The sequence below is a fragment of the Acetobacter sacchari genome (assembly GCF_017377715.1).
Taxonomy (GTDB): Bacteria; Pseudomonadota; Alphaproteobacteria; order Acetobacterales; family Acetobacteraceae; genus Acetobacter; species Acetobacter sacchari.
Genome location: NZ_JAFVMF010000003.1, coordinates 228,988 through 278,728, shown reverse-complemented (window position 1 = coordinate 278,728; position 49,741 = coordinate 228,988). Strand labels below are relative to the sequence as shown.

The window sequence follows — 49,741 nt, the reverse complement described above, 5'->3', positions numbered from 1 at the left end:
TGGGCGCCAATCTCATGCGCAGAAATGCTCACCCGTGATTTTCCAAACAGGCTCTCAGTGCTGGTAGGGACGGCACCCCCATCCCAATTGGCTGCATTATCCCATATCCCAGTTGAGCCGCCAATCCAAGTTAGTGTCGCCATAATTACACCTTTAGATAAGTAAGTTAATGATACTCTAACATTCGCATCCAACAAACCTCACAACTTGTCAATTTTTGTTTATTTTATTGCAATATATATTTCTTTTACAATTGTATTTATTTAAATCTTTCTAAAAAATAAACAACACCGCTGCCGCGATAAAGACGCGTAATACAATTTTTTATACAAATCGTAAACGATTTATTAACGTTGCCACTCGTGTAATAATACAACCGGAATGAGTGTGCCTTACGCTGTCTACAAAAGACACTTTTTCATCTGATCTGCATTGTGCATATATTATTCAGATATTTTTTCACTTAGACTGCGATTGATTGAGAGATGTCGCTTAAGCGTGAGATTGCGTTGTCCTGCACGGCAATCTCACGCAGGCAGCTTCAAATTCGGAGTAACGTTTTCGCAAACATACGGCGGAGACGGATGTCTGACGTCCCCACCGGGCGGGGTTGCACGTAGCTCTGTTGCGCAGTTTAACTATTGGGCGTGATGAGGCTTAATCGGGTCGATACTGACAGTCACAGAAATATATTTTTTATTTTCTTTCTTATATATAAAATTTTTATACGACATCACGTTTCGCGATGCGGAATTCGCCACTTCCCTACAGACCAGTCAAGGTTTGAACCCCGGCCTTCCCAAGGACGCCCTCAAAGAGGCTGCCTCGTATCTGTCAGGCCCGTCGCTGTCTTCGACCGGACAGAAAACACAGCATTCAATGCGACACCTCTCATATAGGCACACTCCATTGCGCGACGGACGCCTTTCGAAAGTGAGTGGTACGGGAAAGTCGGAGTCACGAAAACGAATCTCTCAATCCTCTATCGCCTGGCGCCAGGAATGATTTCCATTGCCGGGTATAATGGCCAAGGAACAGCGTCAGGCACTATATTAGGTCGCCTGCTCGCAAACATGACCCCGACCGAGCCCCAGACTCCGATCTGCCTCTGCCTGTAAGCTGCTCCTGAAGTTTACCGTTTCAGGGACCTTCGAGGCCTCTTTGTCGCAGGCGGCGCATGTGCGCTGCATGCAACCCAAGGCCTTCGCTGAAGAAGCCTCGTCTCTACAGAAAAGGTCGGCTCGACATATCCTGTCCCGACATCCTACTTCTCGAGCGGCCCTTGCACCCGGAGTCATCGCCCCCCCCTTGTCCCGACGACCTTTCGAACATGGCGGTAGACGCCTTGCGTGGTTCAGAAATGGAGTCCGATTCCCGTTCTGGTCAGAGTACCTGCATGTCCAACCAAGCGCAGCTAACCGGCATGCTCTCCCGGGGCAGTCGATTTTCCGTCACCCCGCCTGACCCACGCCACGTTCACCTGCGCCGCAAGCTGCTGTCCCCCCGAACAACCTGTGCTCGTCCAATCGCCACAGGCGCAAATCTTCCCGCAAGAGCCCGCTTCGAGTAACGTCAATCGCAAGAAGAAAAGATTTTTTGTCAACAGAACCACACATCGTTACCTTCGTTACCTTCGTTACCCTTCAGAGTGGAGACGGTAGATCGTCAACATCATGTCGCGCCCGTCTCCTCTCTCGGCAACGCCGTTCCTGCTCCTCGCCGGGTGCTCCACAGACACCGCCCCTTCCTTTTCGCTAGCAGGCGCATATTTCCCTGACTGGATGCTGTGCGCCATGTTCGGCGTCGCGTCAGCCGTTGGGCTGCGCGTTATCTTCGTAGTGACGAAGATTGACTCGATTTTGCGGTTCCGCCTGTTCACCTACAGCGCTCTGGGCGTCATCGTGGCCTTGTCCATCTGGCTGATCTGGTTCGGTCCCTGATTATGAAACGCGTCCATCTTTCAAGCGGCAAACCCATCGGAATCGGCATCGCCGTTCTCTGTATTGCAGCCGCAACGTTGCTGGGAATGCATGTTGCGCACGAAGACAACGCCCACCCGTCCTCGGACAGCGGCGTTATCGACGCCGAAGTCGTCCACATCGCCACCACGGTCGGGGGCCGGCTGGTGGAACTGCCGGTGCACGTAAACCAGCATGTCCATAAGGGCGATCTGCTGTACCGCCTCGACCCCGAACCCTACGAACTGACGGTTCGGCAGGCTGAAGCCAATCTGGCGCTGGCTCGGGCCGAAGTGGAGAATCAAAAACGTCTGGTCGCCGTAAAGACCGCCAACTCCGTCGTCGCCCAGGACCAGACCACGCGCGCGCAGACCAATCGCGACCTCGCCGCGCGTACGGTGGAACGTCTCTCCCCTCTGGCGAGCCACGCCTATATTCCATGGCAGCAATACGATCAGGCGCGCGTGGCTCTTCATGATGCGGAGGTATCTCTGAGGCAGGCGAATCAGCAATCCGCCGCCGCGCAGATCGCTATCGGAGACCTGAAAAGCTCGCTTGCGGCAGAAGCGGCTAATCAGGCGGCCCTTGATCACGCACGCTATGAACTGCGGCAAACTGTCGTCGTCGCGCCCACGGATGGCTACGTCGCGAGCCTGCAAGTCCTTTCTGGAGAAATTCTCGCCCCCTCACAGGTCCTTTTCACTCTCATCGCGGACGATGCGTGGTTTGCCATCGCGAATATCCGCGAAGTGAATCTGAGCGTCATACGTCCCGGCGACTGCGCGACGGTTTATTCCATGATCGACCGAAACGCGTCGATCCGTGGTCACGTCGAAAGCATCGGCTGGGGCGTTCTATCGGCCGACACCGCGGGCATCGCGCGCGCCCTTCCGATCGTTCCCCGGGAAATGGACTGGGTGCATGTCGCACAACGTTTTCCAGTCAGGGTGAAACTCGATCACGCCGACCCGGCCCTTCTGCGTCTGGGGGCGACCGCAACCGTCGAGATCCGACATGGCGCCGCCTGTCGATAGGGCGCCCGACATGGGTCCCTATGCCGACGTCACACCGCACGGCCGGTTCGTCCTGCCAACAGGACCGTCCACGCGACGTCTGTGGCGCCTTATATGCAATCCTGCGCCGGGCCGCATGGGCTATGCCCTGCGCATGGCGGCGGGCTGCACGACGACCGTTCTGATCGGTGAAATCTGGCAAATCCCGGAACTCGCCGTCCCGGCCCTCGTCACCATGGCTCTCTGGCAAGAAGACCGCACCACCAATGCCATCGCCGGGGTCGGCGTCAATCTGTTGGTTCTGATACTTTTGGCTCTGGTTTACGGAATTATCCGCATTACGCTGGATCATCCGCTGGGCATCGTCATTGCCGTCGCGCTGCTTTCGTGTGGATTTTTCTTTCTGGGCTCGGCGAGCAAACTCAAACCGGTCGCATACATGCTTGGCCTGATCGTCGTCTATGCGATGATCGCAGTCGATCAGGTTCCTGTCGGCGAACTGGCGACGCGCGCCCTGCTTTACGCCGACCTGTTCACGCTCGCTCCCGGCATTGTAATGGTCGCACTGGGGCTGCTGATCTGTCCGTCTCCAAAAGCGCTCCTGACCCGACGTATCGCTGCGCGCCTGCGCATGAGCGCTGCGCTGCTTGCAACCCCTGATCCCCTTCTGTTGGAACGCGCCGACGACATGATGCGGGAAGGCATGTCAGGCATGGCGAAGAATCTGAAAATGGCGCGGCTCGAGAAAATCTGGCGCGCAAACGATCTGGCGGCGCTGGAGCAGGCCGCGCGCAGCAGCGTTGCTCTGCTGATTCTCGCCCGCGCCCACGCAAGCCGTAGCGGCGACGTTGTTTCTCTGGAGGATCTGACGCCATTCATGCAGGAAATGGCGATCATTTTTGAGGAAGGCGATTATCCTACCGACATTCTTTCTCCAACACGGATCGGCCAGACGAGCCATGACGCCATGGTCGACATTCTTTCCTCTTTCACAAATCCCGCTCCATCTCACTCTCCGGCTCCTCAACCCGAAGGGAGCGGCTTCTTCTTTGCGGACGCATTCACCAACCCCGAGCACGTGCGCTTCGCCGTCAAAGGAACGGCCGCCGTCATGTTCAGCTATTTCGTGTTCAAGATTTTAAACTGGCAGGGCATTCATACCAGCATCATCACCTGCTTCATCGTCGCGCAACCGACAATGGGCGAAATGATTTCAAAGCTCTCGTTACGCATTTCAGGCGCGCTTGTCGGAGCCACACTGGGCATTCTGTCTATCGTGTTCGTCATGCCCCATCTTCACGACGTCGCCGCTTTTCTACTCCTCATCTTCATCGGGTCGCTGATCGGCGCATGGGTAAAAACAGGAGACGAGCGCATTGCGTACGCCGGTTTTCAGATCGGCCTTGCGTTCTTCCTATCTGACCTCAAAGATTATGGCCCAACGACCGACATGACCACCGCACGCGATCGTATCGTCGGCATCATGCTCGGCAATCTGATCACCTACGCAATGTTCACGAGTTTCTGGCCCAGCAGCGCCTACCAGAAAATTCCGAAACGTCTGGACGCCATGTTCGCAGCGTTGCGGCGCCAGATTGCGGCGCGAACGGAACCGGACCGGATGCTCTGCGCGGCAGACGCACAGACGGCCCTGTCCGCCGCCGAACGCGTATTTGAGAACGCTACTGTCGAGCCAGCGCATATGCGCGCGCAGATGGACCAACTTACGCAATATCACGACATCCTGAGCAAAGCCGCCGAACTGACGGTCGACACGCTACTGTCTCCCGCGTCGCCCGACCTCGCCACGCGCCTTGTCGCGCTGGAAGCCCATACCCCATGAACGCCCTGTATTTTCGCTCCGTGGCCAGCGTCACGCTCTGCTGCCTCGGCGCATGCGCCACGGACGCTCTCCAGACTGCCCCGGCGCATCCCGACGCTCCGTGGAAACCCAACGTCTCCCAAAGCGGAGAAATCCTGCCGGGACGAGAACACGCACAGGGTCTGGCGCTGCCGCCCGGCTTCGCGCTTCCCGCCAACACGGCCATTCACCCGCGGGACGCCTCTCCGGACATCACCGCAAACCGCGCCTACTCGCTGGTCGATCTCATCGATATCGCGCAATCGGCCAATCCATTCACCCGCAGGGCATGGAACACTGCGCGCGACAGCGCTCTGGCTGTCGGAATTGCACGCAGCAGCTATCTGCCTCGCCTCAGCGCCACGGTGGTAGGGGGCTACAACCACACGCGCAACAATGGGGCCAACCCCTCCATCAGTAATGGCGGCGTTATCGGCGACGCATTTAACGCTGGTGCGAGCGATCTGCGTAACCTGACCAACGGCGTACGCAACAACACCTCCGGCAGCGGCGAAGTCCAGACATTAAGCATTGAGTGGCTGCTGTTCGATTTCGGCAAGCGCGAGGCGACTATCGACGCGGCGCAGCAGGCGCAGATCGCCAGCAACATCCTGTTCACGGCGGCCCATCAAAAGGTCATCTACGGCGTCTCTCTGGCGTTCTACACACATGCCGCAGCGGCGGCCCGCGTCATCTTGATCCGCGAGGCGCTGGACAATGCGCGGCAGGTCCAGAAAGCGGCCGAAGCCCGCCTGAAGCAAGGCCAGGGCACGATCGTCGACGTCACCCAAACGCAGCAGGCGACCGCACAGGCGGAACTTCGCCTTGTACAGGCCGAAGGCGAAGCGGAGAATCGTTATCTCGACCTCATGACCGCCATGGGCGTGTCGCCCGAAACCCGCCTGCAGACACAGGATATTTCCAACCGCCCTCTGGCCCTTTCCGACATGCGCATGACCGACGCCATGGTTCGCCAAGCCGTATCCCGCAGACCCGACGTTCTGGCCGCCTACGCGACCGCCCGATCGGCGCAAAGTCGCGTCGTCGCCGCGAAAGCAGAGTTTCTGCCAAAAATTTTCCTCACCGGAAACGTCGCTTACAGCACGGGCGGCCTTTCGCTGTCCTCGGTTCCGGGCGTTGGATCCGACTCCTCTCCGACGCTGAACCTGTCCACCAATAATTTCAGCAGCCTGATCCTCGGCGGCATTACCGTGCCGATTTTCGATGGCGGCACACGCGCCGCGCTCGTCCGACAAGCGCAGAACCAATCAGACACCGCCAGCGTCACCCTGCGTCAGACCGTCGACGACTCCGTTCGACAAATCGTGGCCGCACAGAACAGCCTGCGGACCAGCCTCAGCGCCTATGCCGCGTCGGACCGGCTGCAAACCGCCGCGCGCACGACATTCGACGCCGCTTTCACCGCATATCGCAGCGGCGTCGGCTCCGTCACCCAAGCGTCTCTGGCCCAGAATGGCCTGTTCGACGCCCGTCTGACACGATCGGACGCCTATTACGCGGCGCTGATCTCCGCTGCCAGTCTCGCGTTTTCTGCAGGCGCACTCGGAACTGCGGAGGATGTCCCCATGGCGTCGTCCATGGGAGCGCCGTAGCGGCGCGAACACAGCGATACCCGCTCCGACGTCGCGACGACACATGAACCGGGCCAGCGAGCCATATGGTGCGCATTCGAACCAAACTGCTCATAAGCTGGAAGCGCTTCCAGATTGGTTTCACCTCAGCGCATGCGCCTCGGCCGTTAATCCATGAACGGCCCGTGGACAAAAAAGCGATCAACGTTGCGAAATTCCTTCTTTCGCCATGAAAACGCGGCATCTTTCATGCCTCATGCGCGTTGACGCCGCATGAAACACGCTCTGTCCACACTCTTTCTCCTGTGCGCCAGCCCGATCCTCGTTCCGATCGCGAACGCAGCCCCCCAGCACGTTACGCTGACGCCTTCGAACACGCAGGCGACGCTGCACGCGAAAAGCGCCGTCGCCGACATCGATGGATCGTTCGAGAAACTTGGCGGGAGTCTGACTTACAACCTGACTGACCAGACCTGCCACGTTGATCTTACGATGGACGTCAATTCCATCAAAGTCGGCAGCGCCGTTCTGCGCACCGTGATGCTGTCAGGGCTGATGCTTGATGGCGACGACCATCCCGCCATGCATTATGTTGGCGACTGCCACCCAACGATCCACAATGGTAAAGTGCGTACGCAACTGGTCGGTTCGCTTACCATGAGGGGACAAACCCACCCGCTGACCTTCGATGTTAACATGGTTTTCCAGAAAAACACGTTGACGAAGATCGCAAGCGCCACAACTTTCGATCAACGCCAGTGGGGTTTGAGCACAATGCTGAATACGGTCGATCCTCATGTTCGCACCGAAACAGTCATTACGCTGAATTGACACCCGGTCGCACACGGCGCCCTGCGGGCGAACAATTTACAGAAAGAGATCGGGCGTCAAAAAAAGTTGGCGGATGCGATCATTCGCCCACGCAGTTAGTTTCGTCCACGTAGCCTTCTATCACCGTACAATCGGAAAAAATATCGGACGCGCGTAAGATTTCGCTTCTATTTAGACACGCAGAAGCTTCGGCCATCAGAATTTTGATGTGAGTAGAGAGCACTGCGGCCGTAAAAATTTTGGTTTAGCGGCGCAACAGTGCCACGCGACGACTTTTCTAATTTACAAACTCAATCTCAGCGCCGCGAGTCCCCACAGACGCCCCGAAGACGAAAACGGCCCGATGCTAAATAAGCGTTTTTTATTCTATGCTTTAAGTGCAAGCTGTTTGGACACGCTAGGGCGCTCTTTCATTCTCTCGTACCATGCCAGTAAAGCGGTGCATTCTCCAGGAACTGGCAGGTCGACAATCGCCGCAAAGATCAGGCCGCCGACAAGGGTGATATCGGCCATCGAGAATTTGTCGCCAGCGACAAATGAACGCTCTCGCAGGACGGAATCAAAATAACGCATACCCCTCAGAGCTTTGTCCCGTTGCCTCAAACCCCATTCGTTATTCTGGTAGAGTTCCACATCCGGCCCAAGGCCTGGCGTCGCATGGTGGAAGTAGACGCTGACCGCATCCATCACCTCCAGTTCGGCGCGCTTGCTCATCATGTGGATGTCTCCCTTCTCGCGGGAAGTATTCCCGGTCAAAATCGGATTGCCATCAAGATTATCAAAATATTCGGTGATGGCCGTACATTCGGCGATGAACGCGCCGTCGTCGAGTTCCAGCACCGGTAAGGTGCCGGAGTAGTTCTTCTTCAGGAAGCCCGCCATCTTGTGCTCTCCCTTCCAAAGATCAACCGTTTCGAACGCGATTTCGGACTCCATGCCCTTCTCAGTCAGGGCGATCCGCACACGAGCAGGATAAGGTCCTGTGGGCCAATCATAAATCTTCATCTTCATCTTCCCTTGCAGACCCGCCGGGACACGCAACCTGAGAGCCCGGGCGTACGCAACCGCCAGTGAATTCACGCCGATAACCCGGACGAAATCGTGTCCCGGGACTCGCGCGTGATTAGAAAAATTTTCGTTAACGCTTCTGACTCAAAAGCGATTTTCTCCATGATAAGACTGTTGAGGCAGGTTCCCGGGCCTTTCTGACGCCCCCCCGCCGACACGAACTGAGGCACGCGCGTCCAGCGCCAAAGTTATCTACCTTCCAGATGGTAGGCAACCGTGGCGCTTTGCAATTGCATCGTCAAGCCTTATCTGTCAGATGGTAGGCGAAAGGCGGCAACCCGGTGAACCTCAAGGCCAATCCCAATGCTCGAGAAGCCATTCTCGCCGTCGCAAAGCGCACAGCTCAGATCCACGGATATGGCGGGCTAAATTTTCGCGATATAGCGAACGATGTCGGCATAAAAGCTGCCAGCATATACTATCATTTTCCCAGCAAAGCCGACCTGGGCGCGGCCGTGGCGCGACGTTACTGGGAGGATACGCTTGCGGATTTAAAAAAACTGCAAGAAGCCAATCCTTCGCCCCAACAATGCCTGCTTCGCTACCCCGAGATATTCAGGCGTTCACTTCAAAATGGAAACAGACTCTGTCTGTGCAGCTTTATGAGCGCGGAGTACGACGATCTGCCCGACGTGGTGAAGCAGGAGGTTCAGACGTTCGTCGATGTCAATATCAGGTGGCTCAGCGCGGTGGTGCAGACCTCAGCGAACCTCTCCCCCGAAGACCGCACTCTGCGGGCGCAGGCGGTTTTTTCCGCTGTGTCCGGCGCGCAGCTTCTTGCAAAGAGTCGATCCGACATCTCCGTCTTTGACGAAATAATAGGAAATTATCACAAATTAGGGTTACTTTCCTAACCCCCTTGCCCAACCTCAGATCGCGCTAAACGTCGCCTCTTAAAAACAGTCGTGAGAGACCCTCTCCCGCTCTTTTCCGCCGACGACCATAGTCGCCTTGCGCTATGATCGAGTCTGCCACCATTATGCGATATCTGCTGGAAAAGAAAATTAGCGATGCTGCACGCTGTCTATAACAGCAGTGACAAGCCGCCTGATATCCTCGGTTCCAACACACTGTAACGTCAGTTGGCGGCGAACATAACCAAACGCAAGTTCGTGCCGAGGATCTGCGAACGCCTGCTGGCCACCAGCGCCACTATGCCCAAATGTGCCCGCGCCAAGCGCAGGGTAGTACTCTGAGGTCGCATGAAATCCGACCGCGAACGCCAAGTGTCCTCTCGTCACCATGTCGTACCCGATCGACTGCACCTGAGCGAAGTCCCGCGCAGTTTCCGGCGAAAGCAATGGTTCGTGGTCGTCAACCCTGCTGATTGCCGCTGCATACATCTTCGCCATCGCGCGGGCCGTGGCGACGCCGCCGAAAGACGCGGGACCGATGCGCCGGACAGCTTCGATGTTAGGCAGCTCCCATACCTCGGGATTACCTGGAGCATGACGGTTGAAAGCAATGCCCGTGATGCTGTTCGGGCCGGTAGCGGTGGCGGCAAGCTGAATAAGCTGCTCGGGCGTGGGTCTCGGAGCTTCAGAGGGGCGAAAACGTCCGTCCAGCGCCTCGGGCAGGCCAAGGTGAAAGTCTATGCCTCGCGGAACGGCGATTCGTTCCGCAAATATCTGCTGAATACTGCGGCCAGTTACCCGCCGCGCCACTTCACCAGACAGCGCGGCGATCAGCAACGCATGATAGCCGAACGCCGCGCCGGGTCGCCAGAACGGACGTTGCGCTGCGAGTTGCGCCGCCACATGCCGTTCGTCAGAAAGTTCCCGAGTGGTGAACCCTCGATAAGAACCCACCAGACCGGAACGATGCGCCAGCAACTCTCTCAACGTGAGCGCCGCTTTTCCTTCGGCGGCGAATTCTGGCCAGTAGTGACTTACCCTTTCGTCAAGGTCGAGTATCCCATCCTGAACCAGCAACGCGACGACCAGATGAGCGGCACCCTTGCTCACAGAATAGACGCCGAGCAACGTGTCGGCATCTATCGACGGCCCCGTCCACAAATCGACGACACGCTCACCACGATGATAAATCGCAAGCTGCGCTTCAAGCCCGTCCTCCGCCATCGCAATCGTATTGAACGCCTCCCGCACTTGTTCGAACCCGACTTCGACCGTTCCATTCACCATGGCTTGCATTGTCATATTCTCCTTGCTCCCTCACTGGCCGTGACGATACAAGTTCAAGTGAACTTGAGTTCAAGCCCATTTATGGGGCCGCTGAGTCTGGCAGTGTCACACGGGGGGGGTGGCTACAGCCGCCGACCAGAAACATGTTCAAGGCGCCATTACCGATCAATGACGTAGCCAGGCTTTTCGGAATTCGCGCATCAGCGCTGCGCTACTACGAAGAGATTGCGCTGTTGAAACCCGCGTGGCGCCAGGGCGGTCGGCGTTTCTACGATATACCGGAGCTGAAACGCCTGGCGCTGATCCAGCTATTGCAGGACGCCTGCCATCTTAGCCTTGGAGAAATTACCGACGTTCTCGCCACCGGGCCGAACGACAAGGGACGCACGATCCTGAAGAATCAGGTGGCGGCGCTGGAGCAGACGATCGCCGCAGCGCGCTCTGCAAAGCGCTATGTGGAACACAGGATGACCTGCCCCCGGGAAGACCCCGTGCAAGACTGTCCGGTCCTTGATCATGAAGTAACCGCATGGCTCGCGCAGCGCTTTCGCGGTACGGCGGGCGAAGATTCCGCAACGTCAATAGCGAAAGCCGACATGAAGAAGAACCGTCGCCAATAAACCTGTCTTATAGCGCGTACAAAAACGCCGCACGAAAATATCGAGCGGCGGAGAACCATTCCGAAAACCCCGGAACTATGCGGTATTCACAAACTTATATCACCTCAGCGCCAGACGCGGGATCATTCCCACTCGATGGTCAACGGGGTTGTGAGTGCATTGTAGTTATTGGTCTTTCCGCTCACGCTCCGAAGTCCATACCAACCGCGATACCACCAGAGTAAGGGCGCTGGATTCGTGGATTCTCTACAGCGACCATCCCACGATAAGCGCACTCTACATCATTAACGAGCCTCGGGAGAAAGCACGGCAAAAAGAGGTCTGAGCTTCGGTGGAAACAGCGCGGCCGTTGCCTTTGTAGTGGTCCTTTCGCTCAGAGATTGGCCTCCGAAAGGAATTGAGCGACGTGCTCGATGCGCGTCGCAAAGAGGAAACGGTCGGCTGTGTCCCATCCCCAGACAATGCCCGTGAGGCGCGCGACACCAGGCGTCCAAGGTTCGTTCCGCTGCGCGAACTCGACGATCCTCGTATTCCATACAAGGGAACCACTCATTCCATGCGGATCGAGCGGGATTGAGTCCTTCTTTCCATCGGTCGAAGTCGTTGCCTCCGGATGCCATTGCAGGGCGAAGTGATAGTTCGGATCAAAAGCTGGGTGACGGATCGGACGACGTGTCTCCTCCGGCTCCAGGGCCTCATCATATTCTTAGGTGAGATAGGGCGTGCCAGGTGTGAAGAGCATTTGGCCGATGGCTGAGAAGTAAGATTTCTCGTCCGTGAAACCCATGACGAAAAGATATTCCGCTTGCAGCGGCGCATGTTTGGCCTCGAAGCGATAGTCGGGGAACGCCATGCCGCTATGGCAAACGCTGTTCCAATGATCATCGACGGGACTAATCGCTAGATCATGCGGTGCCCCTATGGCAACGAATGGATTGTTGATCCGAAGGTAGTCCTCGGTATCGAAGCACTTGCGGGCGAGCGAGTGCTTCTGGACCGTTGCTGCGACATGCTCATTGGTCAGAAGGAACCTCTTGTCGCGCCAGTGAATATAGCCGCCTGAGCCGACGTGCTCGCCAGAATCGGCGTCAAGTATCCCAGAGATCTGGGTCACAAATGGTGCCATTTGATAGGTCATCAAGTTCGACGCGACTGCGAGACGGTCTTCCAGGGTCGGTTCCTCGGTCATGCTGGACTCTATCTCTTCTTATGGAATGGAGGACGGCTAAAGCCACCTCCCCTCGCCTTCTCGCGACACCATCCTCGGCGGCGATGACAACTAACATCTTCGGCCGCTCGCCTAGAGAACTAGGCTGACCATTCTTGCAAGAAGGGAGGGTCTTTCGAGTCCGGCTCGGGGTTAGGTCGGCTGACCGACAGTCTCGTTGGAACAGGTAGGGCCGCACCAAAAATAATCGCCTCGCCGCGGCCCAGACCAGCGAGCTGGCGAGATACGTTCACCCCCGCCGTTTCCGCCGCCGACGCGACCGCCCGCTGATCCGCTTCGTTGTTGAGGCGGAACACGGCCCATGTGCCGCATTGGGAGAGCACGGTCGGGGAAACTTCGGACGGGCGCTGGGTGCTGATGAGCAGGGATAGGCCGAACTTGCGTCCCTCTTTTGCAAGGCGCTCATAGGCGAGCGCCTGCTGTCCGCCGTCCGACTCGCCGGGTAGCTGACGCAGGTAATGGTGGGCCTCTTCCAGGGCCAACATGGTCGGATGGGTGTTGCCGGGACCGCTCTTGAATATCTCGGCGGCGAACATCTCAAGCAGCGAGCCGAGAACGAACGGCATAAGATCCTGAGTCAAGCGGCTAAGATCGACGATGTGAACCGACCAATCGTTCTGGCCAAAGACCGGAGGTCCAAACACTTCCCGAACGAGCGCGGCGCATTCGTCCTGCATACTCAAGGGATTGGCCAGCCCCGCGCCACCTGTGATTTCGACAATGGATGTGAATTGCGGGTCTTCGATCAAACCGCGTATGCGGTTAATCATTGACTGGATATGGCCGTATTGGAACGTGTCGCGCATCCAGCCTTGGTTATTCGGTTTTAAGACGTACCATTCCGTGGCAAGGCATGACAGCGCGCGCATGTGCGGCCAGACATTCGCCGGGGGCGTGTTTCCCGCCCTTAGCCCAGCCATCGCTTGATTAGCGTGGGCGGAATTGCCGGTGTGGCAGTCGTCAAAAAGAACATTGGCCTGTCCGCCGGCCAGCTTCGCGCCGTGCGCGTCCGCTTCCACGAAGCGAAGATGCTCGATTGCAAAGCGCAATGCCGGCATCTGCGCTTTCTCGCTCGGTATCAGCAGCCGGGACAGGCCATGCCGACCAAGGGCGTAGTATGGAATCCGAAGCCCGCCATTGGGGCCGCCTAGCTGCGTGATCTTCACGCGCTGTCCGAGGTGGGCAAAGGCGGGTGTATATTCGCCGTTGACGTCGAACACGACGATCCGCGACTTTGGCAGGCGCACAAGTTGTTGCAGCACCGCTGCGACGAAGTGTGTTTTACCCTGGCCCGTCGAACCAAGGATCGCCATGTGACGACCCAGCACCTGGTCGATGTTCGCGCAGACCTCCACAGCCCGATTGCGCGAATCTGCGCCCAGCCTGATCTGTTCGGCCTCGATGCCGGCCGCGCCGATGGTCGCCACGGTTTCGATGTCGGAAAGCGGATAAACGCTCGCGCCAAGAACGGGCAGCCGCCATTCCTGCGGCGAAAACGCCAGCCTGCCATCGCGCTTGGCCAGAAAGCCAACAACACGGCCGCGAAGCTGGCGCAACGGCTCTTGCGGGACATTCAAGGATCGCCCGCGTCCTGCGGCGTGGACTTCGCGCGGCTCCGCGAACGCAACCGTCATGATCCGAAGGATGATTGTCTCGGCCCCGGCGTCGATACCGACCAAATCGCCCGGCTGCTCTACGGTCGATAAGCCGTCGCGGTGTCCGGCAACGTGGCCACGGGAATCCTCAAGCAGATTCACCAGAAGCTGCGGCCCGTCGATCTCAACCACATATCCGATGGGGCGACGGGAACTCATCAAAGCAAGTCCTCAAAGCCGTTGCCGGGTGCAGGTGCAGCTTCGGCAGCGGCCACCGCTTCTTCTGCGTCCGCACTCCCGGCGGATTTCTTCGACACTTGAATGTTCGTGGCCTGCTTGAGCAGCACTTCAAGCTGGCGCGCACGTTCCGACACCTCATCCAGCATGGCCGGTTCGGGCAGGTCATTCGCCAGTGCGTCGAAGAAGCCTCCGGCCCCGAAGCCGCGCACCGTCACCTGTGGAAGCTGCGTTAGCAGCAGGCGCTTAAGCTGCTCGTTGGGTCTGATCGCCTCGCCGGTCGCGGCGAGCGTGTCGTAAATGCCCAAGCGGTCGATCTCGGGAAGGTAGATTATAAGTTGCAGGGTCGGGTTCTGTAGCGCCGAAACGATAAGCCGATTGATGTGGTCGTCGGTAAATCCGTAGCCATTGACGATAAGGCAGGCGTTCGGACGGGAGAGAAATTCGGTGAAGCGGCGAATGACCTCGCCATATACGAACGCAGTGGTCTGAACGAATTTCGACGCGCCGGGGAAGATCATGAAACCCGGCCAGTTGTCTGGCTGATCGGATGCGATGAACTGATCCACCAGCGGCTTCACGCTGGTGCTGGGCAATTCGCACACGCTGCCTGACTTGCTCGCGGTCCATGAAATCGAGCCGTGCAGCTTACCAAGGTAGAGGTTGTATGTGCCGAAGCGCGCCTCGCCGCGCGCCTGCACGTTGCGAAGACCAAGATCGAAACTGCTCGGCCGGAAAGCGCGGTCGTGCGTTCCCGAAAAGCCGTTGACGCAATGGAGGCCCAGCGCCTCGGCCGACCACTCCAGCGCAAGGTCGTAGTTGGTCGTGAACGCCCACGGCGCGGCCTGACCGGGTTGGCGGTTTCCGGCAAGGCGGGACACAAGCCTGATGTGGTCCGAAAGTTTGGGGTTCAGGATCGCCTGATCCGGTTCGGACCATAGCTTTTCGTCCAGAATGGCGGCCCGCAGCACAACCTTGCGCAGGGCGTGCCGCGCCGCTTTCAGCTTAGTCAGGTCAGCGCCGGTTCGTTCGCCGTCCAGGCAAGCGATTTCCAGCCGGTCGAGCAAGAGTTCGACATTGCCCGCCTCGCCGTCCGCAAGAAACTTGTTGTCCCGAAGGAACTGGATTTGGTCAGCGTATTCGTTCTCAAGCAGCGCCCACACGTCCGACATGACCATGCCGCCGACGCCTTTGGAGGCTCCGGCACCAAGCAAGACGCCGACATTTTCCAGCCGGATCGCAAGCGCAAGATGCGCCAGGAACTCGTCGGAGGTTAGCTGTCGGCTTCCCCTGATGGCGAAGAATGTCATGACAATTCCCCCCTGAACGCCTTGTCGAGAATGGCGGGGAGCATGGCGCTCATCCCCGTTGCAGTCTCTTGCTGTAATCCCTGCACGGCATTGATGGATGTGAATGTTGCGATGGCGCGTTCCTGGTCCCTGAGTGAAGGCATGGAGAACTCAAGCCGCAAGAACTGTTCAGGTCTGGTGCGCTCTCTCCTTGCGCCAACGCCGCGTGTGGCATCCTTGAGCCGCCCCCAAAAAAACTTCGTAGGAACGAGTGCCGCCAGATACTCGGGCAAACAACGATCCGCCCTACAGCGAAAGGTCCGGTATTCGGGGGATACGAAATAGCCGTGCAATTCCTTGGGGGTCATAGCTACCGCGCCCTCCCAGCCCTTCACTTGGCTCATGACCAGAGCCCCCTGATAGAGACGGTTGAAGGTGCGATAGGTTGTTTCTCCACCCTTCACGGGGGCCTTAGCAAATAGGCCGCCACCAAAACCACGCACACCCGCTTGTGGATAGGGAACGCCTATCTCGATGGGTGTCGCGTCCTCGTCGAGTTCAATAAACTTGGAGAGCGGTTCTGGCTTTGACGTAGCTAAAGCAGCATGTGTTGCAGACACGAACGCGACGGTGGCTTGATCGGATAGAGCCCGCAGATTTTGCGCCTCTGCCACCTTTGCCGCCAATTCTTCAATGCGCGCGACGATGCGGCGCTGCTCGTCGAGCGGCGGCAAGGGAACATGGATAGCCGCAAGCTTCTCCACGCCAAGAGTCCGGTTGCGACCCGCGCCTCCTGGTGACGCCCGAAGAAGCTGGTCGCGCCCCTCTGCCTGCGTGAACCAGTAATTGAGGAACCGAGCATCGGCTTTTGACTTGTCGGTGACACAGGTTAGAAACCTATGCGAGCCAACCATTCCACGCTCGGCTTCGGTGGCGACCGCGACGGCCCCCTCCCACGCAAAGACGATATTGAAGAGCAGGTCGCCCGGTTTCACCGTGAATACGCGCTTATCGGCGATGTCCAGTCCAGTGACCGGCGCTTTGTGGAAGACACCTTTCCCGAATGAGCGGATGCCGATTTCCCGATACAGTTCCTCGGCCCTGGTGAGAACGGGGCGTCTGACCAGTGGAGCGATTTCACCCATGGATGCTTTGGGCCACGCTTTCGTCATGCAGGCGACCCCAACGCCGTCTTGATCTCCCGCATCAACTCGGCGATCCGCAGTTCTTTCTTCAAAATGTCGTCGGCAAGCTGCTCCGGCGGCAGATGCTCGAAGTCCACCCCGGCGCGTGGGTTCTTGCGGTCGAGGTTGCAGCCCGCGTCCAGCAACTCCCTGACCGGCACCTTCCACGCCTGATCGTTCTCCTCGCGTTTTGTCCACCACGCCATGCTGCCCCTGAACTCATCAAACTGCATGGGCTGGGTCTTGGTATAATTCTTCCGCCCTTCGGGCAGCGGCTGTTCGTAGTACCAGACCTCCTTGGTCGGCCCGGAGCGGTCGAAGAACAGGATGTTGGTGGGGATGCCAGTGTAGGGCGCAAACACGCCATTGGGCAGGCGCACGACGGTATGAAGATTGAACTCCTTGAGAAGCTCCTCCTTTATGCGGGCGCATACGCCATCGCCGAACAGTATGCCATTGGGCACGACGACAGCCGCGCGCGCCGGTCGCCCAGCGGAAGTCGGCTGGCGCCTCAACTTCCGCATGATGAGTTGCAGGAAGAGAAGTGCAGTTTCAGCGGTTTGGCGGTCCCCTGGGAAGTTGCCCTGGATGCCTTTTTCCTCCTCGCCGCCGAAGGGCGGGTTAGTAAGGATCACATCGACGCGCTCTTTCTCGCCGATTTCCGAGAGCTTGAAGCGCAGGGCATTGCCGGGGTCGATCTGCGGCGCGTCCAGCCCGTGCAGCAGCAGGTTCATCTGACATAGCAGATAAGGCAGGGACTTGGGCTCGCACCCGGTGATGGTGTCGTTTTGCAGACGCTTGCGGTCGGCGACGGTCTTCACCTGCTTCTCAAGGTGGTTGTAGGCTTCCACTAGAAACCCGCCGGTGCCGCTGGCCGGATCAAGGACGGTCTCGCCAAGGCGAGGATCGGTGACTTCCACCATGAAGCGGACGACGGCACGCGGCGTGTAGAACTCGCCGGAATCGCCCGCCGCATCGCGCATTTCGCGGAGCATGGATTCGTAGAGCGCGCCGAGAGTGTGAAGCTCGTCCGACGATGTGAAATGAATCCCGCCCACCTTGTTGATGATGTCGCGGAGCAGATAACCGCTCTTCATGCGGTTATCGACGCCCTTGAATACGGTGGCGATCACGTCGCGGCGGTTGTCGCCGTTAGAGCTTGAGAGCGAGCGCAGGTAAGTGAACAGGCCGGGGCCTTTCGTCCCATCCGCTCGTACGGCTTCGTCGGAATTGATGAAGGAAAGCAATTCGTCGCCTGTGACGCCCTGCGGATCAGCGGCCCAATCGCGCCAGCGATACGGAACCTCGACGGCGGCCTTGAACTTCTTGCCGGACAACGCGGTCTCCTCCTCGCGCTGCTGCTCAAGGTCGTCGAGGAACTTGAGGAACATGATCCATGTCAGCAACGGCAGGCGGTCGAGGTCGCCGTTCAGCCCCTTGTCCTTGCGCATGATGTCACGCGCAGACTTGAGGAGGCTGCCGAGCATCTGGGAGGTGGTCATCGGTGCGGCGTCTGCACCGTTCTTCTTTTTAATTCGCGCCATAGAGCAGTCCTTGCAGGTCGTTCACAGCCCGGCGAAGTTGGTCGGGTCCGCCAAACAGCTTGATGATTTCGGCGGGCTGGCCGTGAGTTGAGATGGGCGGAACCTTGAGCACGTCCGGCAGGACAAACTGCGCGTCGCCGTGTTCCGCATATTTTTCCAAAAGCTCGTCGAGCAGCTGACGCGCCTCGGGGGAGAATTTCTCGAAATAGTCCTTGCGCTCGGCCTTGAGGCGCTGCGCCCGCTCGCGCCTCGTGCGAAGCGGCGCGTTAAAGGCCAGATGGCAAAGCAGGTCGAAGGGGTCAGCGTCGGTCTGACCCGTCTGTTCGGCCAGCACGTCGAAATCAACGCCACGCCCGGCCAGCGCGGCGATAATCTCACTGCGCTGGTCTGCGTCCGCCCACCGCCTGCGAAGCTCGGCGGAGGTCGGCGCCAGCGAACGGACGCTTTCGGCGACGTATTCGGTGTATTTGACGACGCGAAGCTGCTTGCCGTTCGGATCAAGCTCGTGGACCAGGTGAGCCACGACTTCGACCTGGCCGCCGTCGAAATAGAATTTGCGCGGCTCGCCGGTCGGCGGTTCGATCACACCGGGCTCGTCCTCCTCCGGCGGGGCAGGCTCCGGCTCCTGACCTTCGGGGACGATCTCTGTCGTTGCGGCAGTCTCGCCGGCATCGTTGACTTCTTCTTCCGTGATCCGCACCGGATCGCCGTCGAAGTCCGGGTCAGCGAACATGCGGGTCGCCGAGCCGGTGTAGTCGAGGATGTTGAACCAGAGCTTGCCGTAGTCATCGCGAAGGCGCGTCCCGCGCCCGATGATCTGCTTGAACTCGCTCATGGACCCAACGACACGCGCCAGAACGACATTCTTGCAGGTTGGCGCATCAACGCCGGTCGTCAGCAGTTGCGACGACGTGAGGATCACCGGCGTTTTGGTTTCGAGGTCTTGGAATTTCGAGAGGAGGCCGCGCCCGATGGCGCCCTCGTCAGCGGTAACGCGCACCACATAGTCGGGATACTGCGCCACAAGGTCGGCATTGAGGTTAACCAGCGCCTGCCGCATTTCCGAGGCGTGTTCCTGATCGACGCAGAACACGATAGTCTTGGCGAAGCGGTCGGTCTTTTTGAGAAAGTCGGTCAGGTGGCGGGCGATGGCCTCCGTCCTGGCGCGCAAGGCGATGGACCGCTCGAAGTCCTTGGTCTGGTATTCGTCATCGGGGATCGCCCGGCCAAAGCGGTCAACCTCGTCTTTGCTCGGCCGCCAGCCGGCCGCGTCCCATTGGGTGACGACGCGATGCACCCGGTAGGGTGCGAGAAAGCCGTCATCGATGCCCTGGCGCAGGCTGTATTCGTAGATCGGGTTGCCGAAATAGAGGTAGGTGTCGCGGTTGTCCTCGCGCAGCGGCGTGGCCGTCATGCCAAGCTGGTATGCGGGCCCGAAGTGCTCAAGGATGACGCGCCATGAACTGTCGTCCCGCGCACTGCCTCGGTGACATTCATCGACGATGATGAGGTCGAAGAAATCCGGCGGATAGTCCCGAAAAAGCCCCGCGCGTCGCTCGTCCTCGGCCAGCGCCTGATAGATGGCGAAATACATTTCCCGGCTTTTGACGATTTCGCCGGATTCAATCTTGTGGCGCGCATCGCCGAAGGGGGTGAAGGTCTTGTCCTTCGGGTCGTCGATGAGGATGTTGCGGTCCGCGAGGAACAGGATGCGCGGCTTGCGATGCTCCCCACTTCTGTTCCAGCGGCTCGACCAAAGCTTCCAGCAAATCTGGAAGGCCACGATGGTCTTGCCCGTTCCTGTCGCCATGGTGAGAAGGAGGCGCTTCTTTCCCGCAAGGATGGCTTCGACCGTGCGGTTGATGGCGATCTGCTGATAGTAGCGGGGTGGCTTGCCGCCGACCGTGTTGTAGGGTGCGATCAGGTGTTCGACGCGCTCGGGCGTATCGATTCCGCTACCCGTCTGATAGCGCCGCCAAAGGTCATCGGGGGTCGGGAAGTCGGCGACGCGCGTTTCCGTCCCCTTGAAATAGTCGATCTCGATGATTTCGGCGCCGTTGGTGGCGTAGGCGTATTTGAGGCCAAGGATTTCCGCATAGTCGCGGGCTTGCTGCACGGCATCGGCCGCTGATTTGTAGCTGGCCTTCGCCTCGACCACGGCGAGCGGAAAATCCCGCGTAAAGCGCAGCAGATAGTCCACCCGCTTGGGCGGCTTGCGGACAAACCCCTTGCCCACGGGAATGACGCGGCCATCCGTGATGCTGCGCTGCTCGGCGATGGAATGAGGATCGTTATCCCAACCGGCGGATTGCAGCTTGGGCACGACAAATTTTCGGCACGTGTCGGCTTCGTTCGTCATGCGCCCCCGCTGCCCCCCTGCTGTTCTTCAACCTTACGCTTTATCCAGTTTGCGATTTCCTGCCGCTGGAACCGCCACGATCCGCCGACCTTGAAGCCAGGAATCTTGCCTGCCGATACAAGCTTGTACGCGGTCTTCTCATTGATCTTGAGAAGTTCCGCTACCTCTCGGATCGTCAGGATTTCGTCGCCCATGCGCCCGCCGTGACTCGTGATCGGGGAAGTTTATAGAATATTGGAGAAAATTAGGGAAGACGACGGCAGCTCCCATCGGGCGTGCAGCCGCGGTTGGGCCGGGCCGCCGAGGAGAAGCGCCTACTTCCACCGCGCTCAGTGACCACAGCCTCACCCAGCGGGTGGCGGACATCGGCTTCAACAGCGAGTTCAGCGACGCCTAGCCGATCGTCGGCGGCGCTTGGCGCAAAGGCCGGTATTCGTGGTTGGGCGAGGCGTAGTCGATATACTGATCGGCCGCGTTCGTGATCCGCAGCAGGAGGCGCTGGAACAACCCCCGGAGCAGCTTCATGTCCCGGATCGCCGCCACCTCCTGACCCTGCGGGATTGGCGTGCCGTGGGCGGCTTTGTTCCGTCGGCGCCACGCGGCGTCCTCGTCATCGCCCAGCTCCAGGTTCAAGGCGGCCATCACGTCTTTCAGCCGCTGACGCTGATCGATGCCGTTGAAGTTGGGCAGCTTATCCTTCAAGGCCGTCTTCGCCTCAGCGGAGACGTTGCCGCTGTCGATGACGTCGCTGAGTGCATTCTTGAGGATCTTCCATTCGTCTCGGGTGGCCCAGCCCTCTCGCACCTTCCCGGGGTTGGCCTTGGTGTATGCGCTTTGCAGGCCCTCGATCGCCGCCCCGAAGTGCGCGGGTGCGATGTGTGGGGTGGCGGCGCACGCATGCCAGAAAGCCCAGTGCAGGTTCGCGAGATCCAGGACGTCGAACGCCGTCACGAACGCCTGGATCGCCCTCGTCAGCTGCGGGCCGCCGAGCTCGTTCAGGAAGCGGTCGCCGAGCGGCGCGAGCTGCAGGATTTCGATGTCGAAGGCATGGCGGCGTAGGCTGTATGCGCTCCGCGCGAGCGTGGACACGACGTTCCATTCGGCGTCGTAGTGGGTTGTCCCGAGATCGACCAAGTACACGCCCATCGCGAAGGAAAGGCCTGTGCGGACCTTCTTTCGGAACTCGTCGTCGGGGACGCCATCGTAGACGATGCACCCCGGCTTGATGGCGCCGGGGCGGTCTTCTCTGTCGAGCGCGCAAACGTAGAAGGTCGCGCCATCCACCGTCACCTTGGCGGAGTTCCACGAGGTGCTGGAACGGTCGGTATCGCCTGCGATGGTGATGCCGTCGTTGAGCGAAATTCTCCGAGTGGTGATGGTCCTGGTGACGACGTCGGAGGCCGCCGGCCAAGTGTATGGGCTTCTGGGCAGGTTTTCGAGCCAGTCGATGACGTATGCAGCGGGCGCCGCGGAAGGGTTGTTGGTCTTGGCGATATGGACCTGGGCCAGTTCCTTGAGGGGCTGTTCAGTCACGCCGACGGTCTGGCGGTGCTGGCTATAGGGCAATAGCCCGAAGAATTCCCCTTCGAGGCCGCCCACGCTGCGGAGGAGCGCCCGCTCAGTCGTCATGCGAACCGTGCCTCGCGGCTGGTCGATCGCCGCCGACTTCGCATTGGAGGCGGCTTCAGTCTCCAAGATGAGGTGCAGCTTTTCGTCCCGGCGGATCGAAAAGCTGCGAATCGGCTGATGAAGCGGGCCGGGATCTATGATCTCGAACAAACCCTTGTTCAGAATGCGAAGGCATTCCTCGGTCAGGTCGTGCATCACCGGAAGAGCCGCCGGATGTCAGACATCGGCCGAAATAGTTTCATGGGCTGATCGGGCAATGCGAGGAAACTCTCCCGCTCATAGAAGCGACGAGCGCCCTCATCTTTCGCGTCGACGATCACGGCGAACGAGGCAACTTCACTCCCTGCGGCGCGGTAAAGCGCATCCGCTAACAAGAACCGGCCATAGCCCTTGCCCTGTTGGCGTCGATCGACGGCAAGCCTTCCGAGCAGTGTCGCCGGCACGAGAGGGTAGCGCGGCAGCTTCCGCGCGGTTTCCGCTGGAAGCTCGCCAAGATGCAGACCGGTTGATGACAGCGTGTAGTAGCCGGCGACAGTCCCGTCCGGCAGGAGCAGGACAAACGGCGCAGCCAAGTTTTTTCGGGCGTCTTGTCCGGCTTGGGTCCGAAGGTATCGATCAAGGGCATCGACGCCACTCTCGAACCTGGCCCGATCGTGGTCGGAGGTCAGCGCCTCGACGCGCAGCTTCTCGTCGCTTCCTGACGACACGCCTTAGACGCCGGTACGCTCGCGATAGCGGCGTACAGTATCCCGCAGACGGTCATTGACCGGCCGGGGATTGATTAAAGCATCCACGAAGGCCTCGCTGTCGCGGACAGAAAGCGCGAGCTGGCTATGTTCCTCAATGGCCCGCCGCGCCGCGTCCTGGACGCTGCTCAGAACGAAATCGGTCACGCTCCGCCCTTGCAAAGCAGCGGCCCGTTCAATCAGGTTTTTTTGCTCGGCGGTGACGCGCGTCTCCAGACGCTCCGCTCGCGTGCGCGAGCCAGTCGTCTTAGATGCTGCATTCGGCATGGTAACCTCCACCGCCAATGTACGGCCATTGGCCGGTTTTTTCAAGGGCGGGTTCGCGCTGAAGAACGAATAAGGAACGTCACCGTTGGTCGTGCCCCGAGCAGGACACATTACGCTGTGCGGGCCAAGTCCGGCCGGCGCTGTTTCCAGCAACAGATCACCGGAGCATCGCGTCGCCGTCAGCTCGTGATTTTCAAGGTCGGAATGAAGCCGCCGACGGTCCGATTCTGGTCATAGATCTGCATGGGCAAATCGGCCTTCGGCATCCGCACGCGCCCGACTTCGACCGCCGCTGAATTCGGCAACGCGGGAAACACGTTGATGACGGCATCCTCGCCGTGAAAGGCCTTGATGCGATCGAGCAGACGTCGAAGCTGGCGCTTGAATTCCACCAGGTCGTCCGGGCGGCGCATGATGTCGTTGTGCGGATTTTCGGCCGTCAGCGACCAGATGGCAACATCGTCGCCGAGCACCGCGCGAATCCGTTCGTCTGTAACGGTTGCGCTAAGCGCGAGCTTCAGCGCGACCGCCGCCTTCGGTGACCCGGAATAGTCGCCAGCCTGAAAGGTGATCGCGGGCTGGTCAGCTTGCCAGCGCCATGTTGGCGGCTCGCGATATCGCTGATGAACCGTGACCGGGACGATATCCCCCAGCAGATGCCCAAGCTCGATTAACAGCGGCTGCGGCGCCAGTGCGAACACGCTGAGCTGCTTTATCTCCTTTTGCTCGATGCGCTCTTTCACCTTGCGCGCGAATACGCGGCGCAGATTCTCCTGCTGGACGGACCAGTAATTCGCTTCATGATCGGCATAGTCACATCCGACCAACTCGATATCGATCGTTCGGCCCTCGGCAGGGTGCCTGTCGGGCGGCATCGCCATGAAGATCGATCGCGTCGATACTAGGGCATCGCGCTGTCCGATATCCGCCGCGAACCGAAGGACGTGTGCGGCGCGCTCCTGCGCCATTCCCGTCACGATGGCGATCCGGTCCTCGTGCTCCGCCTTCATCTCAAGCAGGAAGGCCTCGGGATGATCCGCGAGATAATCGACGTCTACGCCCTTATGATGCTTCGCACAGAGCAGCATGAGATTGCTCAGGTCTTTGGCGAGCGCGGGCGAGCGAACTGCATCGCCGCGCGGGCCGTCGGCACTGTCGGCAACAATGTGCGCGATGAAGCCGAACTTCCCATCCTCGCGGCCGGCGATCAGGTCGCCGACAAGTTCCTCGTTGCACCCGCGGTATTCGCAGCGCCCGGCTGCCTTGGTCCAGAGGGCGACCTGAATTTTCTGTGGGATTTGCGTTTTTGCCATGATGGTGTTTCGCCCCGATTCGCTATAGTGTTCACGTTTTATCCCCAAAGCTCAACCGCGCAGTTCGATCATCCACACGCGGACCGTGGGCTTCACCTTGGAGGTCTATGGTGGAAAAGCAGACGCGCACCCGCGAGAGCGAGGAATTCCTCGAGGATCTTGCCGAAGAACTGAGCGTGCCGCCAAGCCGGTATGAGCAGGCCGACCGGAGTTACAAGTCACTAGGCGACTGGCTGCACCGCGACGCCTCAACCGTCCGACAGTACGGACCCAAGGTCTACGTCCAGGGGTCTTTTCGCCTCGGCACGACGATCCGGCCTTTGAACGAGGCCGAGGAATATGACGTCGATTCCGTTTGCGAACTGCAGAATCTGGGCAAGACCTCGCTGACGCAACGGCAACTTAAGGCGCTGCTGGGCGCCGAGATCGAGGCCTACCGACGCGCCCAGAACATGAATAAGCCGCTTCGCGAGGGTCGCCGTTGCTGGGTGCTCGACTACGCCGATGGCGCCCAATTCCATATGGATATCGTACCCGCGCTTCCGAACGGGCAAGCCGCCCGCCTCCTCCTGGAATCTCGCGGCTATGACGCGCGATGGACGCTCACCGCCATCGCCATCACCGACAAGGAGGCGCCGACCTACACCATCGTTACCGATGATTGGCCGCGCTCAAACCCCAAAGGCTACTGCGAGTGGTTCAAGAGCCGGATGGCAACCGCGCTCGAACGGCGCAAGCGCGTGCTCGCCGAGAGCATGAGGGCGAGCGTCGAGGATATCCCGGACTATAAGGTCCGAACGCCGCTTCAGGCCGCGATCATGATCCTGAAGCGTCACCGCGACCATACCTTCGAGCACCGTGGCGACGAGCGGCCGATCTCGGTCATCATCACCACCCTCGCGGCTCACGCCTATAACGGCGAAGAGACGATCGGCGAAGCGCTCGCCGTTATTCTCGCGGGCATGGACCAGCATATCCTGTGGCACAACAACCGCTACTGGATCCCGAATCCGACCGACCCGCTCGAAAACTTCGCCGACAAATGGGCCGAGCATCCCAAGCGGGCGACCGCTTTCTACGAGTGGCTCCAAAAGGCCAGGACGGAATTCGCCGAGGCAGCCCGGTCGAGCGACAGGAGAGTGATCACCGAGACCGTCGGACGCGGCGTCGGCGGATCGCTCGCCGACCGCGCGGCCCACCGCCGTTCGCCGCCGGCGCGATCCCCGCTGCTCAAAACCGCCTCGGTGGCGCCGGTGGCCGGAGGTCTTTCCTTTCCGGACAGGAGCCGGGTCCCGACCAAGCCACAGGGGTTCGGCGGCGCCGAATGATTTGGTGGCTCGAAAATCCGACTCGCGCGCGATCCGAACGTCAGGGCGTCGCTGACCTTGCGGAGCGGGTCGCCTGGCTCAAGGGCGTGCGGTGGCATCTCTCGAATGGCGCTGCGCTCGCGGTCGACTTCGAGATCGAGCATGATGGCGACAGCGTTCCGCTGACGATGACCTATGGGGAATTCCACCCCAATTCCCCACCCATCGTACTTCCCCGCGACGGTAGTCGTCTGTCGAGCCACCAATATGGGACGGGCGGAAATCTCTGCCTGGAATATCGTGCCGACAATTGGGAGACGTCGATCACCGGGGCGATGATGATCGAGAGCGCGCATCGTCTGATCGCCGGTGAACGCGATGTCGATGGTCCCGAACTGCCCTCGGCGCACGCCGTTTCGCTCGGCCAAAGCGTGCGCGGCTCCTATTTCCGGTTCCTGCTGACGCGGCAAATGGAAGAGCGCCTGAAGGCGATCGCACCCGGTCAGTCGGTCGAGATCGGCATTGCAGAGAAATATTACGCCGATACCTTTACGGTGACGATCGCAGAGATTGACGGCGTCACCGATGGCCGTGCATGGCCGGCCGGGATTCGGGAGACGACGAAGCGCGGCCAGGCCATTCGGCTGCCCGAAGGGACGGCGATGCCCGCGGCCACGCAAACCGGTATCGCCGACCTGCTCGGAGCGCTTGGCCTCGGAGTGCTTCGCGAGGCTGCGCTCGCCGCCAGCGGAGAAATGGACCTGGTGCTGGCGTCCGCGACCGGGACCGCACATTTCTATGCCTATGACGCCGGGCAGAAGCGCGTCTTCGGGCGCTCGCGACTACTGAAGATCGCCACCGGTGGCCGGCTCCCGGACGACTACGCTGTCCTCGCCGGAGAAAGCGTCGGCATCGTTGGATGCGGCTCGCTTGGCTCCAAGCTCGCCGCGATGCTGGCGCGCGCCGGCGTGCGGACGTTCACGCTGGTCGACGATGACGTCTTCTTCGCCGAGAATCTGGTGCGCAACGAACTCGGCGCCGCCGCGGCCGGCGTGCACAAGGCCGACGCGATCCGCAGCCGCCTCATCGAGATTGCCGGCACGATCGACGTCACGGTGCGGCGTGTCGCGCTGGGCGGCCAGGAAAGCGCCGATTCCACGGACTCGGTGATGTCGGCGTTGCGCGCCTGCGACCTTATCATCGACGCCACCGCCGACGCGCATTGCTTCAACTTCTGCGCCGCGGTCGCGAAGGAGAGCCTGAAGCCACTCGTCTGGGGCGAGGTGTTCGCCGGGGGCATCGGCGGCCTTGTGGCGCGTGTTCGATCAGGCCATGAGCCGGAGCCCCAGGCCGCCCGCAACCAGATCAACGCCTGGTGCAATGCGCATGGCGTCCCCGCGCCGCTCGCCGGCTTGGCGGCCCCCTATGAAGCGGCAGCCGGGAGCGCCGGACCGCTTGTCGCTGACGACGCCGAAGTTTCCATCATCGCAGGTCACCTCGCGCGTCTGGCGACCGATGTGCTCACCCTGCCGGAGGACAGTGCGTTTCCGGCGCCTGCCTATGCGATCGGCTTGCGCAAGGCCTGGATTTTCTCCCAGCCGTTTGAGACATGGCCTATCGAACTCGCCGGCTCGGCCCCCTGGAAAGCCGAACAGGACCCCGCTTCTGTCGCAGACAGCCTTGCGCTCTTGCGCGAACTCTTGCCCTCGGCGTTCGATGGTCACGATCAGCCTTCCGAATGACCAGCGGGCGCAGCTTCGCAAATGCCTGCGAGGGGCCGGCCGGCGTGAGATCGGCGGCATCCTCATGGGAGAGCAAGTCGCACCAGATCACTTCCGCATCGTCGACTTCTCGGTCGACGAAACGACCGGGACGGCTGCGCATTTCGTCCGCAGTCCCGACCATCATGCGCAAGCGCTCGACATCTTCTTTCGAAAGACCGGCTCCGATTTCAAACGCTTCAACTATCTGGGCGAGTGGCACTCCCACCCCAGCTTTCCGGTCCAGCCGAGCCACGAGGACGTCATCTCGATGCAGAGCCTAGTCAACGGCGAGCGGGACATCGATTTCTCAGCGCTGCTGATCGTCCGGCTGCGGTACTTTCTCCACCTTGAGGCCGCCGCCTATATGTTCGTACGGCGCGCCGCGCCCGCCAACGTCGAGCTCACGATCTAATCGCATTCAAAAGGTACGCCGGGCGCCCGGATCGATCGGCGGCGACGCGCAGGGCCTCACGGCGGTCCTCGACCGTCAGGGAAAGAAAGGCGTCAGCCATAGGCAGCCTTTCCCACGCTCCTCGCGAGCCAAGTCGGAAGCTGCGGCGCGGTGGCCACTAACTCGCCAAAGACGCCTGGCGGCATCTTCCGCTTCAGCGTCATGAGCGCTTCCTCGGCTTTGTCGGGGCCTAGCCACGCGAGCGCGCGCACCGCTTCGCCCGCTGGCCGGCTTCCCAAGGTCAACTGCCAGCGTGGCGCGTGGCGCAGTTCCACGACCTGCTTGCCAAGGCTCATCTTGCGGCTGCGGCCCGAAGTTAGATAGACCGACCGAACCGGCACCTGCGTCGTCAGACCAAGGGCGTTGGCCGCAGCCGCCCCATTCGAGACAATGATCTCGCCTCGCTGGGCGGCAAGCGCCTCCACAGCCTGTTCGACGGAGGGCGCTCGCGTGCCGAACCGAGACGTGATGGGGCGAAGGTAGATCCCCCGCCCGGCGCGGATGAGCTGCCCCCGCTCGGCCAGACGCGACAAGGCCTGGTCCACCGCGGCGCGATTGCCGAGGTGAAGCAAGCTCTTGGCGGATATAGGCGCCCCTTCGGACTGCTTCTCCGCGTATGCCAGAATCTGTTCACTCAGACGCGACATGGCCATTTTCCTGTCAGGAAAATAAGCGGTTTTCTGACAGTTCGCAACCTGATGCCCAGGACACCGAAGGCTCCGGAAATTGGGAGTCATGGGGACCCACCGCGCCCGAGGGCTCGGACAGCTTTGACGACGCTGTCTCAGGTCAGAAGATTGCGCTAAGGTTGCGGGCCTCCTTCGTCGAGTCTGGTGGCTAGAAACGAGACAGGTGGAGGCCCGGACATGCCGATGATCACCCTCTCCACCACGCCCAAAGGCAATGGCTTCCAAGCGACGGTAATCTTCCCGGGCGACGGCGTTTCGATCAGCTCGGCCGAAACCTATCCGACGATCGCTGAAGCCTTGACCGCCGCCGCGCTCAAGCTGCTCGACATGCCCGAGCGCCTGGAGGCGATGGATCGCCCGGAGCCCCTGACCACTCGGTGAATCGAGGCTGAGCGCTCACCTGAAAGCCGGAAACCCGCCGATACGGGACGACGGATCAACGGATCACTGGAGGGGAAAGCCTTCCCCCTGGTCGGCGCCGCGGTCGCCGACGCACCCCCTTCTGCGGGGAAATCCCCGCAGCGCCCCTTTTAGAGTGAGAGGACGGACCGGCTTCGCCGTGACGGGTTGAAGATTGGAGGAGAGGCCTCCAGCGCCCGTCATGGAGACTAGCCATGACCCATGTGGAGATTCTGGACGCCGCTCGCGATCGCGCTGACGGCTACAAGGTGGATGTGAGCCGCGGCCAGCGGATCGGCCGCGTATCGTCGGAATGGTTCTCGCGGCCAGCGGACGAGCGTTACCTGTCCCTGTCGGACCTCTATGCCGCCGTCCGTGGCCGGACCGAGCGGAGCCGTACCCGAACCGTCGAGAGCGCGGCGATCCGGGTCGAGGCGAGCCGCGACGATGCCGAACGCCTGGCGCTGATGCTGCCCGGGTCCGACACGCCGATCGCGCCGACGCATTGGAGCTTCGGCCAGCTCGCCGGCCTGGTCGGCGCGCCGGCGGCCTATCTGCGCCAGCTTCCCGCGCCGCTGGCTGGCATCAACCTGCAATACGGGCTGACCTCCCATCGCGCCGAGCAGGTGAAGACGTTGGAGGTCGAAGATGGCCGCGTCGAGCTGCGCGCCGTCACCGGTCCTGACTATGGCCGCATCTTCGACCACGAGCTGGTCGCCGCCGTGCAGCGGATCGCCGGCAACGGCACGGGCGATACCCGCTGGAAGGTGCCCGGCGTGCTCGACTGGTCGACGGGCATCTACAACCCGCGCGTCGACATCACCCAGGACACGACCACGCTATACGCGTCCGATCGCGACGTCTTCCTCTTCCTGGTCGACGACCTCAACCCCATCGAGGCCGGCCGGCTGCCGGATGGCTCGCCCGACCTCTACTTCCGCGGCTTCTATTGCTGGAATTCCGAGGTGGGCGCGAAGACCCTCGGCATGGCGAGCTTCTATCTCCGTGCCGTTTGCCAGAACCGGAATCTCTGGGGCGTCGAGGATTTCGAGGAGATCACCATCCGCCACTCGAAATACGCCGCTTCCCGCTTCGCGCATGAGGCGGCGCCGGCGCTGACCCGCTTCGCCAATTCCTCGCCGTTCCCCTTCGTCAACGGCATCAGAGCGGCGAGGGAAAAGATCGTGGCCCGGACCGACGACGATCGCAGCGACTTCTTGCGCAAGCGCGGCTTCTCCAAGGCCGAGACGGCGAAGATCATCGAGACGGTGCTGGCCGAAGAAGGCCGGAAGCCCGAAAGCGTGTTCGACTTTGTGCAGGGCATCACCGCGGTCGCGCGGGATAAGACCCAGCAGGACGCGCGACTCGATCTCGAGGCGCGGGCCAAGAAGCTGCTCCACCGGGCGGCCTGACTCCCGGAAAGCCGGAGATGTGGCTTTACGCATTTCCGGCTTTCATATCCGACGCATCGCAGCGTGGGCTGCCCTTGTGGCTCAGATCTCGCCCGCGTATTCATAAGGATAGTGTGGAACGAAGCCGTCTTAAAGCTGATGGGATAGGCAGTGGCAGACCAGACGGCCGAGCAATATTACATCGACGAGAGTGGGAATACAGGTGACCTGAGCACGGTCAAAATCGATTCCTATTTCACCGAACAACGCATGTTCGCCCTAGCCGCGTTTGGCTGCACGCTCGACCAAGAGTTCGGCGACAGATGGGAGGCAAACAAAACCAAACATCGCATCCAGGCGCCGGAGATTAAGTCAAAACAGGCCTATGATAAGCCGCGTTTCGTTCTCGACCTGCTGGATCTCCTCGAAGCACACGATTGCCCCATATTTATCGAGATCGTCGATAAGCACTTTTTCGTTGTCGTGAACATTATTGAGCGAATGATCGTCCCCTATGTGGGGGAATGTGACACTCAGCCAAACGCTTTTTGGATGAAAGGCGTCATGGCCAACTACATGGCCTTGTACGCGCCTCCCGAACTGGTCCACGCTTTCGCCGAATGCTGTCAAAGCAGAGACCACACGGCAATACGCGATCTCTACAAGCGCATAATCTTCTGGGCACAGGGAAGCAGGGTGCCGCCAACGGAGGTAGCAGAAGGGATCATTCGTTTTGCTCGCGACAGCTTGAAAGATTTCCGCAAGCTGCCGAAGGTCAAGGCGGTCGAACGAGCCCTACCGATCCCCGATAAGAATCCGGCCGGAAAACTATTGTGGGTCCTACCCAATCTAACTTCGTTCACTAACGTCTACGCGCGGATCAATCGGTTTGCGCGGAAGCAGGTTTCTGAAGTGACGCTGTTTCATGACGAGCAGTTACAGTTCGGCGACATTCTTCTCCACAATAAGAAGCTGGCAGAAGATCTCGCGCAGTTCGGCGTGAGGCTGTCTTTGAAAACAGCCGATTTTGAATTCTCGCAAGCGGCTAAGCTGCAATTCCTACGCTCGCACGACTCCATCGGCATCCAGGTCGCCGACGTGCTCGCCGGGTTCATCGCGCGATACGTCCAGGACGCAGTGTGGGGCGGCACGCCCATGCACCCGGACAAGACAGCGATTTTCAGCCGGCTCGTGGCAGCCGGCGATGGCAGCAAGGGGACGGGCGTCAACTTCGTCGCACCCGACAACATGATCCGCTTCCTTGGTATTGAGCCGCGCTCGAATTTTTAGACATCAAGCCATCATCGGCAACGGGCTCACTACGTCGCCGGCGGTCTTGGGCTGTGGCCCTGCCGACGGAGTTCATCGACGGCGCTGCCCTTCAGAGGAAGAGGGCGGCGCTGCGCTTCGTGACGAGTTGATGCCGAGAGAGAGGCTTTCGGCGCTCGTCGCGGAGTACATCCCGATGGCTACCCCTGTTCAGAAGATCACCCTCTCGCCCTCGCGCGACATCCCCTTCAACAAGCTCTTGCTCTCCCAGTCTAACGTTCGGCGCGTGAAGGCCGGCATCTCGGTCGAGGAGCTGGCCGACGACATCGCCCGCCGCGGCCTGCTGCAGGGCCTGAGCGTGCGGGCGGTCGTCGATCAGGACGGCGTCGAGACCGGCATGTTCGAAATCCCAGCCGGCGGCCGCCGCTACCGGGCGCTGGAGCTGCTCGTAAAGCAGAAGCGTCTCGCCAAGACCGCGCCGGTGCCGTGCATCGTCCGTGAGAGCGGCATCGCCGAGGAAGACTCGCTCGCCGAGAACGTCCAGCGCGCGCCGCTGCATCCGCTCGACCAGTTCCGCGCCTTCCTCGCGCTGCGCGAGAAGGGGCAGTCCGAAGAGGAAATCGCTGCCGCGTTCTTCGTCTCGGTCAACGTGGTGAAGCAGCGCTTGAAGCTCGCGTCGGTGTCGCCGTCGCTGCTCGACGTCTATGCAGAGGACGGCATGACGCTCGACCAGCTCATGGCCTTCACCGTCTCCGGCGACCATGAGCGCCAGGGGCAGGTCTTCGAGCGGCTGAAGGCCTCCTACGACAAGCAGCCCTACACCATCCGGCGCATGCTCACCGAAGGCGCGGTCCGTGCCTCCGACAAGCGGGTGCAATTCATCGGCGTGGACGCCTACGTGGCGGCCGGCGGCACAGTGCTGCGCGACCTGTTCCAGGGCGACGATGGCGGCTGGCTGCAGGATGTCCCGCTCGTCGACCAGATGGTGGCCGACAAGCTGAAGGCGGAATCGGAAGCAGTGGCCGCCGAAGGCTGGAAGTGGATCGAGGTCGCGCCCGACTTCGCGTATGGCCATGCCTTTGGCCTCCGCCAGCTTCGCGGCGAGACGGTCGCGCTGACGGACGAGGAAGAAGCGACCAGGGACGCGCTCCAGGCTGAGTTCGATCGGCTGTCCGAGGAATACCAGGACACAGACGAACTGCCGGACGAGGTGGACGAGCGCCTGTCGGAGCTGGAAACGGCGCTGGAGGGCTTCGAGACCCGGCCCGTGGTGTTCGACCCGGCCGAGATCGCCCGCGCCGGTGCCTTCGTCAGCATCGGCGCTGATGGCCAGCTTCGCGTCGAGCGGGGCTATGTCCGGCCGGAAGACGAGTTGCCGGCCGAGCCTGCGTCCGAGCCGGACGCGGACGGCGACGATGAACGCGCTATCGCCGCCAGCTACGAGGGTGACGGGGCCGTCGTGACGGCGGAGCCGGATGCCGAGCCGGAGGAGGACGAGGGTCTCTCGTCCATCTCCGACCGCCTGATGACCGAACTGACCTCGCATCGGACGCTCGGCCTCCGCAACGCCCTCGGCGAGCGGCCGGACGTCGCCTTCGTCGCGGCCCTCCACGTTTTGACGCTGAAGACCTTCTACCACTACGGCTCGGATAGCTGCCTCGAGCTCGATTTGAAGAGCGTCAGCTTCGGCACGCAGGCGCCGGGGCTCAACGACAGCGCATCGGCCGAAGCGATCCGCGTGCGGCACGAAAGCTGGTCGAAGGCACTTCCCAAGGAGTCTGCCGATCTCTGGGACGCGCTGCAGGAATGGGACGGCGACAGCCGTGCGGCCCTGTTCGCCCACCTCGTCAGCCTCTCGGTCAACGCGGTGTACGAGCCCTGGAACCGGCGGCCCCGTGCTGCCGCCCATGCCGACCGGCTGGCCCAGACGGTCGACCTCGACATGGCGGCGGGCGGGTGGAAGCCAACCGTGGACAATTTCCTCGGCAGGGTGACGAAGGCCCGCATCCTTCAGGCGGTTTCTCAGGCGAAGGGTCAGCGCGCCGCCGATCGGATCGAGCATCTGAAGAAGGGCGACATGGCGGCCGAGGCGGAGACGCTCTTGGCCGACACCGCCTGGCTGCCCGAGCTGCTCCGCACGCCGGGCCGCGCCGTTGTGGCCGAACCAGCGCCGGACTCTGCCGATGAGGAAACCGCAGCGCAGTCCAGCGAAAAACTGCCGGAGGACGACAACGAGCCAGTCCCGCAGAATGACGACGCCGGCGCGGACATGGTCGCCGCTGAGTAGCTGCCGACTGCACTAAGGCCCGCCGGTCGGGCCACCCCGCGAAGCAAGCTTCGTGGGGACCCGGGTGGCGGGCCTTTTCTTTTCGAGGACCGTCATGAGCAACAGCGCGCATGATCTCGCACAGCGGCTGGGCCGGCAGGCCGAGGCCGTGTGCCGCCATTACCTCTCTGCCGGCCGTCGTGAAGGCGGCTATTGGCTTGTCGGCGACGTCCGCAACGTCGCTGGTCGTTCGATGTTCGTGCGGCTCAAGGACACGGCGAAAGGTCCCGCCGGGAAATGGACGGACGCCGCCACCGGCGAACATGGCGATTTGCTTGACGTAATCCGGGAGAGCTGTGGCCTGGTCGACTTCAAGGATGTCGTTGACGAGGCGCGTTTGTTCCTCAGCCTCCCGCATCCTGAGCCGGAGCCCGATCGTCCCCGATCACGCGAACCCAGTGCCCCGACCGGATCGCCGGAAGCGTCACGGCGGCTGTTCGCCATGTCGCAGTCGATTTCCCAGACGCTCGTAGAAACGTATCTCCGTAATCGCGGCATTACGGCTTTGCACGGAACCGGAAGCCTGCGCTTCCATCCCCGCTGCTACTACCGGCCCGACGAGGACAGCCCGACCGAGACCTGGCCGGCGATGATCGCCAGCGTGACCGACCTCGGAGGGCATCTGACCGGGGCGCACCGCACCTGGCTCGATCCGGACGGCTTCACCGAGGCGACGCTCGGCAAGGCGCCGATCGACACGCCGCGGCGGGCGATGGGCGACCTTTTAGGTCACGCGGTACGATTTGGCGTGGCAGGCGGAGTCATGGCGGCTGGCGAAGGCATCGAGACGATGCTGTCGCTCCGATGCGTCTTGCCGACCATGCCGATGGTCGCGGCGCTCTCGGCCGCGCATCTCTCAGCCATCCTGTTCCCAGACACGCTGCGGCGGCTCTACATCGCCCGCGACGATGATCCCGCCGGCGACGGCGCGATGGCGACGTTGATCAACCGGGCGCAGGAGGCCGGGGTCGAGGCGATCGTGGTCTCGCCACGGCTCGGCGACTTCAACGAGGATCTGCGGCTGCTCGGTATCGATGCACTTCGGGCGGCAAGCCGGGTGCAGATTGCCGCACAGGACGTTGCCCGCTTCATGGAGCTGGCGGCATAGCCGGAACGGGATGAGGAGGCGCGTCGGCGTCGTTACGGCGAGGCCGGCGGTCATGCTTCCTCGTGAGCCGGAGAGGACCGCCCCCACGGCCTTCTGAGAGGGCGATCGGGCGGCAAACGCCTCGGACCGGCAACCTCGTATGCCGACTATTTTCCGTCGGCGGCCGAGGCCGCCTTTCCATCGCGAGACAAAATAGTCGGCCCCTTCGGTCCTCCGCCGAAGCTCCGGCCCTCCGCTGCGCTGCGGGTGCAGGTCCGGTCCGCCCGCCGCCTTCGTCGCCATGAAGGCCGCGATGGGCGCGGTCGATCCGACGAAGGAAGCCTGCGATGACCACCGACCGCGACGACGATTTCGAGCCGCACCACAACTCATCCCCGACCGACCAGGTTCTCCACGAACTCCAGCTCTATGGCTACCGACCCTTCCACGACGAGCCCGACCCCCGGCCGCTTCCCGAAGCGAATACCCTCGTGGGCAGTATCTCCGACGTCTGCGACGCCCTGGTGGTGGCGCTCGCCGACACACGCCTCGAACCCGACCTCGAGGACCTGCTCTGGTCGACGGTGAACGTCTTCCATCGCGCCATCGACCGGATCGAACGCGAACTTGACGACAACGAGCTGGGTCAGCAGCGCTCCCAGCGAGAACAGGACGGCAGCGAGGTTAAATCCGTCGAGCTGGAGCGACTGACGGCGCAAGGGCAGACGCTGATCGAGCGGCGCAACGCCTTCGAGTTGATGCGCGACCAGGCCGCCGACCAATTCGAGCAGTACACCCACTCAGCCTGGCGGCCGCGCAACGGATCGAAGGTCAACCATCGCAACCTGACCTCGGCGATGATCGACAGCCGCGATTTTCTCGCCGCGAAGAAGCGCGCCGACAACCAGGTGCTCCTGCCACCGGGCCCGAAGGTGGCGCTCACCGGCGGGCTCGACTTCAACGATCATCGGCTGATCTGGGCCAAGCTCGACCAGGTCCACGCCAAGCACCCCGACATGGTGTTGCTGCATGGCGGCTCGCCAAAGGGCGCCGAGCTGATCGCCGCTAAATGGGCCGACAACCGCAAAGTGCCGCAGATCGCCTTCAAACCCGACTGGACGAAGCACGCCAAGGCCGCGCCGTTCAAGCGCAACGACGTGCTGTTGGAGACCCTGCCGATCGGCGTGATGCACTTCCCCGGCACCGGCATCCAAGATAACCTCGCCGACAAAGCCAAGAAGCTCGGCATCCCGGTCTGGAAGTTCGGCGGCGCGTAAGCGCCGCCCTCAATCTTTCAGGCCAGTACATTTCCCAAAGATCAGATCGGCCGCCTGACAAGCATGCGACGACGATCGGTGCATCCGGCGAGATCGAATCTCCCAACCATCTGGAGTTCGCTGCCGCAAAAGCTGGCTTCTCACTCGCCGGCGGCAACCAATCCATCGAGGTAGCCGCCCACAATCTCTGCGGCCGCAGTCAATTCCACCGCCCGGTCATGGTGGCCCGCCGCGCGATATTCCTCGGCAGCCGCCAAGTAAGCAGTGCTCTCGCTTTCCAGCAATCGACGCAGGTCTTCGGCGCCCAGGTCCCGCCGTGGCACCTCGACCGAAGGATCGCCGAAGGCTCGGACGACATAAGTCTCGTGCAAACTGCCCACCGGCACGGCTTGCGCATCGTCGATCGCGGCGATCAGGCCACGCAGCACCTTGACCTCCGCCAAACACCGGCCACGCATGGCCGCTTTAAGGTCGACCCGTAACCGCGCCGTTAGTTCTTGCAGATCGTTCATTACGGAATTCTAGCCGGATCTGGCCTGCTCCGGCCAGACATCCGACCTTCCCGGCCCTGCGACGAGCACCACCCCACGTCCTTCAGCGCTGATCCTTGGTCCGGCCGAGGGCCTGACGCCATCAACCCGTAAAGGGTCGGCTTACGCGAAGCGTGCCGCCGCTGCGTCTTCGCCTGCGCGGTGATTGCAGCCCTCGGCCGAACACATCGGGCGCCTGTCGCGCGGGGATGGCCCCCGCCTCAGCACAGGAGCCAGATCAATGTCTCAGTCCCTCGCATTCGCCAACGGCTGGAACCTCGCCACCACCTTGATGGTCTGCATCGTCATCTTCCGCACCGGCATGGATGGATACGGCGCCATGCCCGCCAGTGAATATGACGGCGATCCGGCAGCCATCATTCACGAATTCGATCCCTTCCAGCGATGAGGGAGCCGATTTGCAGGGCAGCCGTTCGGCGGAATTCCCACGGGGATTCCGCTCCCGTTCCTGTCCATTTCCGGCTATACTTGAGACGCGCCGTGGTGGTGGTGGAAGGCGCGACCGTTAGACCTTTATCTCACGGAGACCGCCGCCATGATCATCTTTGGACCACTGCTCGTCATCGCCGGCATTTGCTTTACCTGCTGGCTGCTCTTCACCCTTGCTGTATTCGCCTTGCCGTTCTTCATGGGCCTGACGCTCGGTATCTGGGCGTTCCACCGGCGCCGGCGTGCTCGGCGGCATCCTGGTCGGCATGGTCGCCGGCGGGGCGACGTTCGGTATCGGCCAGTTCGCGCTGGGCTTCGTGCCCTGGACCTGGCTGCGGCTCCTGATCATCCTGCTTTTCGTCGCACCCGCCGTGGTCGCGGGATACAGCGCCACCTACGGGATCGCGCACATGGCCATGCCGTCGGCGATCTGGCAGACGATCTTTGCAGTCATCGGCGCGATCGCCGTCGGGATCACCGCGTTCTTCCGGTTCACAGGAATGGCCGCACCCGGACCGGCCGGACAAGGCATGGCGCGGACCTGACATCGACCCAGCGGCAAGAGGCGGCTGTAGACAGGCTTGCGCAGCGCCTCTTTCGTCGTCGGTGGTGGCTGAGACTGGCGGGAGCCGAGATCATCAGAGCCGATCGCCCGGTCGCATCCTCATAGGGAAATTGGACCGAGCGTCGCAGTTCTCGATTTCCACCGACATACAAAGCGTTGACCGACCTCAATCTATTATCGCGGTGCACTGGTCTGGAAGCGCTGGGTCGCCTGAGGAGATCACCTCGATCTGCCGGAGTCGTGCGCGCCAGCCTATTTCCAGCGCGACATTCGCCAGGTTCTCCTTGAATCACCTCTGTAGATCGAGAGCACCAAACGGCCTCTTCAATGGGCTGATCTAGCCGAAGGACGGCTGAAGCCTCGATCGCCTATGGCGCAACAGCGCCGTCAGAACTTTCTTCCCCTGCCGGCTGCGCCGTCATTCCTCGCGCAACAAGAAAGCCCCTCCTTTGCTGTCGAGCCCCTTCGGGGTGCGCCGCCGATCGCCTCCGGCCAACCGATCGCCATCGAGGCCGCAATGGTGCGGGCTCGAAACAGAGATCAAGGAGAACTACCATGACCACCATCGGCACCTTCAAGAAGACCGGCACGAACGAGTTCACCGGCGAAATCGTCACCCTCTCGGTTCAAGCCAAGAACGTCCGGATCGTCCCCGAAGCGGCCCGCACCGGCGACAACAGCCCCAGCCACCGCGTCTACGTCGGCCGAGTGGAAATCGGCGCCGCCTGGTCCAAGCGCTCCAACGAGGGCCGCGACTATCTGGGCCTCAAGCTCGACGATCCGAGCTTCACCGCCCCGATCTTCGCCAACCTCTTCGACGACGAAGAGGGCGAGGGCTACAGCCTGATCTGGTCCCGCCCCAACGGCCGCCGGGGCGACTGATCCCGCCTCCAATGCCCCGTCCGGCCGGTCCGGGCGGGGCATTGCCTAGCCCGCGAAGGCGGCGGCGATCCTTGAACAGGCGGAATACCTAGTTTACTAGGTGGCAGTATATTAGGTGGCACGGCGATCTCACCGCATGAGCTTGCGGGAGATCGTCGCCACGAATCTGCGAAGACTGCGACATGCCAAAAGCATGTCGCAGGAGGAGCTTGCCGACCGTGCGGGCATCAATCGCAACTATGTTGGCATGCTGGAGCGCGAACAGCACTCCGCGACCGTCGACATGCTCGAGAAGCTTGCCGAGATCCTTGAGGCGGACCCCGTCGAATTCTTCCGGCGCGAGACGTGAACCACGCTCGTCACGGAATTTAAGGCTCGATTGGGGTCCTCTTCCGAGCCTTCACAGGGACGGCGCGCACCAGCTCGGTCGCTTCCAACTCAAGCGCCTCCGCGATCCGACCCAGCACCGTCACGCTCGCCGAGACGTCAGCGCGTTCGATCCCTCCGACGTACCGGGCGCTCAACCCGGCCCTTTCGGCCACTTCCTCTTGCGTCATTCCTTTCGCATGACGCAACCGACGCAGATTGATCGCCATGACTTCCTTAAGATCCATGGCGATGATGGAGCCGATATCGGAACTATCGTTCCAGGAATGATCGTTCCGATTCGTACATGCCGTTGTTATTCATCGACCATGCGAAGGCGTCAGTTTGCCACTTCCGCGAGCAACGTGATGCGCCCCAGGCATCGCGACGTAAGTATTCGCGGAGCAAATCTTGCAAAAATTCGCGGTAAATGAATGGCTAACACATTGCTTTGATCTCTAGGGGGTAGATCGCAATGACTCAGGTGCCCTTCCAGGACCGGCCGCCGCATACCGACCGCTTAAACGCCTATGACGAGCAACATCTAGCGATCTATCTCCGATTGCTGATGGCCGACGAAGAGGGTGCCGACTGGCGCGAAGTCGTGCAGGTCATCTTCGGCCTCAACCCGGCGCAGGAGCCCACTCGTGCCAAAACGGTCCATGACAGCCACCTGGCGCGAGCCCGCTGGATGACCGAGACGGGCTATCGGCACTTGCTTGAACCCCGGATGCAGTGAGTTCTCGTCTCGAACTCCCACGGCTCGCAGGCACGCGCGATGCAACCTTAAGGACTACTTTGGCGGGCGAATTTTCCGGATCGTGGCGACCCTCCTTGAGAGAGGACAAAACGAGAGGAAAACGCCATGCCCACGGAGTACTGGCGCTCGCCGGAGACGATTGATCGCCTGAACCGCCTTGAACGTCCCGGTTTTGCCGCCGAATTTTTGCGCCGCAACCCTGATTACCGCCGCGACTTCGTCCGGACCCAGCGCCTGATCGCACGCGCTTCCGTCGACGCTGAGACTGCCCACGTCAGTCTCGCTCGGCGATGGGGGTTGCGCTTTCGCTCATGATCCCTCGTCTCCAGTTGGGCTCGAACCCGTCATGTGGCTGCCGGAGCTGTCGCCCGGCACCTTAATCCTCGATGCCGCGCCCAGCGGTTTCGAGCCGAAAGCCCTCGACCCGTCGCAACTTGGCTTGATCGTCGCTGACTGCGCCGACGATGAGGGCCGCGAAGTCATCATTGTCGATAGCTCCGGCGAGCTGCACATCCGGTTGCGCAACGAGGACGCTGCTCAGCGACCCATGATCCTTGTGCCTGCGGACCCGGCGTCGTCCGATCTTCGGCTCGCGGTCGCATCGCGCTTCCTACGGCGCTTAGGAGGCCAGACAGTCGGCCTGCTACCTCAGGCGCTGCGCCTGACAGCACAACGAAAGCGCCGACTCGTTGAGCTGCTCCATGCCTTCGACGTTCATGACACAGGCGGCGGCCCTCGCGATGTCGCTGACCTCATCCTGCATTCCGCCCAGGCCCGTCTTCCTTCCGTCGAGTGGAAAGACTCTCACGCCCGGCGTGCGGCGAACCGGCTGATCCACGATTCAATCGCCTTGGTCGAACGCGGCTATCTGAAGCTCCTGCGCGGTCTCTGACGCGCCCTCAACCCTTTCCACCTAACCGCTGCCACTACGCCCGCTCGCGGCCTCAGGCCCAGCCCCAGACGTGGGGGGACACACCTCCGCGAAAATCTTCGTCCACCCCCAACGCCTGAACTCTCCGCCACCGTGACCCCGACATGCCGCGACTTGGCCGCGGCGCTTCGAGGCAAGACGGAGGCTCCCCATGCTCGACAGGTCCGCGCAGCTTTCCACGCGCTACGTCCGAACCCACGAGGCGGCGCGCCTCCTCGGCATCTCGCCGCGCACCCTGGAGAAATATCGCTGCCACGGCAGCGGCCCGACGTTCCGCAAACTCGGCGGCCGGGTCGTCTACGCCATTGGCGATCTGGAGGCCTGGGCCGATCAGGCCGCCTGCAACTCGACCTCGGATCCCCGTTACGTCGAGGCCCGCGCCGCCGGCCACGCGCAGCGCTGAGGCGATTTCTGATGTCCTCGCGCCGTCTCATTACCGCTAGCGAACGGAGCAAGCTCGACCCGTTCGTGGTCGCCACGGGCGATGCCAGCCCGCGCGACCAGCGCGACCTGATGGAGCGACCGTTCTTCTCGCTCGCTAAGACCAGGCGCACCGCGCCGATCCTCTACGAGGCCGGCGACGTGCGGGTGGAAGTCTATGCCGTGCTCGAACACGGCATGGCGACCATCTGGGATGCCGACGTGCTGATCTGGGCGGCGAGCCAGATCGTCGAGGCCGAGAACCTCGGCTTCAAGACCTCGCGCTTCCTGCGCTTCACGCCGTACCAGCTCCTCACGTCCATCGGCCGGCAGACCGGTGCGCGCGATTACAAGCTCCTGAAGGGCGCACTCGCCCGCCTGCAATCGACCGTCATCCGCACGACGATACGCAATGGCGAGAATTGGCGGCGACACCAATTTTCCTGGATCAACGAGTGGGAGGAATGCACGACGTGCGACGGCCGCGTCGAGGGCATGGAGTTCGTCCTCCCCGACTGGTTTTACCGCGGCGTCATCGATCGCTCGCTCGTTCTCGCGATTGATCCGGCCTATTTCCGCCTGACCGGCGGCATCGAGCGCTGGCTCTACCGCGTCGCCCGCAAGCACGCCGGCCGTCAGCCGAAGGGTTGGCTGTTCGAGATCGCCCATCTGCACGAGAAGTCCGGAAGCCTGGTGCGCGTCTCGGATTTCGCGCTCCAGATCCGGCGCATCGCCGCGCGCCAACCGCTGCCCGGCTATCACCTGCGCATCGAGTGGCAGGGCCGGCGCGAGCTGCTGCGCATTCTGCCGGCTCACTTATCCACAGTCCCTGTGGATGGCGCTGTGGACGGGGTCGGGACTTCGCACGCAAACGGTATCGGGATTTCGCACGCAGCCCTATCGGGACTTCGCACGCACGAACCGCAACTAACCCTTTGGCCTGAAACAGCGATTCCAGGCCTTAACTTAGAGTCTAACTCAGAATCTAACTCTTGTAGTTGGCCGGCGCGATCTGCGGATAAGCGCACCACCCCCGCCGCGCCGACCTCACAACAGCCAGCACGACAGCCGTCTCTGCCCTTCGGCCGCACGCCGGGAGGGAAGCGATGATCATCGCTCTGCTCAATCAGAAAGGCGGCGTCGGCAAGACGACGCTCGCGCTGCACCTCGCCGGCGAGCTGGCGTTGTACGGCAAGCGCGTCACGCTGATCGATGCGGACCCGCAGGGCTCGGCTCTCGATTGGTCGCAGCAGCGGGCGCGGGAAAACGTCTCGCGGTTGTTCGGCGTCGTCGGCCTGGCGCGCGACACGCTCCATCGCGAAGCGCCGGAGATCGCCCGCACCGCCGACCACGTCGTCATCGACGGGCCGCCACGGGTCGCCGGCCTCATGCGCTCGGCATTGCTCGCCGCCGACTTGGTGCTGATCCCCGTGCAGCCATCACCACTCGATGGTTGGGCATCAGCCGAGATGCTGGCCTTGCTGCGGGAGGCGCGCATCTACCGCGCCGGGCTCGCCGCGCGCTTCGTCTTGAACCGCTGCGGCGCCCGCACGGTGATCGCACGCGAGACCGCCGAGACCCTGGCCGATCATGATCCGCCGGTGCTGGCTAGCACGGTCGGCCAGCGCGTCGCATTCGCCGACGCCGCACGGTCCGGCCGCCTGGTCTTCGAGCTGGACGAGCAGAGCATCGCGGCTCGCGAGATCGCCGCGCTCGCCGTCGAGGTCGCGAAGGTCGCACCATGAGCGAGCGGTCGACTAGGCGCGGCTTCGCCGCACGGCCAGGAGACGCTGAGAGCTGGATCAAGGCGCCCGACGTCACGGCTCGCCGCGCTGACGACGCAGTGGCGTTCACCGCGCGGCTGACGATCGACGTCACGCCTGCGCTGCGGGGCCGCATCAAGGTCGCGGCCTTCCGGCGCGGGATCACCGTCGCCGAGATGCTGCGCGACCTCTTCGCGCGCGAATTCCCCGACGATCCCGGAGAACCGTCATGAGCGACAACATGCTGTCGCCGCAGCAAGCCGCGCCGCCATCCAGTCGCACCGCCATCGCGCTCACGCATGTCGAGCTGACCTGGATCGAGAAGAAGATCGAGCGCTGGCTGCGCTTCGGCCGCCGCGCCGAGGAGAAGATCCTCGATCGCCGCCGCAGCATTTCCAGCTTCAGATTCGGCAGCATCTTCGCCTTCGTGCGCTGGGCGTCCAACGACTACGGCACGATCGTCTCACGCATGGATATCGTGCGCGCGGTCGAGCCCGGCGCGCCATACCAGACGCTACCCTTCGTGAGCCCCGGCGGCGAGATCCTGCTGCGCGTCGATAGCTGGCCGAAGGTCGAGCGCGTGCTGCTGGCGATCGATGCGGTCGAAGCCCTCGACATCGATCCGGCAGACGCCGCGCCGGAATACTGGCGCCACCTCCACAACCGTCTGGCCGCTGGCCATGAGCCGCGCCCCTACGCGCGCGATCAGCATACCGCGTGGCTCAAGCGCAGGAGCATCACGCTATGACCCGCTTCGGCTACGGCATGACGTCGTACTTCGCCATGCTCGTCTTCATCGGCTTGGCGTTCTTTCATCCGGCGCCGCGCCTGATCTGGAACGCTACGGCGAGCACGCCGACCGGGCTTTACGCCTTGCGGCCCACCGGCAAGCTCCGCGCGCTCGAGCTGGTCGCGGTGCGGCCTCCGGAACCCGTCGCGAGCTACCTCGCCGACGGCGGCTTCCTGCCCAAGGGCGTGCCGCTGCTGAAGCATGTCATGGCGGTCGCAGGGCAGACCGTGTGCCGGGAGGGGACCGCCGTCACCGTCGATCACGTCGAAGCCGGCGTGGCCCGTGACCGCGATCATCTCGGCCGTCCGCTGCCGCGCTGGAGCGGCTGCCATACGCTCACCGCCGGCGAGGTCTTCCTCATGAACCCGACCGTCCAGGACAGCCTGGACGGGCGCTATTTCGGCCCGCTTCCCACCACCGCGATCGTCGCCCGCGCGGTCCCGCTGTGGACCGACGAGGCCGGTGACGGCCGCTTCGTGTGGCGCGCAGCGACCGATTGACCCGCTTCCCAACCCGCCAACCACGGAGGTTTCCATGGCACAGATCGGTCAATTCATCCGCGATAAGTCCGGCTTCACGGGACGCATTCAAACGCTGTTCTTCTACCGAGACCTTTCCCTCGTTCCGGCTGAATCCTCCGATGCCGAGAACGCGCCCGACTATCGCGTCCACATGGGCGACGCCGATGGCCCGGAGATCGGCGCGGGGTGGAAGCGCACAGGCGAGAAGGCGGGCGAATACGTCTCCCTCGTCATCGGCGATCCGACGCTGGCCCATCCGATCCGCGCCAACCTGTTCCAGTCGGGCGACGACAAGTCCGCCTGGGTGCTGAACTGGAACCGCCCGCCCAAGCGCGGCGAGCGGGACTGATCGCATGCGGCGCGCGCTCCTCCTGCTCGCTGGGCTGACGGCGTTCGGCGTTCCCGTCGTAGCCGCCCACGCCCAAACGGCGCCTCTCGATCTGCACGCACCGAGCGATCCCTATGCGTCGCTCATTGCGGAGGCGGCCCAACGCTTCGCCATTCCAACGGCGTGGATAAGGGCGATCATGCGCATCGAAAGCCGCGGCGATCGGCATGCCGTCTCGCCCAAGGGCGCGATGGGCCTGATGCAGCTCATGCCCGAGACCTGGGCTGCGCTTCGCGCTCGCTATGGCCTCGGGCGCGACGCGTTCGATCCGCGCGACAACATCCTGGCGGGCGCGGCCTTCCTGCGCGAGATGCACGACCGCTACGGATCGCCGGGCTTCCTCGCGGCCTACAATGCGGGGCCTGGACGGTACGAGGATTACCGCGACCGGCAGCGTCCGTTGCCGGCCGAAACGGTCGCTTATGTCGCGGCGCTCGTCCCTTTTGTCGGGGACGGCGTGACCGATGGGCCTGTCCTGATGGTGGCCTCCGATCCGTCGTCCTGGACCCAAGCGCCGCTCTTCATCACGCGGTCGGCAAGCGCTGAACCGGCCCATGGCGCGACCTCCAAGCAGCAGCCGAATGACACGCCGACGGCCGTAGCTGTGCGCGACTTGTCGGCCATCGCACCGCAATCAGGCGGGCTGTTCGTGGCCGTTTCCGCATCGGGGCCGCAGCAATGATCGCGCTGTCTCCGCTCCGCCAGTCGGCATCAGCGCCTCGGTCAGCATGCACTTTCCCGCGCGGCGCAACAGTTTCCAGCGTCTCCGTGGGCTGCATCGATGCTCTCGAGTCCGTATTCGCAGGCTGGCGTGGCGCAGCGCATTTCCGGGAAGAAGGAAGGGCAGACAGAGGAGAAGCGCAGGAAACGACCGACAGAGGGCCAGATAAAAGGCCGCAAGGTGCGGCTCTGTCGGTCGGTTGTTTTCGTTGGTGTTTTTGGCTGATCCGGCAATGTGTGGCCTGCGCGCGCAATGTGCGCTGCGGCCTCAACGCTTTGCCGATCCTGAGTTTTCCGCACATTGCCGGCGCCGGCCATGGCTGAGGAGAACGACTTTCAGCCCCGGCCAGGCCGCATCCGCTCGTCGCGCAGCCAGCGGGCAAAGCCCTTCATCGCCCAGGCGCTCGCCGCCGCTCAGCGCGCCGGCGGCGGCGTCTCGCGGCAGGGTCTGCTACGGAGTGGTAGCCGCTCGACCTTCGGCCGCGGCCGAGTCGCCGCCATCCGGGCGAACCACCTGCTCACGGGCCGCTCGCGCCTGGTGACGGTCAAGGCCCGCGTCGTCCGTCACTCCGCGCGTTCGGCGCCGCTTGGCGCCCATCTCGGCTACCTCCGGCGCGAGGGGGTCACCCGGGACGGGGAGAAGGCCCGGCTGTTCGGTCCGGAGACCGAAGACGCCGATCCCAAGGCCTTCGCCGAGCGGAGTGAGGGCGACCGCCACCACTTCCGCTTCATCGTCTCGCCCGAGGATGCGCCGGAGATGTCCGACCTCAAAGGCTACGCCCGCGAGCTGGTCGGCCAGATGGAGAAGGATCTCGGCACCAAGCTCGATTGGGTCGCCGTCGATCACTGGAACACGCAGCACCCGCACGTCCACATCATCGTGCGGGGTGTCGCGGATGACGGCCAGGACCTCGTCATTTCCCGTGATTACATCAAGGAGGGGATGCGCGCCCGCGCCCAAGACCTGGTCACCCAGGAGCTGGGTCTGCGCAGCGATCTCGATATCCGCCGCGCGCTCGAGCGCCAGGTGGACGCCGAGCGCTGGACCCAACTCGACCGGCAGCTTTTGCGCGACGCCGGCCGGCAGGGTGTCATCGACGTCGCGCCCTCTCCTGGCCAGGAGCCCGACCTGTTCCAGTCGCTGAAGGTCGGACGCCTCCGGCATCTGGAGAGTCTCGGCCTCGCGCATCAGCTCGGGCCCGGCCAATGGACGATGGACGAAGCCGCCGAGACGACGCTGCGCGAACTCGGCGAGCGTGGCGACATCATCAAGCGCATCCATCGTGGCTTGCGAGAGCGCGGGATCGAACGCGCAGCCGCGAGCTACGTGCTGGCCAGCGAGAGCCTCGATGTGCCCGTCATCGGCCGGCTCGTGGATCGCGGTCTCGACGATGAGCTGAAAGGGACCGCCTATGCCGTCGTCGACGGGGTGGACGGCCGCACTCACCACATCAAATTCCCCGACCTCGACGTGACCGGCGATAGCGCGCCGGGCTCCGTCGTCGAGCTGCGCAAGTTCGACGATGCACAGGGCCGCCGCCGCGTGGCGCTGGCCGTGCGGTCGGACCTCGCCGTCGAGGATCAGGTGACGGCCAGCGGCGCGACCTGGCTCGATCGACAGGCGGTGTCGCGTGATCCCGTGGCGCTGGGTCAGTCGGGTTTCGGCGCCGAGGTCCGCGTCGCGATGGACCAGCGAGCTGAACAGCTCATCGAGCAGGGCCTCGCCGAGCGCCAAGCGCGCGGCATCACCTTCTCCCATGGCCTGCTCGGCACGCTGCGGCGCCGGGAGGTTGACGCCCTGGGCGAGCGGCTCGCCGCCGAGACGGGCCAGACGTTCAACCAGGCCGCCTCTGGCGAGTACGTAGCCGGGTCGTACCGTCAGCGCTTCGCCCTCGCCTCTGGACGCTTCGCCATGATCGACGACGGTCTCGGCTTTCAACTCGTGCCCTGGACCCCGTCCCTGGAAAAGCAGCTCGGCCGACACGTCTCCGGCGTCGCGCGCGATGACGGCGGCGTCGACTGGGGCTTCGGCCGCAACAGAGGGCTTGGCCTCTAGCGAGTCTTTCCAACCGAGGGCTCAGGTTCACCAAACCAGCGCGTTGCTGCCTGGCGAAAGCCTTCATCATCTTCGGTGCCGTCGATCGCCCAGGCGACGAAGCCGTCGGGGCGGACGAGCACCACGCTCAATCCAAGCCGGTTCTCGGCATCGGTCGAAACGGTGTTGATCCTCCCCTGCCAGCGTTCCGCGAGCGCCCGTAGCGGCGCGCCGGCGTCGAAATCCAGCAGCAGCCCCTTTCCGTCCCGCAGAAGGCGGCCGAGCCTGAGCCCGTCCGTCAGCGCGAAGTCGGGAACGCTCCGGCCCACGAGCGGATGTCGACCGCCGAGGTCATAGCGCAGCGATACGCCCCATAGCTTTTTGGCGAAGTAGGTCGCGCCGTCGCGCGTCCCGATGAGATCGCGGATGATCTCCGCCAGAGCGCGCGTGCCCGGGGTAGGACGCATGAGCGCGACCTGCGCGCGCGACCAGTCGAGGATGCGTGCGCCCTCGGGATGTCGTTCCGTAAAATAGCTGTCGAGGAGGTCGGCCGGCGCATCGCCGCGGATCGTGGCCGCCAGCTTCCAGCCCAGGTTCATCGCGTCGCCGAGGCCGAGATTGAGCCCCTGGCCGCCGAGCGGAGAATGTGTATGGGCGGCGTCGCCAGCAAGCAGCACCCGGCCGTTACGATAGGCTGCCGCCTGACGGGCGCGGTCGGTCCAGGTGGTCGCGAGCCGGAGCGCGGTCACGGTGACGCCCGTGCCGGAAACGCGGCGTAGCACCGCCTGCACGTGATCGAGCGTGATCGGCTGGGTCCGGTGGAAGGCACCGCCGTCGAAGTCGACCATCGCGATCGTGCCGGGCTTCGCGTAGGTGTACATGCCCGTCGGCGTGTAGGTGCGTCCGGTGCAGAGTGCGTCCGGGTCGGCCAGTTCCACCTCGACCGAGTAGCCGGTGAATTCAGGATCGGTACCGACGAACTCAAAGCCGGCGGCCCTGCGCACCGTGCTGCGGCCGCCATCGCAACCGATCAGCCAACCCGTATGGAAATTCTGGCCGGTGGCGCGGACGATCACGCCTTCGTCGGTCTGCTCGAAACCCTCGACCGCAACGCCGCGCCTGATCTCCGTCCCCGTCGCGATCGCTCGGACGGTCAGAAGGTTTTCGAGGGACTGCATGTCCACCGCGAGATTTAATCCGGTCGAGCTCGGCAGCCGGTAAGGCCACTGCGAGGCATCGACGTCCTCGTGGAAGAACTGGATCCCGGCGAAATGGCCCGCGGCCCGGCGTGACTGCCGCTGCTGTATCCAATGGGCGGATGCCTTGGTCGCGCCAGACGCGGCGTTCGTCTGGCTCGCAGCTTTGATATCGTCGAGCAGGTCACGCCGGTCGAGGGCCTCGAGCGTCGGCGTCGACAGACCGCGCATGCCGAAGGGCAGGACTTTCAGTGGCGAATGCGGATCGTCGGCCTGTTCGAGGACAAGTACGGAAACACCCGCGAGCCTCAGCTCACAGGCGAGCAACAGCCCGACCGGGCCGGCGCCGGCGATGATAACGTCGTGGGTGTGGGTATGGGAGATCGGCATGTCACGCTCCTGTGTCGATGGTGTTCGACCGGAGCGTTCCTCGCGTTGGAGACCGCACGGACGAACGGCCGGGCGCCCTCAGAGCGTCCGATGTTCGTCGTGGGGATCTCGGCACGAGGCCAAAGACCAGAGCTTTCGTTACCGAAAGGACTTGGGCTGACCAGACCAAGCCTGCCTTTTCCGACGTGTAAACTGTAAAGGAGCTTCCCGGGGCCCGCAACGGTTATCCGGGGGGGCAGCGTGGAGACCCAGGCGGCTTTGCTTTGCCACCTGGTCCCATGATCGCTTCCCGACGTCGGTCTGTTTCGCGTCCCAGCTAACGGCGAGACTCATGGCGATGACTACTCTTCATCGAGAGCAGTCGTTCTACCGAGCCAGGTTTATTCCGCCTCGGCCATCCACTGCACCGCATCCTCGCCGGCCGGGATCCTGAGCGGCGCGTGCGGGTCAGTGGCCGCCCGCCAGACCGCCACAGCCACATCGGCGGCATGCGTCACCGGACCGGTGTCGTCGCGGAAACGGGCGATCATGCCTTCGATCAGCGGCTTGTAGTCGGGGTTATCGAGCCCGCGCAGATGCGGCATGGCGTTGTTGCCGAAG

51 protein-coding genes (1 of these 51 cut by a window edge) are annotated in these 49,741 nt (G+C 62.4%); 32 read left to right on the top strand and 19 right to left on the bottom strand.

What is annotated here, in order from left to right:
- Positions 1-1,673 precede the first annotated feature (1,673 nt).
- The 5 genes from J2D73_RS04175 to J2D73_RS04155 all read left to right on the top strand — a co-directional run bounded on the left by J2D73_RS04175 (position 1,674) and on the right by J2D73_RS04155 (position 7,255).
- Positions 1,674-1,940: a YtcA family lipoprotein gene (locus J2D73_RS04175; protein ID WP_207879650.1), complete on the top strand. Its 267-nt coding sequence runs from the start codon at positions 1,674-1,676 to the stop codon at positions 1,938-1,940.
- A 2-nt stretch (positions 1,941-1,942) separates the two neighbouring features.
- Entirely contained in the window at positions 1,943-2,992 is a 1,050-nt protein-coding gene (mdtN, locus tag J2D73_RS04170; RefSeq protein ID WP_207879649.1) for a multidrug transporter subunit MdtN, read from the top strand.
- Positions 2,993-3,107: 115 nt separating this feature from the next.
- Positions 3,108-4,814 carry an FUSC family protein gene (locus tag J2D73_RS04165; RefSeq protein ID WP_207879705.1) on the top strand — a complete coding sequence of 569 codons (1,707 nt, stop codon included), beginning with the start codon at positions 3,108-3,110 and terminating at the stop codon, positions 4,812-4,814.
- Positions 4,811-6,445, top strand: a complete 1,635-nt coding sequence (locus J2D73_RS04160; RefSeq protein ID WP_207879647.1) for a TolC family protein — start codon at positions 4,811-4,813, stop codon at positions 6,443-6,445. Before J2D73_RS04165 ends, J2D73_RS04160 begins: the two co-directional genes overlap by 4 nt.
- Before the next feature lie 252 nt (positions 6,446-6,697).
- The gene (locus J2D73_RS04155; RefSeq protein ID WP_207879645.1) at positions 6,698-7,255 is read left to right on the top strand and encodes a YceI family protein; all 558 of its coding nucleotides are present in this window, start codon (positions 6,698-6,700) and stop codon (positions 7,253-7,255) included.
- 366 nt (positions 7,256-7,621) lie between these two features.
- Here the strand turns inward: J2D73_RS04155 and J2D73_RS04150 are convergent, their stop codons facing one another.
- On the bottom strand, positions 7,622-8,260 hold the full coding sequence (locus J2D73_RS04150) for a glutathione S-transferase (protein ID WP_207879643.1): 639 nt from the start codon (positions 8,258-8,260) through the stop codon (positions 7,622-7,624).
- Positions 8,261-8,604: 344 nt separating this feature from the next.
- Here J2D73_RS04150 and J2D73_RS04145 point away from each other — a divergent pair, with 344 nt between their 5' ends.
- The gene (locus tag J2D73_RS04145; protein ID WP_341535013.1) at positions 8,605-9,177 is read left to right on the top strand and encodes a TetR/AcrR family transcriptional regulator; all 573 of its coding nucleotides are present in this window, start codon (positions 8,605-8,607) and stop codon (positions 9,175-9,177) included.
- Positions 9,178-9,327: 150 nt separating this feature from the next.
- Here J2D73_RS04145 and J2D73_RS04140 read toward each other — a convergent pair whose 3' ends face one another.
- Complete coding sequence (locus J2D73_RS04140; RefSeq protein WP_207879641.1) at positions 9,328-10,479, bottom strand: serine hydrolase domain-containing protein; 1,152 nt, start codon at positions 10,477-10,479, stop codon at positions 9,328-9,330.
- A gap of 128 nt (positions 10,480-10,607) precedes the next feature.
- Here J2D73_RS04140 and J2D73_RS04135 point away from each other — a divergent pair, with 128 nt between their 5' ends.
- On the top strand, positions 10,608-11,084 hold the full coding sequence (locus tag J2D73_RS04135) for a MerR family transcriptional regulator (RefSeq protein WP_207879639.1): 477 nt from the start codon (positions 10,608-10,610) through the stop codon (positions 11,082-11,084).
- Positions 11,085-11,790: 706 nt separating this feature from the next.
- Here the strand turns inward: J2D73_RS04135 and J2D73_RS04130 are convergent.
- The 11 genes from J2D73_RS04130 to J2D73_RS04080 form a co-directional block, all read right to left on the bottom strand.
- Complete coding sequence (locus J2D73_RS04130) at positions 11,791-12,273, bottom strand: hypothetical protein (RefSeq protein WP_207879637.1); 483 nt, start codon at positions 12,271-12,273, stop codon at positions 11,791-11,793.
- 119 nt (positions 12,274-12,392) lie between these two features.
- Complete coding sequence (gene herA, locus J2D73_RS04125) at positions 12,393-14,099, bottom strand: anti-phage-associated helicase HerA (protein ID WP_207879635.1); 1,707 nt, start codon at positions 14,097-14,099, stop codon at positions 12,393-12,395.
- 26 nt (positions 14,100-14,125) lie between these two features.
- Entirely contained in the window at positions 14,126-15,454 is a 1,329-nt protein-coding gene (locus J2D73_RS04120) for an SIR2 family anti-phage-associated protein (protein ID WP_207879632.1), read from the bottom strand.
- A complete protein-coding gene (locus tag J2D73_RS04115; RefSeq protein ID WP_207879630.1) occupies positions 15,451-16,605 on the bottom strand; it encodes a restriction endonuclease subunit S in 1,155 nt (384 codons plus the stop codon). The genes J2D73_RS04120 and J2D73_RS04115 overlap by 4 nt, the downstream gene beginning before the upstream one ends.
- The gene (locus J2D73_RS04110) at positions 16,602-18,161 is read right to left on the bottom strand and encodes a type I restriction-modification system subunit M (RefSeq protein ID WP_207879628.1); all 1,560 of its coding nucleotides are present in this window, start codon (positions 18,159-18,161) and stop codon (positions 16,602-16,604) included. The genes J2D73_RS04115 and J2D73_RS04110 overlap by 4 nt, the downstream gene beginning before the upstream one ends.
- The gene (hsdR, locus tag J2D73_RS04105) at positions 18,148-20,520 is read right to left on the bottom strand and encodes an EcoAI/FtnUII family type I restriction enzme subunit R (RefSeq protein WP_207879626.1); all 2,373 of its coding nucleotides are present in this window, start codon (positions 20,518-20,520) and stop codon (positions 18,148-18,150) included. The genes J2D73_RS04110 and hsdR overlap by 14 nt, the downstream gene beginning before the upstream one ends.
- Positions 20,517-20,714 (bottom strand): helix-turn-helix domain-containing protein, encoded by a 198-nt coding sequence (locus tag J2D73_RS04100; protein WP_207879624.1) that lies wholly within the window; start codon positions 20,712-20,714, stop codon positions 20,517-20,519. Before J2D73_RS04100 ends, hsdR begins: the two co-directional genes overlap by 4 nt.
- Positions 20,715-20,913: 199 nt before the next feature.
- Positions 20,914-22,344 carry a hypothetical protein gene (locus tag J2D73_RS04095; protein ID WP_207879613.1) on the bottom strand — a complete coding sequence of 477 codons (1,431 nt, stop codon included), beginning with the start codon at positions 22,342-22,344 and terminating at the stop codon, positions 20,914-20,916.
- Positions 22,344-22,856 (bottom strand): GNAT family N-acetyltransferase, encoded by a 513-nt coding sequence (locus J2D73_RS04090; protein ID WP_256890101.1) that lies wholly within the window; start codon positions 22,854-22,856, stop codon positions 22,344-22,346. Before J2D73_RS04090 ends, J2D73_RS04095 begins: the two co-directional genes overlap by 1 nt.
- Before the next feature lie 3 nt (positions 22,857-22,859).
- Entirely contained in the window at positions 22,860-23,315 is a 456-nt protein-coding gene (locus J2D73_RS04085) for a type II toxin-antitoxin system TacA family antitoxin (RefSeq protein WP_243429621.1), read from the bottom strand.
- 26 nt (positions 23,316-23,341) lie between these two features.
- The gene (locus J2D73_RS04080; protein ID WP_243429620.1) at positions 23,342-24,523 is read right to left on the bottom strand and encodes an SAVED domain-containing protein; all 1,182 of its coding nucleotides are present in this window, start codon (positions 24,521-24,523) and stop codon (positions 23,342-23,344) included.
- Positions 24,524-24,582: 59 nt separating this feature from the next.
- Between J2D73_RS04080 and J2D73_RS04075 the strand changes: the two genes are divergently transcribed.
- The 3 genes from J2D73_RS04075 to J2D73_RS04065 all read left to right on the top strand — a co-directional run bounded on the left by J2D73_RS04075 (position 24,583) and on the right by J2D73_RS04065 (position 27,957).
- Complete coding sequence (locus tag J2D73_RS04075; RefSeq protein WP_243429619.1) at positions 24,583-25,803, top strand: nucleotidyltransferase domain-containing protein; 1,221 nt, start codon at positions 24,583-24,585, stop codon at positions 25,801-25,803.
- A gap of 86 nt (positions 25,804-25,889) precedes the next feature.
- On the top strand, positions 25,890-27,524 hold the full coding sequence (locus J2D73_RS21145; RefSeq protein WP_207879610.1) for a ThiF family adenylyltransferase: 1,635 nt from the start codon (positions 25,890-25,892) through the stop codon (positions 27,522-27,524).
- A complete protein-coding gene (locus tag J2D73_RS04065; protein ID WP_207879606.1) occupies positions 27,499-27,957 on the top strand; it encodes a Mov34/MPN/PAD-1 family protein in 459 nt (152 codons plus the stop codon). The genes J2D73_RS21145 and J2D73_RS04065 overlap by 26 nt, the downstream gene beginning before the upstream one ends.
- Before the next feature lie 92 nt (positions 27,958-28,049).
- Here J2D73_RS04065 and J2D73_RS04060 read toward each other — a convergent pair whose 3' ends face one another.
- Complete coding sequence (locus J2D73_RS04060) at positions 28,050-28,643, bottom strand: DUF6088 family protein (RefSeq protein WP_207879603.1); 594 nt, start codon at positions 28,641-28,643, stop codon at positions 28,050-28,052.
- Positions 28,644-28,862: 219 nt separating this feature from the next.
- On the opposite strand from J2D73_RS04060, the gene J2D73_RS04055 reads away from it, so the two are divergent.
- From J2D73_RS04055 to J2D73_RS04030, 6 genes are all read left to right on the top strand, one after another.
- On the top strand, positions 28,863-29,066 hold the full coding sequence (locus tag J2D73_RS04055) for a hypothetical protein (RefSeq protein WP_207879601.1): 204 nt from the start codon (positions 28,863-28,865) through the stop codon (positions 29,064-29,066).
- 233 nt (positions 29,067-29,299) lie between these two features.
- Positions 29,300-30,496, top strand: a complete 1,197-nt coding sequence (locus tag J2D73_RS04050) for a DUF932 domain-containing protein (protein ID WP_207879597.1) — start codon at positions 29,300-29,302, stop codon at positions 30,494-30,496.
- A 150-nt stretch (positions 30,497-30,646) separates the two neighbouring features.
- Positions 30,647-31,765, top strand: coding sequence for a DUF3800 domain-containing protein (locus J2D73_RS04045; RefSeq protein ID WP_207879594.1), 1,119 nt, complete (start codon positions 30,647-30,649; stop codon positions 31,763-31,765).
- A 175-nt stretch (positions 31,766-31,940) separates the two neighbouring features.
- Positions 31,941-34,031 carry a ParB/RepB/Spo0J family partition protein gene (locus J2D73_RS04040; RefSeq protein WP_207879592.1) on the top strand — a complete coding sequence of 697 codons (2,091 nt, stop codon included), beginning with the start codon at positions 31,941-31,943 and terminating at the stop codon, positions 34,029-34,031.
- Positions 34,032-34,125: 94 nt separating this feature from the next.
- Positions 34,126-35,178, top strand: a complete 1,053-nt coding sequence (locus J2D73_RS04035) for a DUF7146 domain-containing protein (protein WP_207879590.1) — start codon at positions 34,126-34,128, stop codon at positions 35,176-35,178.
- A gap of 326 nt (positions 35,179-35,504) precedes the next feature.
- Positions 35,505-36,434 (top strand): DUF2493 domain-containing protein, encoded by a 930-nt coding sequence (locus J2D73_RS04030; protein ID WP_207879587.1) that lies wholly within the window; start codon positions 35,505-35,507, stop codon positions 36,432-36,434.
- Positions 36,435-36,574: 140 nt separating this feature from the next.
- Here the strand turns inward: J2D73_RS04030 and J2D73_RS04025 are convergent, their stop codons facing one another.
- The gene (locus J2D73_RS04025; protein WP_207879584.1) at positions 36,575-36,946 is read right to left on the bottom strand and encodes a hypothetical protein; all 372 of its coding nucleotides are present in this window, start codon (positions 36,944-36,946) and stop codon (positions 36,575-36,577) included.
- A gap of 259 nt (positions 36,947-37,205) precedes the next feature.
- On the opposite strand from J2D73_RS04025, the gene J2D73_RS04020 reads away from it, so the two are divergent.
- Positions 37,206-37,373, top strand: coding sequence for a hypothetical protein (locus J2D73_RS04020; protein ID WP_207879582.1), 168 nt, complete (start codon positions 37,206-37,208; stop codon positions 37,371-37,373).
- A 117-nt stretch (positions 37,374-37,490) separates the two neighbouring features.
- Here the strand turns inward: J2D73_RS04020 and J2D73_RS21140 are convergent, their stop codons facing one another.
- On the bottom strand, positions 37,491-37,646 hold the full coding sequence (locus J2D73_RS21140; protein WP_341535016.1) for a hypothetical protein: 156 nt from the start codon (positions 37,644-37,646) through the stop codon (positions 37,491-37,493).
- Positions 37,647-37,656: 10 nt separating this feature from the next.
- On the opposite strand from J2D73_RS21140, the gene J2D73_RS04015 reads away from it, so the two are divergent.
- The 3 genes from J2D73_RS04015 (at position 37,657) to J2D73_RS04005 (ending at position 39,210) form a co-directional block, all read left to right on the top strand.
- The gene (locus tag J2D73_RS04015) at positions 37,657-37,959 is read left to right on the top strand and encodes a hypothetical protein (RefSeq protein ID WP_456304356.1); all 303 of its coding nucleotides are present in this window, start codon (positions 37,657-37,659) and stop codon (positions 37,957-37,959) included.
- 575 nt (positions 37,960-38,534) lie between these two features.
- On the top strand, positions 38,535-38,861 hold the full coding sequence (locus J2D73_RS04010) for a DUF736 domain-containing protein (protein ID WP_207879580.1): 327 nt from the start codon (positions 38,535-38,537) through the stop codon (positions 38,859-38,861).
- A gap of 136 nt (positions 38,862-38,997) precedes the next feature.
- The gene (locus tag J2D73_RS04005) at positions 38,998-39,210 is read left to right on the top strand and encodes a helix-turn-helix domain-containing protein (RefSeq protein ID WP_207879579.1); all 213 of its coding nucleotides are present in this window, start codon (positions 38,998-39,000) and stop codon (positions 39,208-39,210) included.
- A 19-nt stretch (positions 39,211-39,229) separates the two neighbouring features.
- Here J2D73_RS04005 and J2D73_RS04000 read toward each other — a convergent pair whose 3' ends face one another.
- Complete coding sequence (locus J2D73_RS04000; protein ID WP_243429618.1) at positions 39,230-39,457, bottom strand: helix-turn-helix domain-containing protein; 228 nt, start codon at positions 39,455-39,457, stop codon at positions 39,230-39,232.
- 245 nt (positions 39,458-39,702) lie between these two features.
- Here J2D73_RS04000 and J2D73_RS03995 point away from each other — a divergent pair, with 245 nt between their 5' ends.
- The 12 genes from J2D73_RS03995 (at position 39,703) to J2D73_RS03940 (ending at position 47,576) form a co-directional block, all read left to right on the top strand.
- Positions 39,703-39,966, top strand: coding sequence for a DNA -binding domain-containing protein (locus J2D73_RS03995; RefSeq protein ID WP_207879577.1), 264 nt, complete (start codon positions 39,703-39,705; stop codon positions 39,964-39,966).
- A gap of 126 nt (positions 39,967-40,092) precedes the next feature.
- Complete coding sequence (locus J2D73_RS03990) at positions 40,093-40,302, top strand: transcriptional regulator domain-containing protein (RefSeq protein ID WP_207879575.1); 210 nt, start codon at positions 40,093-40,095, stop codon at positions 40,300-40,302.
- 31 nt (positions 40,303-40,333) lie between these two features.
- Complete coding sequence (locus tag J2D73_RS03985; protein ID WP_207879572.1) at positions 40,334-40,879, top strand: DUF2285 domain-containing protein; 546 nt, start codon at positions 40,334-40,336, stop codon at positions 40,877-40,879.
- A 190-nt stretch (positions 40,880-41,069) separates the two neighbouring features.
- Complete coding sequence (locus J2D73_RS03980) at positions 41,070-41,321, top strand: helix-turn-helix transcriptional regulator (RefSeq protein WP_207879570.1); 252 nt, start codon at positions 41,070-41,072, stop codon at positions 41,319-41,321.
- 11 nt (positions 41,322-41,332) lie between these two features.
- Positions 41,333-42,448 carry a replication initiator protein A gene (locus J2D73_RS03975; RefSeq protein WP_207879568.1) on the top strand — a complete coding sequence of 372 codons (1,116 nt, stop codon included), beginning with the start codon at positions 41,333-41,335 and terminating at the stop codon, positions 42,446-42,448.
- Entirely contained in the window at positions 42,445-43,083 is a 639-nt protein-coding gene (parA, locus tag J2D73_RS03970; RefSeq protein ID WP_207879566.1) for a ParA family partition ATPase, read from the top strand. Before J2D73_RS03975 ends, parA begins: the two co-directional genes overlap by 4 nt.
- Complete coding sequence (locus J2D73_RS03965) at positions 43,080-43,334, top strand: hypothetical protein (RefSeq protein ID WP_207879564.1); 255 nt, start codon at positions 43,080-43,082, stop codon at positions 43,332-43,334. The genes parA and J2D73_RS03965 overlap by 4 nt, the downstream gene beginning before the upstream one ends.
- Complete coding sequence (locus J2D73_RS03960; RefSeq protein ID WP_207879562.1) at positions 43,331-43,849, top strand: DUF2840 domain-containing protein; 519 nt, start codon at positions 43,331-43,333, stop codon at positions 43,847-43,849. The genes J2D73_RS03965 and J2D73_RS03960 overlap by 4 nt, the downstream gene beginning before the upstream one ends.
- Complete coding sequence (locus J2D73_RS03955) at positions 43,846-44,391, top strand: S26 family signal peptidase (protein ID WP_207879560.1); 546 nt, start codon at positions 43,846-43,848, stop codon at positions 44,389-44,391. Before J2D73_RS03960 ends, J2D73_RS03955 begins: the two co-directional genes overlap by 4 nt.
- Before the next feature lie 34 nt (positions 44,392-44,425).
- Positions 44,426-44,761: a DUF736 domain-containing protein gene (locus J2D73_RS03950; RefSeq protein ID WP_207879558.1), complete on the top strand. Its 336-nt coding sequence runs from the start codon at positions 44,426-44,428 to the stop codon at positions 44,759-44,761.
- A gap of 4 nt (positions 44,762-44,765) precedes the next feature.
- The gene (locus J2D73_RS03945) at positions 44,766-45,482 is read left to right on the top strand and encodes a lytic transglycosylase domain-containing protein (protein WP_207879556.1); all 717 of its coding nucleotides are present in this window, start codon (positions 44,766-44,768) and stop codon (positions 45,480-45,482) included.
- A 354-nt stretch (positions 45,483-45,836) separates the two neighbouring features.
- Positions 45,837-47,576: a relaxase/mobilization nuclease domain-containing protein gene (locus tag J2D73_RS03940; protein WP_207879554.1), complete on the top strand. Its 1,740-nt coding sequence runs from the start codon at positions 45,837-45,839 to the stop codon at positions 47,574-47,576.
- Here the strand turns inward: J2D73_RS03940 and J2D73_RS03935 are convergent.
- Together J2D73_RS03935 and J2D73_RS03930 are read right to left on the bottom strand one after the other, a co-directional pair.
- On the bottom strand, positions 47,573-49,141 hold the full coding sequence (locus J2D73_RS03935; protein ID WP_207879553.1) for an FAD-dependent monooxygenase: 1,569 nt from the start codon (positions 49,139-49,141) through the stop codon (positions 47,573-47,575). The two genes, J2D73_RS03940 and J2D73_RS03935, sit on opposite strands and share 4 nt — an antisense overlap.
- A gap of 380 nt (positions 49,142-49,521) precedes the next feature.
- Positions 49,522-49,741: the 3' portion of an SDR family oxidoreductase gene (locus tag J2D73_RS03930; protein ID WP_207879552.1), read on the bottom strand. Its footprint extends 530 nt past the window's final position; the window shows 220 of its 750 coding nt (coding positions 531-750); its start codon lies off the right edge, out of view; it ends in the stop codon at positions 49,522-49,524.

Bases quoted from the DNA above. Each gene is read 5' to 3' on its own strand.
- J2D73_RS04175 (WP_207879650.1), top strand. From the start codon at position 1,674: ATGTCGCGCCCGTCTCCTCTCTCGGCAACGCCGTTCCTGCTCCTCGCC.
- mdtN (WP_207879649.1), top strand. From the start codon at position 1,943: ATGAAACGCGTCCATCTTTCAAGCGGCAAACCCATCGGAATCGGCATC.
- J2D73_RS04165 (WP_207879705.1), top strand. From the start codon at position 3,108: ATGGGCTATGCCCTGCGCATGGCGGCGGGCTGCACGACGACCGTTCTG.
- J2D73_RS04160 (WP_207879647.1), top strand. From the start codon at position 4,811: ATGAACGCCCTGTATTTTCGCTCCGTGGCCAGCGTCACGCTCTGCTGC.
- J2D73_RS04155 (WP_207879645.1), top strand. From the start codon at position 6,698: ATGAAACACGCTCTGTCCACACTCTTTCTCCTGTGCGCCAGCCCGATC.
- J2D73_RS04150 (WP_207879643.1), bottom strand. From the start codon at position 8,260: ATGAAGATTTATGATTGGCCCACAGGACCTTATCCTGCTCGTGTGCGG.
- J2D73_RS04140 (WP_207879641.1), bottom strand. From the start codon at position 10,479: ATGACAATGCAAGCCATGGTGAATGGAACGGTCGAAGTCGGGTTCGAA.
- J2D73_RS04135 (WP_207879639.1), top strand. From the start codon at position 10,608: ATGTTCAAGGCGCCATTACCGATCAATGACGTAGCCAGGCTTTTCGGA.
- J2D73_RS04130 (WP_207879637.1), bottom strand. From the start codon at position 12,273: ATGACCGAGGAACCGACCCTGGAAGACCGTCTCGCAGTCGCGTCGAAC.
- J2D73_RS04120 (WP_207879632.1), bottom strand. From the start codon at position 15,454: ATGACATTCTTCGCCATCAGGGGAAGCCGACAGCTAACCTCCGACGAG.
- J2D73_RS04115 (WP_207879630.1), bottom strand. From the start codon at position 16,605: ATGACGAAAGCGTGGCCCAAAGCATCCATGGGTGAAATCGCTCCACTG.
- J2D73_RS04110 (WP_207879628.1), bottom strand. From the start codon at position 18,161: ATGGCGCGAATTAAAAAGAAGAACGGTGCAGACGCCGCACCGATGACC.
- hsdR (WP_207879626.1), bottom strand. From the start codon at position 20,520: ATGACGAACGAAGCCGACACGTGCCGAAAATTTGTCGTGCCCAAGCTG.
- J2D73_RS04100 (WP_207879624.1), bottom strand. From the start codon at position 20,714: ATGGGCGACGAAATCCTGACGATCCGAGAGGTAGCGGAACTTCTCAAG.
- J2D73_RS04095 (WP_207879613.1), bottom strand. From the start codon at position 22,344: ATGCACGACCTGACCGAGGAATGCCTTCGCATTCTGAACAAGGGTTTG.
- J2D73_RS04075 (WP_243429619.1), top strand. From the start codon at position 24,583: ATGGTGGAAAAGCAGACGCGCACCCGCGAGAGCGAGGAATTCCTCGAG.
- J2D73_RS04065 (WP_207879606.1), top strand. From the start codon at position 27,499: ATGGTCACGATCAGCCTTCCGAATGACCAGCGGGCGCAGCTTCGCAAA.
- J2D73_RS04060 (WP_207879603.1), bottom strand. From the start codon at position 28,643: ATGTCGCGTCTGAGTGAACAGATTCTGGCATACGCGGAGAAGCAGTCC.
- J2D73_RS04055 (WP_207879601.1), top strand. From the start codon at position 28,863: ATGCCGATGATCACCCTCTCCACCACGCCCAAAGGCAATGGCTTCCAA.
- J2D73_RS04050 (WP_207879597.1), top strand. From the start codon at position 29,300: ATGACCCATGTGGAGATTCTGGACGCCGCTCGCGATCGCGCTGACGGC.
- J2D73_RS04040 (WP_207879592.1), top strand. From the start codon at position 31,941: ATGGCTACCCCTGTTCAGAAGATCACCCTCTCGCCCTCGCGCGACATC.
- J2D73_RS04035 (WP_207879590.1), top strand. From the start codon at position 34,126: ATGAGCAACAGCGCGCATGATCTCGCACAGCGGCTGGGCCGGCAGGCC.
- J2D73_RS04030 (WP_207879587.1), top strand. From the start codon at position 35,505: ATGACCACCGACCGCGACGACGATTTCGAGCCGCACCACAACTCATCC.
- J2D73_RS04025 (WP_207879584.1), bottom strand. From the start codon at position 36,946: ATGAACGATCTGCAAGAACTAACGGCGCGGTTACGGGTCGACCTTAAA.
- J2D73_RS04020 (WP_207879582.1), top strand. From the start codon at position 37,206: ATGTCTCAGTCCCTCGCATTCGCCAACGGCTGGAACCTCGCCACCACC.
- J2D73_RS04010 (WP_207879580.1), top strand. From the start codon at position 38,535: ATGACCACCATCGGCACCTTCAAGAAGACCGGCACGAACGAGTTCACC.
- J2D73_RS04005 (WP_207879579.1), top strand. From the start codon at position 38,998: ATGAGCTTGCGGGAGATCGTCGCCACGAATCTGCGAAGACTGCGACAT.
- J2D73_RS04000 (WP_243429618.1), bottom strand. From the start codon at position 39,457: ATGGCGATCAATCTGCGTCGGTTGCGTCATGCGAAAGGAATGACGCAA.
- J2D73_RS03995 (WP_207879577.1), top strand. From the start codon at position 39,703: ATGACTCAGGTGCCCTTCCAGGACCGGCCGCCGCATACCGACCGCTTA.
- J2D73_RS03990 (WP_207879575.1), top strand. From the start codon at position 40,093: ATGCCCACGGAGTACTGGCGCTCGCCGGAGACGATTGATCGCCTGAAC.
- J2D73_RS03985 (WP_207879572.1), top strand. From the start codon at position 40,334: ATGTGGCTGCCGGAGCTGTCGCCCGGCACCTTAATCCTCGATGCCGCG.
- J2D73_RS03980 (WP_207879570.1), top strand. From the start codon at position 41,070: ATGCTCGACAGGTCCGCGCAGCTTTCCACGCGCTACGTCCGAACCCAC.
- J2D73_RS03975 (WP_207879568.1), top strand. From the start codon at position 41,333: ATGTCCTCGCGCCGTCTCATTACCGCTAGCGAACGGAGCAAGCTCGAC.
- parA (WP_207879566.1), top strand. From the start codon at position 42,445: ATGATCATCGCTCTGCTCAATCAGAAAGGCGGCGTCGGCAAGACGACG.
- J2D73_RS03965 (WP_207879564.1), top strand. From the start codon at position 43,080: ATGAGCGAGCGGTCGACTAGGCGCGGCTTCGCCGCACGGCCAGGAGAC.
- J2D73_RS03960 (WP_207879562.1), top strand. From the start codon at position 43,331: ATGAGCGACAACATGCTGTCGCCGCAGCAAGCCGCGCCGCCATCCAGT.
- J2D73_RS03955 (WP_207879560.1), top strand. From the start codon at position 43,846: ATGACCCGCTTCGGCTACGGCATGACGTCGTACTTCGCCATGCTCGTC.
- J2D73_RS03950 (WP_207879558.1), top strand. From the start codon at position 44,426: ATGGCACAGATCGGTCAATTCATCCGCGATAAGTCCGGCTTCACGGGA.
- J2D73_RS03945 (WP_207879556.1), top strand. From the start codon at position 44,766: ATGCGGCGCGCGCTCCTCCTGCTCGCTGGGCTGACGGCGTTCGGCGTT.
- J2D73_RS03940 (WP_207879554.1), top strand. From the start codon at position 45,837: ATGGCTGAGGAGAACGACTTTCAGCCCCGGCCAGGCCGCATCCGCTCG.
- J2D73_RS03935 (WP_207879553.1), bottom strand. From the start codon at position 49,141: ATGCCGATCTCCCATACCCACACCCACGACGTTATCATCGCCGGCGCC.